The organism is Paenibacillus senegalimassiliensis (assembly GCF_001486585.1).
Lineage (GTDB): Bacteria > Bacillota > Bacilli > Paenibacillales > Paenibacillaceae > Fontibacillus > Fontibacillus senegalimassiliensis.
In genome coordinates this window covers 554,523-611,857 of sequence record NZ_LN909044.1, presented here as the reverse complement: position 1 = coordinate 611,857, position 57,335 = coordinate 554,523, and the positions used below count along the sequence as shown (strand labels likewise).

Sequence of the window (57,335 nt, the reverse complement as noted above, 5' to 3'; positions counted from 1 at the left end):
CGATGGCTTCCCGCTGGCGCTGGAGCAAGCGGGTAAGGCGGATGCTATAGTCGTTGTAGTGGGAGGATCAAGCGCCCGTGATTTTGGCGAAGGGTCGATCGATCTGCGGACAGGAGCGTCCAATGTCACGGACAATAGCTGGAACGATATGGAATGTGGCGAAGGCATTGACCGTACGACCCTTCATCTGACGGGAGTGCAACTGGAACTGGTGCAGGAGCTGCGTAAGCTCGGTAAACCGCTTGTTGTAGTATATATCAATGGCCGGCCGATTACGGAGCCTTGGATTGATGAACAGGCCGATGCCATTCTGGAAGCCTGGTATCCGGGACAGGAGGGTGGACATGCTGTTGCGGATATTTTGTTCGGGGATGTCAATCCTTCCGGTAAATTGCCCGTTAGTATTCCCAAGGAAGTGGGCCAGCTTCCGGTCTACTACCATTCCCGGCGTACACGGGGCAAGCGTTACCTGGAAACCGATCTTGCTCCTCGTTACCCTTTTGGTTACGGCTTAAGCTATACTACCTTCGAATACAGGGATTTGCGGATTGAGCCTGCTGTGATCAACGAGTCAGGTGAGGCAACGGTTACGGTCCAGGTGGAGAACACCGGAACAGTAGCAGGGGCAGAGGTCGTGCAATTGTACGTATCTGATCTGGCGGCTTCCGTGACGCGTCCGGAGAAGGCACTCAAGCGGTTTGAGAAGATCGAGCTTGAACCTGGTGCAACCCGGGAAGTCAGCTTCGTCCTTAACCGTGAGCAGCTTGAGTTGGTGGGACTTGATTTGCAGGCTGTCGTTGAACCTGGCGCTTTCGATATTATCGTCGGCCCGAGCAGTGCAGAAGGATTAGTCGGCCGGTTGACGGTTGAATAACTAGCAATACAAACGGTGCTACGGCCATAGCCGTCGGCACCGTTTGTGTATGCTTGTGAGTAGCCTTTATAGGGAAATCCTCACTATAATTTGTCCAAAACGAGCTAAATCATCGATTTATAGGGAATTCCTCCAGCTAAATGTCCATCCTTTGGCCCCAATCGCCGATTTGCATAAGATTATAGGGAGGAATTCCAGTTAATTCCCTTATTTATCACGATCGCCAATAATTAGCGGGAGTATTTCCCACTAAATTCCTCGGCCGTGCTCCTATTCGAGCTTTCTCTACTACACTCCCTCACTATACGCACTTTATCTTCACTATCGCACTGCTGTCCTCCCCTCACTATTCACTTTTCCCTCACGATTATACCGCCGCCGTCCCTCACCCCTCTGACTAGTAACAACCCTCGCTCACTGTGTCCACACCACGCACACCACGCGCATTCTCAGCACACGATACTTGCATGCTCTGACAGCTTTCATAGAAGCGCATCACTCCGCGCATACATATATCTCAATAGTAGCCCCACTTATCTAGTAGCAGCTAACTATACAGTGGATATAAATAGAACCCCCTAGCAGACAATGGCTGCTAGGGGGCTCGTAGTCTTTTCAGATCAACCTTTCACCGAACCAATCAATAGACCCTTGATGAAATAGCGTTGCAGGAAAGGATAGAAGAGTACGACAGGACCGATGGTCAGAATGGCGGTGGCCATTTTGACGGATTCCTGCGGCATGGTGCCTGTGCCGGACAGTACACCGCTGCTCTGCATCTGCTGGATCATATTAATCTCTGAGTTCAGCTTGAATAACAGATACTGCAGCGGGTACAGTTGCTGGTCGTCCACCAGCATGATGGCGTTAAACCAGTTGTTCCAGTAGCCGATGCCGTAGAACAGCGTGATGGTAGCCAGTACGGGCATACAGAGCGGAAAGTAGATACGAAACGCAATATAGAAGTCGCTGGCGCCGTCAATTTTGGCTGCTTCGGTAAGAGATACCGGAATTTGCGACATATAGTTTCGTACCAGAAATAGGTTGAATGGGTTAAAAATCAAAGATGGTACAATAAGAGCAAAGATCGTATTCTTAAGGCCTAATTGCAGATTGATCAGGTACCAGGGGACCAGGCCGGTGTTGAATACCATTGTAATGAAGAAGAAGATGGCTAGTTGATTGCGGTATTTGACATGCTTGGCTGACAGGGTATAACCGGCCATGCCTGTCATTAGTACGGCTGCTGTCGTCCCTACGACCGTAATAAAGATAGAGATCATATAGCTGCGATAGAGCGGTGTATTACCGAATAGCAGCAGCTTGTAGGCATCGAAGGAGAACTTGTCCGGAATTAATTGATATCCAAATTGCTTGATGCTGGCTTCATCGGTCACTGACACCATCAACACTAGTAGCATTGGCAGAATGCATAGTATGGAAAATAGAGCGATAAAGGTATAGTTGGCGAGGTCAAACGGTTTAATTTTCTTCATAGTCACACGGCACTCTCCTTTTCAATGCTTGTTCAAAAAGTCGGTTTTTCAGGACCAAGAAGGTTGGATGAAGCTAGGGACTGAGTAGCGCAGCGTACGTATTGGGTACGTGAGCAACGGAAGTCCCGGGTGAATTCAAGATTCGATGTTGAATCCACTCCTTGAATAGCTTCGTCCTGGGAAGACGACTTTTTGAAGAACCTCTTTCTACGATTAGGATATTAGAATAGGGCGTGATCGGGATTAATCTTCCGCACAATCCGGTTGCTGCCCCAGACGAGAATGAACCCGACCACCGACTGGTAGAGGCCCACGGCCATGGCTTGCGCGGGGTTCCCGATGGTACGTAGAGAACGGAACACATACGTATCAATAACGTCAACCGCCGGGTAGAGGACCCCGTTGTCCTTGATAATTGCGTAGATCATATCGAAGCTGCCGTACATGATCTTGCCAAGCGCCAGCAAGGACAGGATGATGATCGTGGGCATCATGAGCGGGATCGTAATCCGGCGAATCAATTGCCAGCGGCTTGCTCCGTCAATGCGGCCCGCCTCGTAATACGTATCGTCGATACCGGTAATCGCCGCCAGATAGATGACCAGATTCATACCGACGTCCTTCCAGACGGCAGCGCTTACGAGAATCGAAGTCCAGTATTGTGGGGAGGAGTACCAGTTGATAGCATCCAGGCCAAACCAGCCGATAATTTTGTTGATCACGCCATAGTCCGTGGAGAACAAGCTGTAGATGACATAGCTGACGATAACCCAGGATAGAAAATGCGGGAACAAGATCGTGGATTGCGTAATTCGGGAAAATAACTTGCTGCGCAATTCATTAAAGAGAATGGCCAGTGCCATAGCCACGATCGTCCCAACCACGATAAACAAGAAGTTGAGCTTCAGAGTGTTGAAGGTGACCTCCCAGGCTCTGGGGGACTTGAAGAAAAATTCGAAGTTATCGAGCCCAATCCATTTCGAGTTGAACAACCCGGTCTTAAAATTAAATTTCTGGAAAGCGATTAACATATACGGCAGAGTGAAGTAGCCGAAAATAAGGGTATAGATGGCAGCCGGGATAACTAGCAAGTAAGCGGAGCCATTATGTCTTATTTCATGGAAAAAACCTTTTTTGCGTTTGGTTTGCATAACGATTCAGTCACGTCCTTTCCCTCGGTTGTTGTTGCTTGGTCTGATTTTAGTGTAAGAGGGCCGGGGGCGTCGGTAAACTTTGAATAGTGGATGATACCGGGTTTGAACGGGTTAAATAGAACTTCAAAATTGGGCCTGAACTTCAAGTTTGAGCAATACTCCGAAGTGAAGAAGCCCGTGCTACTTGGCGAAAAGCCTTGTCCCGTCAAGGTTTTGCCTGCCCAAGCTTTATAGTTCACATCATTAGTGAAGGCCCTACGGGCTATTGAACTATTCCGAGAAGGACTTAAAATAGGAATAAGAAATAATTAAAGCGCTTTCTTACAGCTTGTGTCACGTTTTAGAAGGGATGTATCAAAGGGGGAAAGGCAGATGATTAGACAAAGGCTGATACGCTATTCTGTTTACCGCAACATGTTTCTAAGCTTCGTGCTGTTGACGGCCGGAATTATCGCCCTGGTGACCGTAGTATTGTTCGCCCTGTTTTCCTGGAGTACGGCACGAGAGGTTGGCCATATATCCGAGTCCATGCTGAAGCAGAATAGCGCGGTATCCAGCGTCATTAAAGATGAAGTGTATAATATCGGTAACTTGTTACTGGCAGATAGGCAAGTCGTCTCGGCTTTGTTTGATAACGATGCGGATCAGATCAAGAGATATCATGCATCGTTCGCGTTGCAGCGAATGCAATCAACCTATCCATATATTCAGTCCATCGGCCTCTATAACGGCTTGACCGACACCTATATGAATACGACGGGGATTTCGCATGAGCAGGAACAACCCCTGTTGCAGCAGATAGTCCAAAAAAACGGCTCTTATTTTAACCTGTTCCCCAGAACGGTAAATGTGCCAGGCTCCTCCCAGGAACGGCAGGTGCTCACCTTCGTCCTGTTGCCCAGCTATTATTCCTTGATGCCGGCGCGAGGGGCGCTCCTGATTAATATTGATTCGGAGTACATTCAGTCGTTGATCGGCGGCTACAAGAATGATGCTGCGGATGAATTGTTTGTCGTCAATGCGAAAGGCCAAGTCTTGACGCATTCGGAGTCGGATCGCTTCCTGACCGACATGTCCGGGGACCCCAATATTCAGCATATTCTGGAGACGGACCAGCCCAGTGGTTATTTCATGGACGGCAAACGCAAGCTGGTCACTTACGTCAAATCACCGGATATGGACTGGATGTTTGTCAGCGTTAGCGATTATAAAAATTTGCTATTTAATATGAACTTGTTGAAATGGTCGGCCTTGGGTCTGGCTGTGCTTATCTTCGCCCTTAGCCTTGGCGTGTCCCTATGGCTCACCAATCATGCTTATAATCCTCTGCGCCATCTGCTCGAAAAGATGTTGCCGGCAGGTAAAACGAAAATCGGCAATATGCGGCTTAATGAATTTGCATTGCTGGATGATAGTTACTCCCAACTGAAGGAACGCCTGTCTGCCATGGAGTCGGCGGCCAGTAGAGGGCAGCAGGCTGAATTGGTGCAAATGCTCAAAGGCGGCAATTCGCTGCAATATGAGCGGTTCAAGCAGCATTTTCCGGCCAAGCGGTATTCAGTTATGGTCATTCTGGTGGACAAGCTTAGCCACTTCCGTAATCATGGGGACGCTGAGACCAGGTCCTTCGCTTATGCTTCAATCTACAAAATGGCCGAGGAGGTACTGGGTGAACACGAAGCCCGGCTCGCCATTGCTGGCGAAGGAATAATTACCGGTGTATTGAAGGCTTCGGAGGGACCGTATCCGACGCAGCCGGGGAGTGCCTTTATTGAATTGCAAAGTCAAATTTATGAGAAGTTAGGCGTATCGGTTACGATTGGCATTGGCCCCTCAGCCTACGAGTATGATGAGCTATGTGTATCCTTCGAGAAAGCCTGCACTTGTGTCCAGCAGCGCTTCTTGCAAGGGGCGGGGCAAATTCATTTTTGCGGTCAGGAAGAAGGGCCTGCGGAGAGCAAGGAATACCCTCATAAATATGAGACAAGTATCATCGATGCGATTAAATTGCAACAACGTTTCCGTCTGAACCGGGAGATTGAACAGTGGCTGCATGGAATCCGGGATTGCGAGTATCATGAAGCTTTATTTTACATGAACCAATTGGTAGGAAGCTTGTATCGGCAATTTCATGCGAAGACGTTACGTGATTGCAGTGTATCCGCATCCTTCTCGCAGTTCATTCACCACATCGATGTCTACGAGACGCTGGAGGAAATTGGCGATGCTCTGAAGGAATTGGCTCACCGGCTGTGCGATGAGATGGAAGAAGCGAGCGATGCCAGATACAAGAAGATCGTATCCGACATCAAGAGGTTTGTGGAGAAGCATTATATGCGTCCGGACCTTTCCCTGGAGCTGGTGGCCAGCGAAGTAAGTCTCTCGCGGAGTTATGTGGGCAAGCTGTTTAAAGCGCACTGTCATATTTCCTTCAACGACTATATGAACGGGGTCAGGTTGACCAAAGCGAAGGAACTGTTAATGGCTAGCGATATGCCTGTGCAACTTGTCAGCGAGCAGGTGGGTATTTACAATACTACGTATTTCTATACCTTGTTCAAGAAGCATTACAAGATGTCGCCGGCGCAATTTCGCTTGCAAGGTAATGTGCGGGAAGGAACAGCTCAATAACGTAGCTTGTCAGTATTCAAAATTGGGCAATCCCCAATTCAAAATCAATCTGTCGTTTGCAAAAAGAAGTAATCCCTATTATTGAAGTATACGACCGCGTTCCCCTCCATTATATTAGGCACTAGCAACACTCAAACCACATAAACGGAAGGGGATGCTCCACAATGAAGCACTGGAAACGATGGCTTGGACCAGTCCTGATATTCGCATTGCTGTTAGCGGGTTGTTCGGGAGGTAATAAGAACACGCAAGGAAACGGCGGGGGAGAAGAAGGAGGGGCGGCTGCTGGGAAATTACCGGTACGCTACTTGCTTCCTGGCAATGAACCTGAAGGCTTGGATGAGGTTGTGAAGGCAATTAACGAGAAGATGGAGGCAGATGGTCTCAATCTGGTATATGAACCCACCTATATAGCTTGGGATGCCTGGGATCAGAAGACCAACCTGATGATGTCGACCGGCGAAGAGTTCGAATTGATTGCTATCATGCATGATACCAAAGGACCTAACGTGCTGGCCGGTAATGGCGGTATTATTCCAATTAACGATCTACTGGATGAATACGGTCCTGTGCTGAAGGAGAAGCTGCCGGACTGGGCGTGGGAATCAGTTAAGACGGATGGGAAAATTGTAACCGTTCCCAATTTCTGGATCGACGTAGCGATGAACGAAGGCATGATTACGTTCCGGGTGGACATGCTGGAGCAACATGGTCTGCAACCACCTAAAACTACAGAAGAACTGCTGAATGTTGCCGAGGTGTTCCAGAAGAACTGGCCACAGGACAACAAAAATGTATACATCAAAGTGTTAACGGAGCCAGCTAACCACTTGCATACTACCTATGAGACTTATCCATTCACCGTGGTCGATACGTTGATTTATGTCGATCAGGAGGGCCAGGTCAAGTCTTGGCTGGAGACCGAAGAATTTAAGAAAGACATTCAGTTTATGAATGAAGCTTATAAACGTGGCTTGATTATGAAGGACGTTCTGACGGCTCCGGCCGAAGTAATCAACCAAGAGGAACTGGCTGGGCGTTATCTGTTCCGTCCGGGCGATGTTGGCCTTAACGATGCGGTGCGCGCAGAGTTCCCAGGCGCACGCAACGATGCGTTCTATATGAACGACACAATCAAATTCAGAGCGAATGCGCTGCGTAATTCCAACGGCGTATCGGCTACGACTCCTCATCCGGAAGCGGGCATTCAGTTCTTGAACTGGGTATTCAGTGACAAAGCGAATTTCGATTTGGTGCAAAGTGGTATCGAGGGTGTGCATTGGAAGAACACCGGAGACCAGAAGAAAGACATCCTGGCTACAACGGACAATGGCGCTCCCGTCTATGAATTGGCGAACTGGTTGCTGGGGCATGTCGAATTCAACCGTTACCAAAGCAATATTGAAGATGGACGTCTGGAACGTCGTACTACAATTGCAGAGGATGCCATCAACAGTGTAACGATCGGGTTTAACTTTGATCCGACGAATGTAGCGAGCGAGTATGCCAACAGTATGGCGGAACTCAAGACCAGTATCTATCCGCTGATGTATGGCGTGGTCGATTATGACGCAGGCTTCCCTAATGCGTTGCAGAATATGAAAGCAGCAGGCCTTGATGCCGTGGTTGCCGAATATGATAAGCAGTTCCAGGAATGGCGCAGCAAGCAATAAGCTAATATGAAATGAGCGAACAACAAAAAACGGTCGTGTCCGGGAGTCCACCTGGCACGGCCGTTTCTTGTCTTACCTTGATAGCTACATGAAGTCAAAGAAATACCTTGTCACATGGAAGAACACGGGAGATGTATACGTCAAGCTGTCGACCAGGTTCAAATAGATCTTCCTTGGGTGATTAACTTGATCCTCTTGACCAATCCGCAGATCACGCTTGAGTACGGAGACCGTGAGGCTGCCGATGAAGCCGCCCAGGCCGATCAGGCTGCCTGCGAACAAGCCAAAAGAGGCATCGAGCGGGGTAAAGAATGGCGCCAGCAAATAGGCGGCTCCCGTCGTAGACAGCATGGCCACAATGAAGCCTTCCCAGGTCAGGTAGGGATTGGCTGTCGGGGCGATTTTATGTTTGCCGATATAGTAGGAGGCCAGGTAGTGCACAATATCGTTAAGTTGAGTCAGTACGACGAGCAGCAATACCAGTCCTGCGCCGTATTGTGGGGTGGCGAAGGGGAAATAGGCCAGGTGGCTAAGACCGAAGACCATCAGCATCAGGCCCCATTGCACACGGCTTACGCTGCGCAGAAATCCTGCCGTACCTTTGTTGACGATGCGGGGGAGGGGGAGGAACAGGAACACGTATACGGGAATAAAGATGATGAACATGCCGTACCACTCAATATATATCCAGTAGAACTGTGCGGGAATGGACAGGTATGCCCAGAGATACAAGCGACGCTCGGCTTTGCGTGAACGAATCATGGAGAAGTATTCCTTCAGTGCGAAGAAGGAGAGCAGCATGATGCCCAGCAGCGACACGATCGGGTTGAACAACGTCGCCAGACATAAAATCAGCCACATGCCCCACCAGGTCCATAGCCGTTGGCTCCAAACCGAGTAATCTTTTGCGCGGTTCCGCCGCTTGAGTACGAAATATATAGAATGAATGGCCGCCAAGGACCAAAAGATAACGATCAACGTCCAGTGCAAATTGTTCATTGTTTCTGTCGCCTGCTTCCTTCGAGAGGTAGATTCCACCAAAGGAATCATATGTTATTATGGAGGAATAGTCCATACTTGATAAGGGGATTTCATCGATGTTAGAGGAACGCTCGGTGTTTATTTTGCTAACGAATACAGGTACGTTATTCACGAAAATGATTAAGGGCTACACCAGAGCCCCCTATAATCATGCTTCCATCTCCTTTAACCGGGAGCTATCGGAGCTATACAGCTTTGGGCGGAAGAATCCGAATAATCCGCTTAACGGCGGGTTTGTGAAGGAGGATATCCAGACCGGGACCTTTAGCAAATACCCCAATACGACCTGCGTAATGTATGAGCTAAGAGTAACGAGCCGTGAGGTGGAGAAGATGGAGCGGGTGCTCGATCTCTTCATTCGCAAGCGGGAGAAATATTTATACAACATCCTTGGGGTGATTGGCATCGCCTTGAAGGAGCCGGTCGAGTTCAGCAATTCCTACTTCTGCTCCCAGTTTGTCGCCGAGGTGCTGGAGCGTTCAGGGATCAAGCTTTGGAACAAGCTGCCCGCTCTGGTGACGCCGGATGACTTCCGTCAGTGCGAGCGCTTGAAGCTGGTGTATGAAGGTAAGCTAAGCGAGTATCGGCCTTAAAAATTATAATATTCACTACAACTGTGATTCCGATGTATAATAGACTTGTCGACAAGTACACAATATTAACGAAAAGAGGGTTAACGATGTTCAGAGCAACGGAGGATCAGGAATTTTATGAGCTGCTGAGCCCTACAATATTGCCTAAGGCTTCGGGATTTCTGTGGAACGAAACTATGATGATTCATATGAATTGCCGCGGCTATGCCGTAGCCCAGTTCATGCAGCCGGAGCCGGCAAAGTATTCCTATGCACCCAATCTGGAAGCTAAAACATTTATGCAGCCCGAGCAGCCATATTATGCTCATCATCCGGGTCGCTTCGTCTTTGTAAAGGACGAGGAAACCGAAAGCGTATTCTCGGCGCCCTATGAGCCAGTACGCGTGGGCACAGACAGCTACAGCTTCGCAGCAGGAAAGAGCAGTATCGTCTGGACCGTGGAACATCAGGGCGTGCAGGTGGAGATGACGCTTAGCTTGCCCAAGCAAGATCCGCTGGAGCTCTGGCGCGTCAAGATCAAGAATACCTCTTCCGTGAAGAAGAAGCTCAGTGTGTATCCGTATTTTACTGTGGGCTATATGTCCTGGATGAATCAGGCGGGCGAATATCTTCAGGAGCTTCAAGCTATCGTGTGCTCCGCTGTGACCCCGTACCAGAAATATCAGGACTACGATAAAATCAAGAACTTCCGTGATAAAACCTTCCTGATTGCTGAGCAATCGCCAACCTCCTGGGAGGTAAGCCAGGAAGCATTCGAAGGGGAGGGGGGCATTACGATGCCGTCCGCCCTTGCCGGGGAGGAATTGGCGGGAGGCGATGCCCGTTACGAAACACCGGTGGCCGTCATGCAATATCGTGTAGAATTGGTCCCGGGAGAAGAGAAGGAGTACCGCTTCCTGTTCGGACCTGCGCAGGACGAGCAGCAAATCGCCCAGATCCGCGAGACTTATTTCCTGCGTGGCTCTGAGATTGGTGAGGATGGCTTTACTGCCGCTCTGCAAGAATATGACCAGTATATTCGCGAGGGTAAGGGATGTCTGACGATTAGCACACCGGATGCAGATCTGGATAACTTCGTTAACCACTGGCTGCCCCGGCAAATTTATTATCATGGTCAGACCAACCGGTTAACGACCGATCCGCAGACTCGTAACTACTTACAGGACCATATGGGCATGAGCTATATCAAACCGAAGGTGGCACGGGCGTCCTTCCTGACGGCGATGAGTCAGCAGGAGGTTAGTGGTGCCATGCCGGACGGGATTGTGCTGCACCCGGATGCGGAACTGAAATATATTAACCAGGTGCCTCATACCGACCATTGTGTCTGGTTGCCGATTTGCCTGGCCACATATCTTGACGAGACGGGGGACTATTCGATTCTGGAGGAACGGGTTCCTTATGCTGGCAGCGGAGAGATTACCCCGGTGTATGAGCATGTGGACCGGGCGATGCGCTGGCTGATTCATGACCGTGACGAGCGGGGATTGAACTATATCAATCAAGGGGATTGGTGTGACCCGATGAATATGGTCGGGTACAAAGGCAAAGGCGTCTCCGGCTGGCTAACGATTGCTACCGCCTATGCCTTCCAGGTCTGGGCCGATATTTGTGAACAAAACGGCCAAGCTGAGCAGGCGGAAGCCTACCGCACTGCTGCGCAAGAGACCAACGATGCCGTTAACCGCCATTTGTGGGATGGAGAGTGGTATGCCCGGGGGATTACGGATGATAACGTCGTATTCGGAATTCACACGGACAAGGAAGGGCGGATCTTCATCAATCCGCAGGGCTGGTCGCTGCTTAGCGGCGCTGCAGATAGCGACAAGAAGGAGAAGCTGATGCAGGCGGTCAAGGAGCAACTGGAGACGCCGTATGGCGTGGAGAAGCTGGCTCCTTCCTATACCGCGATGCGTGAGGACGTGGGGCGGGTAACTCAGAAGCATCCGGGCTCAGCCGAGAACGGGGCTGTCTATAATCATGCCGCTGCCTTCTACATCTACGCGTTGTATACGGTAGGCGAGCAGGAAGATGCGTTCCGGCTGCTGCGCAAGATGTTGCCTGGGCCAGACGTGGATGATATCGTTCAACGTGGCCAGCTTCCTATCTTCATCCCCAACTATTACCGGGGAGCCTATCGTCAATTTCCACGTACAGCGGGACGCTCCAGTCACCTGTTCAATACAGGAACGGTGCCTTGGGTGTATCGTTGTCTGATCGACGGATTGTTTGGCGTACAGGGCACCAAGGACGGGATTCGCATTCGTCCGCAATTGCCAAGTACTTGGCCAGAGGCCAAGGTGACTCGCAGCTTCCGCGGAGCTACGCTGGATATTGAAATGAAGCGGGAAGCCGGTATTATGTCGGCGGAGGTTTACGTGGCTGACCAACTGGTAGAGGATGGCGTACTGCGAGATGTGCAGCAAGGCCGGAAATACCGGGTGCTGGTGAAGCTGCCGCTGGAAGGTTAGATACATTGAATTAATGCAAAAAAACGGTCGTGTCAGGGAGTCACCCTGATGCGGCCGTTTCTCTATATTTGAAGACATATTGTTCTTACCCAACGTCGACCCGGTCGATATTGCGGAAGCTGAGGTAGGTAATGAAGATGCCCAGCGCCGCCAGCGATAACGGAATGGCAATGATGGAACTGAGGGTGAAGCCAAAGTTGTTGGAGCACACCACTACGACGATAACAATGGACGAGACGATGGTCATAGGAACGGATTTCTTAGGTAACCCGATGACCAACGGCAGCAGGCTCATCCCCGCAGCGCCGAAGGCTTGCATTAGCACGGTAAGGCCATGGCTAAGCAGCATTTCCGTAGTAAGCGGGCCGGGGATATATTGGACCACTGAGTTGATTCCGACAAACAGTGCGTCGATTAACAGATTAGCAATAACCACATTAGCGAAAGTCCAGCCGAAGACCATCGCCAGCTTGGCGAAGATCAGCTTCTTGCGGCTGATGGGATAAGAGAACATCAGGGCAATTGTTTTATCCTTAAACTCATTAATGACCAGCTTGGACAATAATACGGAAGCATAGATGATGAAGGTAGCTCGAACCACCAGATCAATGAGCGCTAACATTTCGGGCATCGTCGTGAAGGCGAGCTCTTCCAAGCCTGAACCTCCGACATAATACATGGTTCCCACCAATCCGGCAATGATAAGATAGGTAATCAGGGATCCCCAGAGGTAGCTATCAAACCGCCCTTTCTTGAGCTCCAGCTTAATGAGTTGCAACATGCTCATTACCTCCTTTGATCATATCGAAGAAATATTCCTCCAGGCTGTGATGCCTGCGGTTGATGGATTGGATTGGCACGTCACTGGCGATTAGCCCCTTGGCCAACACCTCTGGCGACAGCTTGGTATCGTAGATGCGAATGGTGTTATCGCCCATTTGCTTGATATTCTCGATCTCCAATGTATCCACCAGGACAAAAGCAGCCAGGCTAACGTTGGAGGTCACGATCTCTACATATTCTGTGGTGGAAGCGTGGACCGTTTCCATGGATACCTCCCGCAGCAAGCGACCTCCATCAATGACGCCAATGGTATCGGCTACTTGTTCTACTTCCGAGAGCAAATGGCTGGAGATCAGGATTGCGGTGCCCCATTCATCGCGAATTCGGACAAAGAGCTGGCGCATTGCTTGAATGCCTTCCGGGTCAAGTCCATTAATCGGCTCATCCAGCAATAGCAGCTCTGGCCGCGTGACAATGGCCCGGGCAATTCCGAGTCGCTGCTTCATGCCGAGCGAGAACTGCTTGACTGGCTTATCATAGGTGGCTGCCAGTTGTACCATTTCCAGAGCATCCCGGATAGCGCCTTCCTTGTAATACCCCATGTACTCCGTGTGCAGCTCTAGATTTTGCTCTGCGGTCAGCTTCTCATAGAAGACCGGCGTTTCAATTAAATGCCCGATGCGCTTTAGATGTTCCGTAGACCCAGGCAACAACTTCTCACCAAAAATTTCAATCTCGCCGCCGGTGGGCTTCACCAGACCGAGCAGCATTTTCATCACCGTCGATTTCCCGGCTCCGTTGGGTCCGAGAAATCCGTAAATTTCGCCACGACGTAAATTCATATTAACCCCGGACACCACTTCTGCAGGTCCGTAGCTTTTTGTAAGCTGTCTGGTTCTGACTAATTCCTTCATGGTTTCACTCCCTTTGCTTGATCTATACCTATCGTAACGGGGGAAACTCTCTTTTCTATTTCGGACTTCTTACTTATTTCTTACGTTGCTCGTTCCGACCGGATCAAGGTGATCGTGAAGCAGGTGCGAACGCCTGGCGTGCTCTCCAGTCCAAGCCTACCGTTTAACCGTTCGGTCAGCCGCTTGGCGATGGTTAGGCCTAGTCCGCTGCCTTGCATATTGCGATTACGGGAATCTTCCATCGTATACATCCGCTCAAATACCCGGGCTTGCTCCTTGGATGAAATACCACGTCCCCGGTCGATGACCTGAATGTGTATTTCTTTCTTATCCTCTTCAAGCAGCAGGCCGAGATAATGGCCTTCGGCTCCATAACGCATGGCGTTGGATAGCAGGTTGTCCAGAATGCGGGAGAGCGCCTCAGCATTGGCGTATACCCATACCGGATGCTCTGGCAACTGGATATCCACCTGGAAGCCTTGCTCAGACAGGAGATCGAAGTAGGCCAATATGCGCTGGCGGCTGACCTCTCCTGCATCTATGACGGATAGAGGAATGTCCAGATCACCAGATTCCAACCGGGCCAGGTCGAAGAAGGTATTGATGAGTTGATGAACCTGCACCGTCTTTCTATGTATTTCACCTAGCATACGTTGCTGTTCCTCTTCAGGCAGCTCGGGCTGCTGAGACAACATCTCGGCATAACCCATGATCACCGTCAGTGGAGTCTTCAGATCGTGCGAGACGTTGGACAACATCATTCGCATCGCTCGCTCTGTACCGGCATAATCTGCCGCCGACTGGCCTGCCCGGTCCAGCAGGGCATTAATAGTCTGCAGCAGTTCCCGCAATTCGGGCAGAGCGGTTACCGTAAGGATGCGTTCCTGAGTCAGCGGCTCTCGCGGATTGGTGAAGGGCAGGAGCTTCTTATGGACATAAGATAACTCTCTGCGCAGTGTTTGGGCCATCCTGCGCTCGTGCCAATACAGCAATGCAAATAAGATGAGAGGAATCAACAGCAGCCATGGCAGCCAAGAGTACCCTGTCATTTATCCTTCCCCCAGCCGATAGCCGATGCCCCATAAAGTCCGGATATACCGGGGATGGGAGGGATCGTCTTCGATTTTTTCGCGTAGCCTTCTCATATGTACATTAATAACGTTGTCGTCATTGTAGTATTCCTCGTTCCAGACCTGCTGATACAGCATGGCCTTGGTGTACACCCGGGTTGGATGCTGAAGGAACAGCTTCAAAATTTGAAACTCCTTGGGAGTAAGTGAAATTTCCTGATCACGCTTGATTACCGTAAAATTATCAGGGTCAACCGTCAAATCGCCCAGGGACAGTAATTGCGGTGAAGCGTCCTGCTCCACTTGCTCTTGACTTGAATACAATGTCGCCCGGCGGATGGATGCCTGCACGCGTGCGGCCAATTCCATTAATGAGAAGGGCTTGGCGATGTAGTCATCTGCGCCGATTCGCAGGCCCAGCGCTTTATCGACCTCATTATCCTTGGCGGACAGAATCAGGATGGGGACGCGGCTAAGCCGGCGAATATGCTCCAAGACCTCCAACCCACTTCGTTTAGGCAGCATAAGATCAAGCAGCACTAAATCGTAGCTACCCGGTACGAATTGCTGAAGTGCCTGTTCGCCGTCACTGACGAGGGTAATGTCATAACCCTCTTTGGTCAAGTAATCCTGCACCATCGTGCTGATGGAGGGATCATCCTCAACCATGAATATTTTGCCCTCCATGATTTCGCCTCTTCCTGCTTCGAATTTATCCCTATTCTAAGCCAGGGCGAATTTTTCCACAAGAAATGGACCCTCTAAAATACTTTAACAAACTTTTAGTAAGTTACTTGACAAATGAAACCAACCAAGGTATGATAATCTCACATTCAAATAATTCATATTAAAGTTATTGGAGAAGTTAAAGAAATATGCTGGTGGTGTGACGGTTGGGATTTTTGGGTAAGTTATTTAGTAGGTCTACCAATATCGAGGAGGAAAAAGTCATGTCGAAGTTGAATATCGGAATCATTTTGGGAAGTACACGCGAAGGCCGCGTTAGCCCACAAGTAGGGGAATGGGTGAAGCAGCATGCAGATGCCCGCGGCGACGCCAACTACGAGATTATTGATATCGCTGATTACAAGCTGCCATTACTTGGCGAAGCCGATGCTTCCGAGCAAGCTGCTGCCTGGAATGCTAAGCTGAACAGTCTGGATGGCTTTGTATTCGTCGTGCAAGAATATAATCACAGCATCTCTGCTGCGTTGAAGAATGCTCTCGACTATGCTCGTGAAGCATGGAACAATAAATCCGCTGGGATTGTCAGCTATGGTTCCGTAGGCGGAGCTCGTGCGGCTGAGCATCTGCGCGGCATCCTGGGCGAATTGCTGGTAGCGGACGTACGTGTACACGTAGCGTTGTCGCTGTTCACCGATTTCGAGAACTTCAGCACGTTCAAACCTGCTGAATTGCACCTGACGAACTTGAACGAAATGCTGGATCAAGTGAATGCTTGGGGCGGCGCTTTGAAAACTTTGCGTTAAGATCGGGCGTTGATCAGATAGAAGCTTAAACCCCCCGCCTCTTTAGATAGAGGCGGGGGGTTTTTTTTTGATAATATTTATCCTCTTATAGAGGTTGTGCTTAGATCAGCTTATGCGCATACCATTTCTCGCCGCGGAACCGCCAAAGGAAGATGAACCCGCGTACACCCCATTCGCAGCACATCGCCAGCCAGACGCCGAGGATACCGAGCCCGAAGCTAATTCCGAGAACGTAGCCGAATATGACGCGGAATAACCACATGGTCAGCATGGAGGAGATGGAGGTGAAGCGTGAATCCCCGGCTGCCCGCAAGGCCGATGGCAAGATGAAGCTGATCGGCCAGAGTGGGAGCTGGGCAATCAAGCTCACCATCAGTACGAGGAAGATATCGCCAATGATTTCCGTCGGCGGTTCAAAGAGATGCACCAGCGGATAGAAGAACGGCATCAGAATGAGACTGAGTGCAGCCAGGAAGATCGAGCCCAACCACAGGAAGGACTTGATGAACTTGCGGGCATCCCGGATGTTGCCACCTCCAATGCATTGTCCCACCACCGTGACGATGGTGAGCGATAGAGCCGAGGCCGGAATTTGGAACACCCCGGCCAGCGCCCCGGCAATCGCATTGGTGGCGATGGCGTAGGTGCCGAGACTGACGATGAAGACCTGGGTCAGCAGCTTGCCGCCATTGAAGAACATCTGCTCCGCAGCAAAGGGAATGCCGATGAATAGCATTTTGCGCAGCATCTCGATAGGGAACTGGAACAGGTCTCGCCACTGCAAATGCAACGAGGTCTCTACCCGGAACAGATAGTACAGGGCACACCCGGCCCCTACATATCTGGCAATATTCACGGCTAACGTCATGCCGAATACCCCCATATCGAGCAGGGTAATAAATAGAACATTCAACAGCACATACAGCAGATTCATAATTAGCGACAGGAACAGAGAGGCCCGGGTCTTACCGATTCCTCTCAGTGAGGCGCACACCGCCTGGACCGTAGCCAGCCCCGTATAGGAAATGCTACTGCCGATCAGATAGACGCGGGCGCTTTCCAGGACCTCTGGCGAGGCGGCCCCGAACAGTAAATTTAGCATCGGCTGATGGAAGGCGATCAGCAGCAGGGCGATAGCCACGGACAGCAGAGAGACGGAGGTCACAGTGGCCGCCGAGGCCCGTGATACATTGCGGTCATTGCGACTTCCTTTATACTGCGCGACTAATACCGTACCGCCGGTGGCTACCGCGACGAATACATTGATCAGGAAAATATTAAGCGAGTCCACAATATTGACCGCACTAACAGCAGCCACACCCGAGGAACTGATCATGGCCGTATTGACCAGATTGAGGCCGATAATAAAAGCCTGATCAATCAGGATCGGGATGAACAAGGCGATGATTTGCCGATAATCCATCGATTCGCCCGACAAATGTTTCTCCAGAAGGGCGTGGCTCTTTTGCCTTAATCGAAGTCTTGTTTTATGCTTGGCGAGGAAGTGTTTCAAGTCATCACATTCTTTTCGCATTATAGTAGAAATTTCCGAACGTCTGTATATTGACCTAGTTTACCGGAAAATATTGTCTTCGTATAGGGCCGTGGAATGGGCTTCACTGAATTGATAAACATAAAATGGAGGAATGTAACATGGAAATTGGTATCAGTACCTTTGTGGAGACGACTCCCGATGTGGTGACAGGCGAAATCATTAGTCATGCCCAGCGGCTGCGGGAGGTGGTGGAGGAGATTGTGCTGGCTGATAAGGTCGGCCTGGACGTGTTTGGTGTCGGGGAGCATCATCGTCAGGACTATGCTGCTTCTTCTCCAGCGGTGCTGTTGGCTGCTGCTGCGCACCAAACCTCGCGGATTCGCTTGACCAGCGCGGTGACCGTATTGTCCTCGGATGATCCCGTGCGCGTCTTTCAGGACTTTGCTACTCTAGATGGCATATCGAACGGGCGGGCGGAGATTATGGCTGGCCGGGGCTCCTTCATTGAGTCTTTCCCGTTGTTTGGCTACGACTTGAATGACTATGATGAACTGTTCGACGAGAAGCTGGATTTATTACTGAAATTATGTGCTTCAGAAAAAGTAACCTGGGAGGGCAAGCATCGTCCGTCCATTCGTAATCTGGGTATCTATCCGCGTCCAGTCCAGCAGCCACTTCCCGTATGGATCGGTAGCGGCGGGAATACCGAATCGGTTATCCGCGCAGGCCTGCTTGGTTTACCGTTGGTACTGGCCATCATCGGCGGGCGTCCGGTGCAATTTGCGCCGCTCGTGAAGATGTACAAGCGGGCAGCGGCACAGGCCGGGCATGATGTCTCCAAGCTTACGGTTGCTTCGCATTCCCATGGATTCGTGGCTGAACGCAATGAGGTAGCCGTTGAGAAATTCTTCCCGTCTACCCAAGCCGTCATGAATGTCATTGGACGTGAGCGGGGATGGGGCCGTTATGATCGGGCCAGCTATGACGCGGCGCGTAGTCCGGAAGGAGCACTGTATGTAGGCGATCCGGAGACCGTAGCGAACAAGATCATTGATTTGCGCAAGCGGGTAGGCATCACCCGGTTCATGCTGCATTGCCCGCTTGGCACGATGCCGCATGAGGATGTGATGCGCGCTATTGAACTGCTCGGGACCGAGGTAGCTCCGCGTGTCCGTGAGGAAATAGCCCGCTGGGAAGCGGCTGGCGAGGAAGAGGCTTGACAGGCCCCTCGCAGGTTATCCGAAAATAAGGATCGGGCCTAACTCGGGAGCTGACATTCCTTCGTATAATAGAGAAGAACACCTGCGCTTGACGCAAGTGAACTTGGAAGGAAGGGGATTATGATGCCAGCCGTGCCTTCGCGAAAGTCTGCCAGATCGAAATCGGCCAGACGGCCCATCAAGGCCAAGGTCGCAGCGGGAGGACGCTCGCGCCGGTCTTCCCGCAGGTCATCGTCAGGTTGGAGTGGCCCGTCCAGCATTGACAAGCAACTGGTGGCCTACGCCTGGCTCCAGGCCATCGGCACGAACCTTGCGGCCATTGGCCAGTCCAAGTCCTTGTCGAACCGCAGAAGCGTGCGAGAGGAAGGGGACCGGCTGGTTATCGTCGGCAATACGTTGCAGGCGATATCCAATGCGGCCCAAGCTGACTTGATTTTACAGCAGGGACAGTCGGAGAGCGATCAATTGAACTCCATCGGCAGCCTGCTGCAAGCCTTGGGGGAGACGCTGCAAGTCTTCACGGATCTCACGGACCCGGACTAAGCAGAAATGGGCTAGTTTTGCTCTCCTGCCGCGCTCTGCTCCAATTCAAGACCGCCCGATTTCAACCTTGACTTCCTTCCCCAGAGCCGTCAGGACGGGCTCAAGCTCAAATAGCTGCTCAATATGGTGAACCCCATGAGGCAACTCGGAGCGGTATAAGGCTTCACTAAGAATAGTGGCCATCCTGGCCGTAATCAGCGCTTCATGCTCTCCCTGGAGGTAACATTCGGCCAAGGCAGACTGCCCTTGATAAGTTCCTCGGGCATCTACTTTCACGGCAAACCGGGCTGTTCCCATGTATGGTTTGCCAAGTAGCCCTATGGCAGCCCTGCGCACGGGGCTCCAGTTCAACGAGCGGAGCATTCCGGTCGCCTTCATCCCGGCAAGCAGGCGGGTGACGCCTGCGGAATCAAAGCACAAGCGAGTGGCAACAGTAGGCACGCCCAAGGTGATGGGGAGTACATGTTGATCGGAGAAGTTGAAGCGATAGGCCATACGACCCTTTGCTCCTCTGCCAAAGCTGATTTTTTGGCCATCTGTGAAGCTGCTTACCTCCGTCGGTTCTCCTTGCTCCACAACGGTATAGTTGGCGTTCATATTATCGATGGTCCATTCGATCGCGGCTTGCCCATGCTGATCGCCTAGACCTAACATAATAGAAATGTCTATGGAATCCGTGTTATCCAGCAAGTAATGGGCATGATGGGCCAGAAGATGGGTCAGTCCGGGAGCCAGTCCCACGCTAAGCACCGCCGTCGCACCGCCGGATAAGGCAATCGGGTTGTGTTTTTCTATTTGGGCCAAGAAGGAATAGTCCGCAGATACGTCAATGTAATGCGTTCCTTTCTCCAAGCAGAATTGCACAAACCTGGTATCGGTCTGATCCAGGCACATGACGACGAGCCGTGCTTGCTCTAACAGACCTGGACTGGGCGGAGCCTGGACATCCAAATGCAGTGGCTGGACCTTTCCTCCAGTAGACTGGCTGAACTTTCGGGCGCGTTGCAAATTTCTTCCGGCAGCATACACCTTCCCGGGAAAAAGCTCGCCCAGCCTCCTCGAAATAGCTTGCCCTACCTGACCGTATCCCCCAATGACGATGATTTGATCCTTCATAATGATTTCTCCTCTCTGTTATGAATAGGGTGTTCAGCTTCTCTGGCAGCGCCTGAGCGGTCCGGACAACGATTTCCCTGATAAAGCTGGAACCCCCACAGGATTAAGGCGGCGGAAGCCATATAAATGCTAGCTTCAAATGACCCCTGAATAGAGCGGGCCATAAGGGGCCTGAGTTGAACCTCAATGCTTCCCAGCCCAAGGGCTGCCCCCAAAGCCATACCCAAATTGCGCGTCAAGGCGATCATTCCCGAGATCGCCCCAATATGCTCTCTGGGGGTGTGTCGCATGATGAAGCTATTGTTCGGGGAAGCTAGCAATCCCATACCAAGGCCAATTAACGCGAGCACAGAGGATATGCCCCAGATCGGCAGACTGTCCAGGTACAAGAAGAAGAGGACGGCCCCTCCGCCCATGGCGGCTAATCCCATCGGCACCAGGCTCTTAGGGCCCCAGGCATCGGACAAGTGTCCGGCGAGAGGCCCGGTCACCGCGAGTAGAAGTGGGTAGAAGGCCAGCACAACTCCGGCGAGCGAAGGAGTCAAATCCTCAATGCCCGATAGATAGAAGGGCAAGGTGACCAGCCCATGATTGGCCAAGGCGAAGGAAACGACGCTAATGATCAGCCCGATGCCCACTTGAGGAATACGAAGGACATGCACTGGTAGAAAGGGGCTAGGCTGGCGGAGCTCCCATCCAAGCAGTAGCACCAAGGCCGTCAAAGAGATGGATAAAGGCACGAGCGTTTCAGTCGCCAGCCACCCTTGCGCACCGGCCAGGGAGAGCCCGTAAACCCCGGAGGCCGCTGAAATGATCAGCAACAGTGCCCCGACAGGGTCGGAAGCAGGCTTGCCCCGTTCCGGCTCTTGCCGGGGGATATAGCGGAAGGCTAGCCAGGTGCCAAGCAGAGCAACGGGTACGTGAAGCAGGAACAGCCACCGCCAGTGCAGCCATTCTACAATAAGGCCTCCAATGGCAGGCCCGCACATGGCACCTAGGGCAACGGCGGTGCTTAGGGAGCCAAGGGCCTTCCCTCTGTGCTGCTGGGGCCAATGAATCGTGACCAGCGCGATATTGGTCGCTTGAAACATCGCAGCACCTACAGCCTGTAACAGTCTAAATCCAAGCAAGGCTGAAATGTTAGGGGCAGATGCGGTTAAGAGAGATCCCACAGTAAACAAAGCTAAGCCGTAATTATGAATGCGGCGGTATCCCCAACGTTCCCCCAGCTTACCCATGACCGGAAGCAAGGAGGTGATAGCGAGAAGGTAACCGGTGGTCACCCATGAGACGGTTGCTGAATCGGCATGAAGGGCCTCAGCCAGATAGGGCAGCGACATATGAATAACGGTGGCGATATAATGAGACAGAAAGGCCCCGATGCTGATGGCAACCAACATTCCCTTTCGGTTAGCTGCCGAGGGATTGGCAGCAGAGTTGTGTAACGTGTTCATGGTTAACCTCCTTTACTTCTTAGGAACCATTGTTATTGTCCTATAAAAGTATAGTTACTAAACTAAATCCGTAAAAAAATAACTCAATCTGAAAATCAGAACGGCATCAACGCCCGTTGATCTTGGTATTGAGTTAACACTTAATTGCAACTCTAACTCGCTTATTGATCAAGAAAATCCGCAAATTTCTCGATGCCTCTCTCGAAAATTTCAATTTCTTCTTCTGAGAATTGAGCGCGAAGCTGCTCATAAAAATCATGGTGCAACGCTTCGTGGGCGGCAACCGCCTCACATCCCTTGTCCGACAGGGAGATCAGGGTGCTGCGAGAATCGGTAGGATGCTGCGAGCGATGCACCAATCCCTTCGGCTCCAGGCGGGCAACCAGTTGGGTAACGGCGCCCTTGGTGACGCCCAGCCGTGATGCCAGCTCGCTCATCAGCACGCTGCCCTCGGGGCCAACGGCTTCCAGCGTGTGGATTTCACTAGGGGTGAGCAAGCCTGCTGCCCCAAAGGATAAGGGCTGGCGCTCAAGCCGACGAAGCTGCATGATGAGTCGTCCGATGCCCATTTTCCCTCTATTATTTTTTGGCTCAGAGTTGGTTCGTTGAATATTCATAAATTTAGTATAGTTCCTAAACTTAATAGATGTCAAATTGGCGAGGTTCCCCATACGAAATAACCCCAATCCCGTGATGACCAAATTGGGGTTACCCGTATTTATAGAGAATCAAAGAATCGGCTGCAAAAATTGCTTGATCTTCACCAGGGTATTGGCGGGATCGATATTTTGCAATAAATAATCGGAATCTTTCTTGTGAACGACTTGTTCTGAGTAATTGCGCAAATATTCCTCCGTGACTTCATGAGGTGCACCTTCCCGCTCACCGCGTAGCCGGATGTCGTCCTTGGTGACATAGAGGAATATTCGAACAGCCTGCGACCCAAAGCGCTTGCGGAAGACCTGAACCCCGTCATGATTCATTACGACAATCGCTGCCTGATGCGAGGTGAGCGCTTCCATTAAATCGCGTTCGGGAATGCCATAGCTTCCTCTCTCCAGGCGTACAGATTGGCTGAATCCCGCTCCGCCTTCAATGCTCTGGAATTCTTCAGGGGAGATGAAGCGGTAATGTTCTCCGCTAACTTCCCCTTGGCGAATCCGGCGCGTTGTATAGGGCCTTACATAAGGGATATTAAGCTCGGCACTTAATTGACTGGCGATGCTCTTTCTTCCGGAGCCGCTTGTACCTGTAATAATGATGACCTTGGGTTGATCCTTGATGACCTTGTTCTGTTCCGTATCGGGGTTCTCTACGGCCGCGGGGGCCGGGGACGATTTGGATGATTTAAGCCATTTCCACATGTTTCTCCATGCGCTTGACGAGACTGGCTTGTCTTAGGCCAGAATCGCCGCACGGATTCACCTCCTTGATGTTCATAAGTCCTTATAGTGCGTGATAGTGCGTGTTCAAAAAGTCGAGTTTTTAGGACCGAAGATTATGCTTCCGATGTGCGTTTTTTCAAAACGCTTTAGGTTGGATGAAGCCAGGGACTGAGTAGCGGAGCTACACGTTTTCGGAGAAAACGACTTCGGAAGCATATGGGTACGTGAGCAACTACAATGTTTCTGAAGGAAACATACTACGGAAGCCTATGCTAGGCCCGGCTGAATTCAAGATTCGATGTCGAACCCTCTCCTCGAATAGCTTCGTCCTGGGAAGACGACTTTTTGAACAACCTATTATATTATATATTTCGGCAGGGAGGTTCCTCCTTGTTATGCGCTGGATGAAAATGCTTACTTCATCAGGTTCTCTGTCCGCTTCTCATGATTCAATAGCCAGCCTTTACGCGATACGCCACCGCCATATCCACCGAGGTCACCATTGGAATTAATGACACGGTGGCAGGGGATAATTAGCGCGAGTTGGTTGGCTCCGTTGGCCTGAGCAACAGCCCGATAGGCGGACGGTTTGCCAATGGCGACCGCAAGGTCGGCGTAGGAACGGGTCTCGCCGGGCGGGATCTGCTGCAATTGCGCCCATACCTGCTGTTGAAAGGGGGAACCCAGCAAGCATAGCGGGGTCGTGAACTGGGTGAGGCTGCCCTCGAAGTAGAGGGTCAATTCCCGCTCAATAGAGCGGATGGGTTCTGTCACGCCGGGAATGATCGCTGCCTTGGTGCGGTTCCGCAAGCGCTCCACTTCTCGTTCTAACCCGCGGCGGTCGATGAACTCCAGGAGATATAGACCCACTTCGTCCGCGATGGCCATCATAGGGCCAAGCTGCGTGTCAATCCAGGCGGCATGAAGAATTTTGCCTCCGGTAAGCCGGGTTGGGGCAGCCCCCATAATCCGTGAGAACGCATCCCGAAAGCCGCTGCTCGATTCATAGCCGGTAGAGAGCTGAGAATCGATGACCGGACTTCCGGAGCGAATATTCTTCAGAGCCAGTCCCATGCGGCGGGCACGGGCGTATTCCACAAAGGTCATGCCGAAGCGCTTCTTGAACTGGCGCCGTGCCGTCGACGCGTCGACGGACAGCTCCCGGAAGTCGACGTCCTTCCACCGCTTCTCCGGATTGGCCTCCACCGCCTCCACCAATTGTCTGACCAGATCCGAGACATGGCCCGGATGGGACAGAGGACGGCAACGCTGACATGGACGGAAGGAGGCCAGCAAGGCTTCCTTGGCCGTCTCGTAAAATTCACAGTTCTCGAATTTGGGCTTGCGTGCGGGACAGGTTGGGCGGCAGAAGACGCCGGTGGTCTTCACCCCAACGTAGAATACTCCCTCGTATTCTGATTTTTTCTGGAGCAGGGCTTGATAATAGAGTTGTTTTCGTTCAGCAGATATCATCCTGCATAGGCCTCCTTGCCTTTATATCACTTTCCTGAATTATAGCTTTAGGATAAAGGTATCGTCGCCGAAAATCAGGCATCTATTTTTACGGAATTCCAGAGGTAGACAGCGGGCAAGACTTCCATTGTAGACAGGCATGTTTTGTTATATGATAGCAGGGTAAATTGGGTATTCCCAGCATGATAAGTTTGTCAATTACAATTTGTACGTGGAGGAACCGATGTATCCTAAAAAACTAAACTATACGATGCCGGCCGAATGGGCCGCACATGAACGTACTTTTATTTCCTGGCCAGTACAGGACTCGATGGTATACCCGGAGCTTTATGAAGAAGTATGTGCCGGTTATGCCGAATTTATTGAGGCCATCGCCGAGTTTGAACCCATTACGGTGGTGGTGAACTCCGCCGATCTGGAGCGTGTGCAAGGGCGATTTGCCCAGGCAGGCAGCGCGGAGACTGGAGCGAATGACCGTATCAGCTTGCTGGCAATCGAGCATAACGATGCCTGGCTGCGAGATAACGGACCGACCTTTGTGGTTGGGCCGCAGGGTGAACTGGGCGGGGTGAACTGGGGCTTTAATGCCTGGGGCGGCAAATACGCTCCTTGGGATCTTGACGATGCCGTGGCCCCGCAAATCCTCAATACCTTAAACGTCAAGCAATTTGATGCTCCATTGGTGCTGGAAGGTGGCTCCATCCATACGGATGGAGAGGGGACATTGCTTACTACGGAAGAATGCTTGCTGAACCTGAACCGCAATCCGCAATTGAGCCGGGAAGAGATTGAAGCAGCGGTGAAAAATTACGTCAATGTTGATCAGATCATCTGGCTGAAGCGTGGCCTCAGTGGCGACGAGACGGACGGACATATCGATAATGTGGCTTGCTTCGCTGCACCGGGCAAGATTCTCTTGCAGGTCTGCAACGATCCCGATGATGAGAACTATGCCATCACGCAGGAGAACCTGGCTATATTAAGCCAAGCTGTGGATGCGCAGGGCAGAAAACTGGAGATTATTCCAATTCCTCAGCCACCTCAGGCATTTTATGAAGATACACGCCTGACCTTAAGTTATTTGAACTTCTATTTTGTGAACGGGGGCATCATTTTGCCCGTATTCGGCGGGGAGGCGGCAGAGACCGACCGTCAGGCTGTGAAGATACTGGGTGAGCTGTACCCGCAGCGGCGAATCCGTACGGTGAACGGCATGGCCATTATCCGCGAGGGCGGCAACGTGCACTGTACTACCCAGCAGATGCCAGCAGGACGACATTAAGAAAGGGAGGTCCATCATGAGCAAGAGACAGGTGAAAGTAGCAGCCACCCAAATGAGCTGTTCATCCAATAAAGAAGAGAATATCGCCAAGGCGGACAAGTTGGTCAGACAAGCGGCCCAGCAGGGAGCGCAAATTATTTTGCTGCAAGAGCTATTTGAGACCCCTTACTTCTGCCAGAAAGAAAAAGCGGATTACTACGCATACGCCACCGAACTTGAGGAGAATGCGGCAATTCGCCATTTTCAGCAAGTAGCGAAGGAGCTTCAGGTCGTGCTTCCGATCAGCTTCTATGAGAAGAAGAACAACGCTCGCTACAACTCGCTGGCCGTCATTGATGCGGATGGCAAGATTTTAGGGCGCTATCGCAAGAGTCATATTCCCGATGGTCCGGGTTATGAAGAGAAGTTTTATTTTAATCCGGGGGACACGGGCTTTAAAGTATGGAACACTCGTTATGCCAAGATTGGTGTGGGCATATGCTGGGATCAATGGTATCCGGAAGCGGCTCGCTGCATGGCCCTGATGGGCGCAGAAATTCTGTTCTACCCGACGGCCATTGGGTCGGAGCCGCAGGACGGGTCAATTGATTCCAAGGACCACTGGCAGATGTGCATGCGGGGCCATGCGGCCTCGAACCTCGTTCCGGTGATTGCTTCCAATCGTATCGGTGAGGAGACGGATGAGGATTCTGCGATTACCTTCTACGGGTCCTCCTTTATCGCCGGGCCACAGGGCAATATGATTGCTGAAGCGGGCCGTGCCGAAGAGACGGTGCTGGTCGCTGAATTCGATCTGGATCAACTGGAGACCCAGCGGATTGAGTGGGGTATTTTCCGCGACCGTCGTCCCGAGCTATACAAGGTTATTGCCTCATATGATGGTGAATTGCTGATCGATTAGATTCGTGCTGGAGAGAAAGAAGGGATAGGAGTGGCGCGATCACTGTACCTGGCTTTAGTGTTGTTAAGTTTGATTTGGGGTGGCTCTTTTTTCTTTATTAAAATACTGCTGCCAGACTTCGGCCCATGGACCATCGCTTTCCTGCGTTCAGTCTTTGGGCTGGCGACCATTACCGTGGTCATGGTCATATTGCGCAAGCCGTTTGGTTTACGGCAGATTCCCTGGGTGCTCATGGTAGTGATGGCTCTGATCAATACGGCGATCCCTTGGGCCTTGATTGGATTCAGCGAGACACGGCTGACAAGCAGCATGACGTCGGTGGTTAATGCGACCACACCTTTATGGACCCTGGTGGTGGGCGTTGCGATCTTTGGCGTGGCAGCGACTCGTACCCAGTGGCTGGGGATGGGCTTGGCCTTTCTGGGCTTGCCTATTCTGGCGGGAGTCAGTCCGACTTCACTGGCCTCGGTGGACCTGCTAGGGTTCGCCAGTATGCTGGGGGCGACCTTATGCTATGCCATAGGCACACATCTGTCCAAACGCTTATCGGGCGGACTAACGATGTATCAGATTACGTTTGGTACATTAATCAGCGCGATGCTGGGCAGCGGTCTGATGTTCCTCTTGTTTGAGAGAAATTCTCTGGCACCGCTGGCGTCACCAACTACACTGGGGGCGATCATTGGCTTAGGGGTGTTCGGCTCCGGGATTGCCTACATTTTGTTCTATTTCATGGTACAGAAGGGCAGTGCGCAATTCGCTACAATGGTGACCTATCTGGTGCCAGTGAGCGCTATTTTCTGGGGCTTTACGCTGTTAGATGAGCCCGTGAGCTGGCGTCTGCTGGTTGCTCTGGTCTTTATCCTCGGCGGGGTATATCTTGCGGGCCGTGGTGGAAGACAAGGCAGAAAGCAGATACCTGTAGCGGACACGCCAAGCGGCGAGAAGCTGGAGACGGGACCGACCTGTGTTACGAAGGGGTAGGGGTATTATTAGAAGTCATTAAATATGAACTATAGTTCAACATGTTTTATGAGGTCCTGTCTTTTGCAGGGGGCATTCCCCTGGTACAAGACAGGGCTTTTTGCTTTTCCTGCACAGATGATGATTTAAACTTATAGGTAAAAGGCTATTGCTGTAAAAAACACAATAGTGTATGATACATAGTATAAATATAGTGTATGATACACACTATGTGTAAAACAGTATGTGACAGACGAGGTGGAAGCATGAATTCATTACTTAATTCGTTCATCACGGAGCTGCGGCGGGGGACGCTCACGCTTGCCGTGCTTAGCCAATTAAGAGAACGGCAATACGGCTATTCTCTGGTGCAACGATTGGAGAATTCAGGAGTGGCTATTGATCAGAGCACATTGTATCCACTCTTGCGCCGTCTGGAGAAGCAGGAATTGGTGACCAGTAGTTGGGATACGTCGGAGAGCCGGCCGCGTAAGTATTATGTGCTAAGTCCATTTGGTCAGGAGATTTATGAACAGTTGAAGCTGGAGTGGGAGAGAACCTCCCGAGAGCTGCACGACCTATTGAAGGGGGAAGATGGCCATGAATCCATCAAATCTGATTGAGTTGTACATTCAGGAAGTGACCCGTAGGCTGCCCGAGCAGGGCCGGGAGGATATCGCGCTGGAATTGCGGTCCACAATTGAGGATATGCTGCCTGACGAGTATGAGGAAGCGGAGGTTAAGGAGGCCTTGACGAAGCTGGGTAATCCTGCGGTGCTAGCCGCACAGTACCGGGACCAGCCCCAATACCTGATTGGACCCCGTTATTACGAGACTTATATTCAACTCATCAAAATGGTACTGCCCATCGCTGCTGTTATTGGGGTTATCGCTGTATTTGCTGATCAATTATTCATTTACACGGGTTCCGTTGCCGAAATCGATTGGGTTGACTTTATGACAGGGCTGATTGGCGGGGTGATCAGTCAAGCTGTATCGGTCATGCTGCAAGCCGCCTTCTGGATTACGTTGGTCTTTGCCATTCTGGAGCGGTCTGGTGTTAAGGAGAGCACCGGAGAGGGGTGGAAAAGGAACCCTAAAGGGTGGACGCCCGAGGAGCTTTATCGCATCCGTAACATTCCTGTGGAGAAAAAAATCGCCAAAACCAAGGTCTTTTTTGACCTACTAGTGACGGCGATAGGGGGCTGTATTTTTTTTAACGCTGATCGGCTCATCGTTGTTTATGAATCTGGGCAAAACGGTCTGGAACGGCTAATGCCGGTATTTAATCAGGATGTACTTCTGTCCTATTGGCCGTGGGTCGTGTTGTGGCTTGCCCTCGATGTGACTTTGTCTATCTATAAATGGCTGGCGGGTCAGTGGACGTATCGGATGGCCGCACTCAATGCTGCCGTTTATGCCGTTACGTTGTGCGTCTTTGCATCTATGCTGCTCCGTGCCGACACCTTAATCTCGGCAGCCTTCCACGTCAAAATGGGCGAATGGTTTTGGTTTGGTTATTCCAGTTTGGCGGATGGTGGATTTACGCAGGCCAGTCTATTGTGGATTACCTTCTTCGCCATTACATTAGCTGTTTCGATCGATACCTGGCAGGGCTTCCGTAAAGCGGGGATACAACCCCGGCCTTCATCGTATAAATGAGAATAGTCGTAACCCTGCGACCTAAATTAACAGAACAAGAGTTGAAGACAGAGTGAAGTAAAACAATTGAAGGAGGTCAAAACATTGGTAGAGCATAATGACTTGGAGAAGCGTAAAGAGTCAGAAGAGCAAGAGTTCCAAGACCCGGCACAGCTTGAAGTGTTGAAGCAACGTCTAAATCAGGTTGAACAGGCATTGGAGCAATCGCAGAAGCTGAACAGGACTGTATCCAGAGTCGTGGTTCCGGTGATTATTGGTATTGCCGTTATCTTCGGTTTGTTGATACTGATAGGTATCCTTCAGTTTATAAGTGGCGGAAACTAGCACGGGAAGTTGCGCATGAACAGATACCGCACCGTTAAGGAACCGTCGGCGTAACCATCAGCAGAGGAATGAAATCGTCAGGATAACTCCTTTTAAGAAAAATTAGTCCCTTTTCCCTAGCCGAACCCTTGCTTGGGCCCCCGCATAGCATATAAGACAATTGCGGGGGAAAGGGGCGCGGCTCCATGACAGGAACTGAGTTATCGGCAATCCACATCGTATATCTGTCTTTTATCGTGTTCATCATGGCGCTACTGATCCGGCGGCGAGATACCACCATGATTTGTGTGGTGGGAATTTTCACATTAGGCCTGCTGGCTACGGAGACGCTTAGCGGTTCAATATCGGGCATATTTCAATCCTTTGTTTACGCAACGCGGGAACTGATGGGGACGATTATGATCATCTCCATTATTGTAGCGATGAGCCGAGTGCTAATTCGAACGGGCATCAATGAGACGATGGTGGCTCCCTTGACGCGTTTCTTGCGCACGCCAGCCATGGCCTATTGGGGAATCGGCCTGATTATGATGGTGACCTCCTTGTTTTTCTGGCCTTCTCCAGCGGTGGCGCTTGTGGGTGCGGTTCTTCTGCCGGTGGCTATTCGCGTGGGTCTACCGGCTTTGGGCGCGGCGATGGCGATGAACCTGTTCGGACACGGCATCGCTTTGTCCGGGGACTACATCATTCAGGGTGCACCGAAGCTGACGGCTGATGCGGCGGGTCTACCGGTCAGCAGCGTGATGTCGGCCAGCGTACCGTTAGTTATTGTCATGGGAGTGGTGAGCACCGTTACGGCTTACTGGATGATGCGCCGTGATCAGCGTAATGGTACATGGCGAGATGGTCTGGTGAAAGTAAAGGGGACTGACGGCGGACTGATGGATAGTCGTCCGACGAGTGAGGAACGGCGGAAGGTTGGCAAGGAGGAAGGCGACGCCGCAGACCGTACAGACGACGTGCTCCGTCCACAGGTCAGAAGGGGGCTCGCCATTCTGATTCCGTTGCTGTTCGCTGCGGATGTTGCCGCGATGTTTGTGTTAGGGCTTCAAGGCGGTGACGCCACGGCACTGGTGGGAGGAACAGCCGTGCTGATTCTGGTTGGCGTCACCTTGCTGGCTCACCGTGATCACGGTCTGGAGAAGGTGACCTCCTATCTGATTGAAGGCTTAACCTTTGGCTTCAAGGTGTTTGGCCCCGTCATTCCGATTGCGGCCTTTTTCTATCTGGGGGATGCCGCATTTACCGAGCTATTCGGGCAGGTCCTTCCGGCGACCTCCCATGGCATCGTGAACGACCTTGGCCTGGCCCTGGCCAGTGTCGTCCCGCTAAACGGCAGCGTGGGCGCCATCACGCTCGCCGTGACCGGAGCGATTACCGGCCTGGACGGCTCCGGCTTCTCGGGCATTTCGTTGGCCGGTTCCATCGCCCAACTGTTCGGCACCGCCATCGGTGGTGGCACAGCCACCTTGACGGCGCTGGGGCAGGTCGCCGCCATCTGGGTTGGCGGCGGCACCCTGATCCCGTGGGCGCTCATCCCGGCCGCCGCCATATGCGGCGTGAGCCCGTTCGAGCTGGCTCGCCGCAACCTGAAGCCCGTGCTCATCGGCCTAGCCGTGACCACTGTGGTTGCCATGTTCATGGTGTAGGGGAGATTGAAGGAAGAAGATGGAATGTAGAAGGTAATTTGGTTGTATCTCGGCTGCGGCTGTAGCTATAACTTTGTAGAGTAATCCACTTTATAGGGAAATCCTCCCGTTAATTTCACCAAAATAAGCAAAATCAGCGATTTATAGGGAAATCCTTCATCTAATTGCCCCGATTTCAGCCTCAATGGGTGATTCAGGCAATATTATATGGAGGATTTCCAGTTAATCACTATTTGCAGCACAAACATTAACAATTAGCGGGAGTTTTTCCTGCTAAGTTCGGCAAGTGCGCTAAGCTTGTTAAGTGTACTAAGTGTCTACTGCACCTTGCACCTATGTTACTCCAAAAAGTTTAGTGCTCCCCGCACCAACTCATAGCCGACAATTCGCTGGCCGTTGCCGTGGTAGACGGGCTTGATCCAGCCTTTGGCCTGTACTTTACGCAGCATGAGTACGGCTGTTTTATGATCTAGCTCAAAGTGCTGCTTCACATCGATCGGACGAATGGGACTGGCTTGACGCCCGGCTAGTCGAATAATTTCTTTCTCTGCGATCAGGCCACGGGAGATCGGAGCTTGGGCGGGAAGGTAGCGGCTCAACACCATGCGCAGCAAATTTATGCACAAGTCCGGGCGTTGCTCCACATCATCATAAGCCAAGGAAATCACCTGGTAGCCCATCGCATGCAGGAAGGTTTCCCGGTTGAGCTCACGGCAGTATTTTTGCCGATCCATATCCCTCACGTGAACCGAGTAGCCTTTAATCTCCAGAAGCAGCTTTATTTCTCCCGGTAGCCAGGCAAAGTCGGCAAAAAACGGTCTTCCCCGCCAATCGCTCACTTCATACTCAGGGTGTAAATCTGCAAAATCACCACGAAGTGGCCACCATACCTGCCTTAGAAACATAGCCTCTGCATGGGCATGGCCCCGCCCCAGCCGCGCACGGCGTTCACCATGTCTTGCCGCGAGATGTCTTTCCATAAAGACTGCATAGCTTTCTTCATAACTCATTCCAATTCACCTAACCTCTCTATCTCGGCAGCAAGCCGATTTCATTACTAGCTAGTCCCCTCGCAAGGAACCGCCGCCAACAAAAAAACGCCCCGCCTCCTCCCCCGGAACTGTAATTCAGGGCGCTACAACCGTGAGGTCTGCGCTGCCCATGAATACCAGTCCTTGAAGGAGCTGTGCGGGACGTGCTTCGTCTTGTCCTTAGTATAAAGCAGATGGGAAAACCACGTCCAGACATCTGCAACTCAACTTTCTGACATCATTCCTATTCATCTTCGTGCTATCCTTTTATGATGAAACTAAGCGATCTTCATTGCGTATCATTACTTAGCGTGTTTTTTTATAGTTCTCCCAAGGGCTGAGGGTGGCTTGGAGAATTCGTTCTAATGGCACAGATTTGTATACGGAAATCGGAGCTTTTTTCGCCAAATGCAGGCGTTGAATGAAGAGTAGCTATTGTTGAATCTCCATGTATATTTGTACAATATCAATAGAGAGGGTGGTTGGAGTGGCGCAGGAGATGAGTGTGAAATTGTATGAGAAGCTGCCGGATGGGGAACTGAAGGAGCTGGAAGAGCGAGTATGGAGCGGAAATATGATTGCCGCGCTGGAGCATGTCAATTATCTGGTGGTTGGCAAGCGCGAGTTTGAGACAGTGGAAGGTCGTTTGAACGTGGATGAGGGTAAGCTGGAACTGCTGCTCGTACCTATTGCACACGACTGAGTGGAGTACACGACTAAGTATAACTAAGCCTGAGCAAGTACCACTAGCACTAATAAGGTTTTTGACTATGTCAGATTGATCTTGAGTTAGGCCAAGGTAAGAATACACATGATAAGCACGGTAGGCATAAATAAGCAGCGATAAGCAGCACAAATAAAGCAAGGTTCTTAGCAAGTTCGTAAGGAGGGAACCGGTTTTGACTAATGATGACAGAGCAACATCCCCAGAGGAAATGAGTTCAACAGAACAACAGCGGGAGCATACTACGCAGGATTCGGCAGGCTCGAAGTTTTTGACATCCGAGGGCAAGCCACTGCGTGTATTGTCCACCTCGCTGGGCATTGCGTTATTGGCGAATGCCTTCTTGATCCCCGGCTCGGGAGCTACGGCTGCCAGCACTAGTGCTGGCGGCGAAGAGCCCCAGCTTGTGGCTTGGTCAACGGAGGAAGTGAAGCAGTATTTTGATAAAAATGTAGACTGGAGCCTCCCGCTTCCACTGGAGGAAGAGGAGGAAGGGGCATCGGGAAGCGCCGAAGGAACTTCCGGCTCTGGTAGCGATACGTCGGCCAATCGAGCCATTTACCACTCCGGTTTCGGCTGGGACGACATGCTCTTGTATCACTTGCTGTTCAACAGCGGAGCGAACTATTCGTCCAGCCGCTGGCATGACAATAATCGCGGATACTATGCAGGTACTTCAACGCCGTATAAGCCCAAGTCCTACTCTAGCGATACGTTCCAGAATAAACAAACCGCAGGTTCCGTCGTTCGGCCGAAAACATCCACGTCGTCGACCGGGTCCATTGTTCGGCGCTCGACCTCTTCGCAAGCGGGAGGGATTGGCGGTAAATCAAGCGGATTAGGTTCGTCTTCCGACTCTTCGGGTTCATCGAAAAGCTCTATTTCCGGCTCATCCTCAGGCCGTTCAAGCAAGGGGTTCTTTGGCGGATGATCGAGGACAAGGGTCATTCTGTATTTGAAGTCGTCGGCCAGCCCCATGCTAATCGGGAGGATCGGGTGCGGCAGCTTGCGGAATTAGGCTTCACCTGGGCTAATATTGAGGAAGAGCAGTATTGGATTGATCAGTTGGTGCTCATGCCGAAGGAGCTCTACATAGAGTTGGAGCAGGCCGCGGCAAGGCTATGGACCATTCTTGATAAAACGGTACGTTATGTCCATTTGCGGCATGATTTGTACGAGTTGATTGGCATTCCGCCCGTTCTGTGGACGATGCTTGATGAATTGCCTATGCCAGAGCCGGGGCTCATTAGCCGCTATGCACGGTTTGACTTTGCCATCTCAAGCGAAGGAGCCATCAAACTGCTGGAGCTGAACGCCGATACGCCAACCGGGTACGTCGAGTCCTCGATTGCGACGCCTTGGCTGATGGAGCAAGCAGGCTACCCTTCACCCAATGCCCGCATGAAGGAGCTTCTAGCCGAGGCTTGGGCAACGGAACAGCCTGATACGGTGGCTTGCATGGAATATGGGCGACACTTGGAGGATTCCGGGACGATTGAAGCCTTGGGGCGTCATAGCGGACTCACGCTTCATTATGAGGATTGCCTGGAGTTATGGGTTGATGAAGGTACGCTGAAGACCAAGGACAATCGTATCGTTGAGCGAATGTTCGCGTTATACCCGAAAGAATGGATGGCCGTAGACGATGCTGGGGAAGCACTCAGCTATGCCATTGAGACCGGAAGGTTGAAGATTTTTAACGGACCTCATAGTATTTTACTGCAATCCAAAGGTTTGCTGGCAGCGGCCTGGGGCCTTTACGAATTAGGGTTGCTATTTAATGAAGAAGAACGTGATACCATTGCCAAATACGTACTGCCTACCTACAACAAGCCAGTCTTCTCCGGCAGCTTCGTGTCCAAATCGATGTTTGGGCGTGAAGGAGGTTCGGTACGGATGTTCGATGCGGATGGGCAGCTTGAGCTGGAGGATCAGGAGGGCTTCGACAGCAGCGTGCTGTTCCCTTCGGTCTATCAAAAAAGAGCGGAGTTGGCGCGCATTCAGACGGCTGAGGGAGAGTTCCACCTATTAACTGGCTTGTTCATGCTAAACGGAACCCCCTGCGGTATGTTGGGCCGGGCCGGTGGGCTCATTACCGGTAATGCGAGTCATTTTATCCCGTTGGGAGTGAAATAAATGTACGTGCACAGACAGACCAAAATCCGGCGCAGTGCGGTTGCCGCCTTGCTTCTGCTGATCATGCTGGCGCTTAGCGCTTGCGGAGGGCAATCGAATCTGTTCTCATTTGATACGGGAAGTGAAGCAACATTAACAACCTCGCGTGTGCCGTGGGACTATAAAATTGTTGAAGCTACCGTGGGTGATTTGGTCGGAAGCGACATGACCATTCTTCCCGACAATGACTTGTTGCCTAATGATAATAACTATGCCACCGGGGATCGGATTTGGGTGCTTCAATTTATGGATGCCGAACTCACGACGGATGAGAATCAGAAGAATGAAGTTCGCCTGTCGTCCTGGACGACGCTCAAGACGTATTCGGATCAAGCGACGGCTGAACAAGATTTGGCTGAATTAAAGGTATCCATCACGACCGAGGTTGACTTGGTAGGGGTATACAAGACTGAGTATGAAGGTAAGACCCGGGCATTCGCAGTGCTGGAGTTGCCAACGGGCAACCGGATTAAGCAACCGATTGATGATGCGCGTTATACGGCATTGGAGAAAGAACAGAAGGCTTCAGTCGTGCTGGAGGAAGTGCATGATTTTGCCGATTATGATTTAGCATTTGCGAAATTTCGGGGGTGGGCGGAGTAATGATAGCCATCAATATCTTGATCAGTGTAGTCGCAATGATTTTGCTGCAGCTATTGGGAATGGTCGTATTTAATTGGATGACGCCATATCGTGATATGGAAGAGTTGAAGAAGGGCAATGTCGCTGTCGCCCTGGCGCTGGGCGGGAAATTTCTCGGTACGGCGATTATTTTAGGCGTGTCGGCCTTTACGAATACTTCGATTGTGCATATGGTGATCTGGTTTGCCGTGGGGTATGTCTGCCTGATTGCGTCCTATTGGATATTCGAATTGGTCACTCCAGGCTTCAACGTCTCCGATCAATTGAAGAAGGGCAACGTAGCCGTGGGCACGCTGCTGTGTATGGTGTTTATTGGCATGGCGTTTGCCGTCAGCAGTCTGATTATCTAACAAAAAAAGCAAGCCAGGAGGACATTTCACTTTACCTCCTGGCTTGCTTTTTTTATAACTTTAAGTGAAGGCTACTCGCGAGCAGGTTTGTCTCCAAGCTTGCTCAAGAAATCTTGAATTTGCCGCTGCATGGCCGTAACGTCTTCCAGGGTGACCTGAGTATCGGCGAACAATTGCAAAGGAACCGTACATGCCTTCTCTTGCAGCTTGGCTCCTGCGTCGGTTAACCGGATGATCACATTGCGTTCATCGGATTTGTCGCGGGTACGAGTGAGCAGTTCCATGCCCTCCAGCTTCTTGAGCAAGGGCGTTAACGTTCCCGAGTCCAGCGCTAACTTGGCCCCGAGTTCCTTGACGGTGACACCATCTTGTTCCCACAAGGATAGCAACGTAATATATTGCGTGTATGTCAAGCCTAGCTCCGTAAGAAGCGGCCGGTACTGCTTCATAATTTCCTTGGAGCAGGTATAGAAGGCAAAGCATAGCTGATTATCCAGTTTCATCACTCCGCCATCTATCAACTCTTGAGTCGTTAATTCATGCTTTGTCAGTTCATTCAGTTGCATTTTCCTCACCTGCCATTTAATTGTATGCAATCTATTTGTTGTGCAGTCATTATATCATCCCCAAAGACAGCAAGTAAAGGAGTCCCCGGTAGGTGATGATACGGGATTTGACATCGCTAATTAAATTGTATACAATTGAATTACGCTAAATTAATTTGTGGAGGTAATGAATATGTCTCTCTATGATATCGAAGTGAAAACAATCCAAGGCCAAGCGCAAACGTTAGAGCCTTACCGTGGACAGGTGTTGCTGATAGTGAATACGGCGACCAAATGTGGCTTTGCCCCTCAATTTAAGGGCTTGCAGAAGCTCCATGATACTTACAAGGACCAAGGCTTCTCCGTGCTGGGCTTTCCTTCGGCTCAGTTTGCCAATCAGGAATTGGGAACGGACGAAGAGGTTGCACAAGCTTGCGAGTTGAACTTTGGCGTGTCGTTCCCGCTGTTCTCCAAGATTGATGTGAACGGCAAGAATGCACATCCGCTCTTTCAACATTTAACCAAGGAAGCCCCTGGCTTGCTCGGGTCCAAGGCGATCAAATGGAATTTCACCAAATTCCTGGTCGATAGCCAAGGACAGGTTGTCAAGCGGTTCGCCCCAGCGGATGAACCGGCCAGCATTGAAGCGCATATCCGTGAATTGCTCGGTGCCGGAGCGAACGTATAGGATAGCTGCAGCCAACAAACAGCCTCGCCCTTCTGTATCGTAGTACAGGAGGCGAGGCCGTTATATTTCACAGAGCTATACCAGCTTCTTGCGAAAGGCTCCGGAGATGAGATCGAGGATTGTAATCATGACAATGATACCCAGTAAGATGATACCAACGCGGTCCCAGTCCCGGGAGTTTAAGGCAAAGATCAACGGGGTGCCGATTCCGCCGGCTCCAATCATTCCAAGAATCGTAGCGGAGCGGAGGTTGATCTCGAAGCGGTATAGGGTGTAGGAGAGGAAGCCAGGCAATACCTGTGGCAGCACCGCGAACCACATGATTTGCAGGCGGTTGGCGCCTGCGGCCAGTAGCGCCTCTGTAGGTCCTTGATCCATATTCTCGATCTCATCCGCGAACAGCTTGCCTAGCATGCCGACGGAGTGTAGCCCAAGAGCAAGTACACCGGCGAATGATCCCGGTCCCACGGCCTTGATGAACAGCAAAGCCATGACAATCTCCGGGAAGGTGCGGACGAAGCTCAGCACCATCTTGCCTGAGCCGGAGAACCAGCGGGTCCGGCTCATATTGGTTGCGGCCCAGAAGGCAAACGGAACACAGATCGCAGTTGAAATAAAAGTGCCCAGGATGGAGATGCTCAACGTTTCGAGCAACCCCCGCAGCAGGTCCTCCCCCTCTGGCAAATAAACGTAATTCCAATCCGGAGAGAACAGCCCGGTAAAGATTGCTCGGGTAATTTGCCCTGCCGTTTCCTTGATGCCATTCAAAGGGATACCTGCGAAGGCCCAAATATAGACCAGGGCCAGCAGCAGGTAGATTAACCAGCGGTAACGATTCTTTTTCGGCTTGGTTATTTTATGGCGCCAGTTCGTGGAAGGGGTGTTATTTGGCGTATGGGTCGTATTTGTCGTCATAGCAACTTCTCCCGCAATTTGGTACTTACATAGTCGATGAGCAGGACAACGGCGAGCGTGAACAAAATAATGACGCACGTCTTGTCGTACTCCAGGAAGCCAAGTGTGACTTCATAATAGTGGCCAATCCCTCCGGCACCTACGAGTCCAAGGACAGCGGCAGCACGGACATTAATTTCGAAGGCGTACAGCACGTAAGACATGAAGTGCGCCTGAATTTGTGGCACTACACCAAAGAAGATGCGCTGGATGGAAGATGCCCCAACAGAGGTCATAGCTTCCAAGGGGCCGCGGTCAATTGCTTCCAGCGACTCATAGGTTAGCTTGGCAATCAGCCCAAAGGAGAATACGGTTAGCGCCAGCATGCCGGGCAGCGTCCCCAGACCAAAGATGGCCACAAAGATAGCGGCAAGCAGCAGATCGGGAATTGTCCGCACCAGATTGAGCACGAAGCGGATGGGCTGATAAATCCAGGCGCTACGGCTAAGGTTGCTGGCACAGAGCAGGGCTACCGGCACGGCGAGGATGGCACCGAAGGTTGTTCCGACCAGTGCCATGCGAATCGTCTCCAGCATAGCTGGCACGATGTTGTCGAAGTAGCTCCATCTCGGCGGGAACATTTCTCGCAAGAGGTCAAGCATATTAGGAGCGCCTTGAATCAGCGTGCCCAGCGTAGCTTCGGTATTGATTGAGCTACCCCACAGCAGCAGCAGAATAATGGCCCCTGTTAAATAGTGCTTCAACTTGCTGGGCGCTTCCGGGCGCTGCGGGCTGCTGCCGGCCTGAACGCCATTCTGATGCGGCGGATGCATGCTCATCGGGCCCGGGCCTCCAGTTCCTGCGAGCTTGGCAAACGGCTTGCCAGTAATTCTTCATCATCGATGGGGCGGCCATAGATTTCCGCAAAGCGTTCATCGGTGGCCTCGGACACCGGGCCATCAAACACGACCTGCCCCGCACGCAAACCAATAATACGGGTGGCGTACTGTCTGGCCAGATCGACAAAGTGCAGATTAATAATGGTAGTAATGCCAAGCTCAACATTGATTCGCTTCAAGTCGTCCATGACTTGCTTGGTGGTCAGCGGGTCCAGCGAGGCTACCGGTTCATCGGCCAGAATGATTTTCGCTTCCTGGGCGAGCACCCTTGCAATGGCTACCCGCTGTTGCTGCCCGCCGGACAGTTCATCGGCCCGAGCATAGGCCTTCTCTACGATATTGACGCGATCCAGCGCCTGAAAGGCAAGCTCCACATCAGCAGCGGGGAAGCGGCCAAGCAAGGTGCGCAGCGTAGAGTGGTAACCGACGCGTCCAGCCATCACATTGCGCAAGACCGACGAACGCTTCACCAGGTTGAAGCTTTGGAAGATCATGCCCACGTCGCGGCGAATCATACGCAGCTCTTTGCCGGACGCCTGGGTAATCGATTTGCCACCGATGATGATATCCCCTGATGAAATGTCATGCAGTCGGTTCATGGAACGCAGCAAGGTGGACTTACCAGCACCGGATAGTCCAACAACGGCAACGAATTCACCTTGTTCTATATGTAGATTGATCCGGTCAAGCCCCTTGGTGCCGTTCGGATAGGTTTTTGAGACATCACGTAATTCAATCACAGAAAAACTCCTTTATTGAAAGGTAGTTCAAAAAGTTGTCTTCCCAGGACGGAGTTGCTCATGGAGTAAATTCGACATCGAATCTTGAATTCAGCCGAGCCTTCCGTTGCTCACGTAGATCTGTCTACGCTCCGCTACTCAGTCCCAGCTTCATCCAACCTTCTTGGTCCTGTAAACCCAACTTTTTGAACTTTCATTATTAGAAAATAATCTGACAAGAACGCACAGCCAGCCGCGAGCGCGGGGGCACTCCGACTGGCCGGCATCATGTATTCGCCGCTCTCTGATGGTCTTTGCGGCATAAGCTAAGGAATTAACGAGGATGAAATGATTGCGGGAGACAGGCCCCCTAGAACTACTCGGTTCTTACTTTTTCGTTAAACTCACGAACCGTATCGAATACGCTGTCGCTGGACTCTACATATCCTTCGTGAGTGTAGATATCGGAGATAATTTGATGACCTTCCTCATCCTTGCCGATATCAATGAAGGCATCCTTCAACTTTTGCACCCATTCGGCACTCATGTCGGAGCGTACGGAAATGGTGTCGTTCGGAATAGGTTCGGTATACGTCAGGACGCGAGTGTCTTCAAATACCGACGGATAGTCCGCCTTCACCGTGTTGCGTGCATCCTGGAAGATCGCGGCGGCATCAACATCACCGTTCAACACGGCAATGACCCCTTGGTCATGCCCCTTAACCGTAATGGCTTGGACATCGGACAGCGGGTCCAGTCCGGCAGCGAGTAGCGCGCCGGCGGGCCATACATAACCGGCAGAAGAAGTTACGTTTTGGTAGGCGATTTTTTTGCCCTTCATATCTTCAATAGATTGAATCTCGGAATCTTTCTTGACAATGATCATCGACTTGTAGAAATCCACCAGTTCATCCGTAGGAGCGCCGGTATCATCCTGAACGCCATATCGCTGAGCCTGCAAAATAACCTCGGCAGCGCCCTTCTCCTTGGCCAGCACGTAAGCGGTAGGAGGCAAGAAGCCAACGTCTACTTGCTTGGAGGCCATAGCTTCGATAATCGTGTTATAATCGGTCGATACGCTGACCTTTACAGGAACGCCCAGACGGTCGGTCAGCAACTTTTCCAGTGGCTTAGCCTTGGCTTCCAGCGTGTCGGCATTTTGCGAAGGAACGAACTGAACGGTCAGGGTTTCTGGAACATAGCCAGGATCGGCTGGCTGTTCTGCTGCTCCCGTGTTTGTATTGGCTGCTGCGGAGTTTGTTTGTCCGCTTCCGGTGGATGCATTCCCACCACTGTTGGCCGGAGCATTATTACCACAAGCCCCCAGCACAAAGGAAAAAGTCAGAAACAAGGGTAAAATTAACTTCGTAATTTTCTTCAATTCGGATGACCTCCACTTTTTTGGTTATAGAGGTAGTTCAAAAATCGGCTTTTCCAACCTTCTCGGTCCTGCAAACCCGATTGTTTGAACGCGCTCTTATATGTAGATTATGTGAATACTATAAAAGACTTTTGTTATCACTCCGTCAGAAATAACACAGGCTTTTGTTAAATTTGAAATTATAGTCATTTTTACATAAATATGAACTAGTCTTGATAGAATGGGATAGTACATATATCCCAGATATAAAGGTGGGCTAGGCTATGACAGGAAATAAAACGATGAATCATTCTAGCGATGCAATAACCAATGAAGCGGGTTCGGAAGAGTTAAACTATCAAATTCTAGTAACCAGTGATATTCACGGCTCCATCTACCCGACCGACTATCGGACTTCAGACGAGCAGCAACGGGGGCTGGCCAAGCTAGCAACCCTTATTCGCCGCGAGCGCTTGCGCCATCCCGGAGGATTACTGTTGGACAACGGGGATTCGCTTCAGGGAACGCCGTTATGCTCCTACTTCGTCAAGTACCGGAAGGAAGAGATGCATCCGGCCATTGAAGTGATGAATAGGCTTGGCTACGATGCGGCCGTGCCAGGCAATCACGAGTTTAACTATGGTCCGGAGGTGCTCCGTCAGGCGGTGGAGCAGTCCACGTTCCCGTGGTTATCGGCGGGCATTGTTGAAGCGGGCAGCGGGGAGCCGGCTTTTGGCAAGCCTTATATCATGAAGACGACAGGTGAAGGCATTCGAGTTGCCATCTTGGGCGTGACTACCCATTACATTCCGAACTGGGAGAATCCTCGGCATATCGCCGACTGGGCCTTTCGGGATGCGCTGGAGACCGTGAAGGTCTGGGTCCCCCGCATTCGCGAAGAGGAACAGCCGGATCTGCTAATTGTCAGCTATCATGGCGGGTTCGAATGTGATCTGGATACCGGGGAGCCTAGCGAACGCTTGACCGGGGAGAACCAGGGGTCAGCTATTTGCCGAGAGGTGCCAGGAATCGATGTCCTGATCACCGGTCACCAGCATCGATTAATTGCAGGTGAGGTGGATGGGGTGACGGTCGTGCAGCCAGGCTGTAATGGACAAGCTCTGGGTAAGCTTGTGGTCCAATTCCAGCGACGTCAAGACAAATGGATTATCACGGGCAAGACAGCGGAGCTTCTCATTCCAGGTGTCGATGTTCCCGCTGATGAGCAAGTGCTTGAATGGATTGCTCCGATGGAGACAGGGACGCAGATCTGGTTGGACCAGTCTATCGGCCGTATAGATGGGGACATGAGCATTTCCAGTCCTGTTCTATGCCGTTTGGCAGATCATCCGTTCATGGAATTTGTGAACCGGGTACAGATGGAGGCGGCCGGAGTAGATATATCCAATGCTGCGCTGCTGAGCGAGCAATCGGGCGGCTTCCAGGGCAGTGTCACCATGCGAGATGTGTTGACGAATTTTATGTACCCGAACACACTAACGGTCCTTCGTTTAACGGGAAGGGATATCCGGGCAGCGTTAGAACAAACGGCTAACTATTTCGTAGTTGGCGAATCGGGGCAGGTAGCGGTCAATCCGCAGTATATGGAGCCGAAGCCTCAGCATTACAACTATGATATGTGGGAGGGCATCGAATACGAGCTTGCGGTGGATCGCCCTGCCGGTGAGCGGGTGGTCAAGCTGAACTACCATGGTATCCCGCTGGCGGATGAGGCAGAAGTGGATGTCGTCATGAACAACTACCGGGCAGGCGGCGGAGGGGACTATGAAATGTACCGGGGTAAGCCAATCATTCGGGAGATTCAGCAGGATATGGCGGAATTAGTAGCCGATTATGTCGTCCGAACTGGAACGATTGCGGCCAGATGCGATCAAAATTGGCAGGTCACGGTGCAAGGCGTGGGCGTGATCTGGTAAGATAGGCACAGCAGGATCAGAAAGAGGGAGCGCGCTGTAAATGAATCTGAGTGGATCGATCAGCCCGGTAGTGTCGGCCGTTATTTTGGGAGTTGCCTTGCTGGCGGCTCTATCCATTGTGTACCGGAGCTGGCGTAACGGCATTTCACCCATGCCTAGCCCAGTGGTGGTACGGCGTGCAGCCGTGAGGGAACTCCGCAAGTTGCTGCGGACGCCTGTTTCAAATGAAGCAGACGGATGCTCGAAGGAGCTTGATGCTCCTCCGGGGTATGGAACGATTGTCGAAGCAGGAGCGGGCTGGGGTTCATTGGCGGTAGACCTTGCTCGTTCCTTCCCGCAGCGGCAGATTATCGGCATTGAGAACTCCATCCTGCCTTGGCTCTTTTCCCGGCTGGCGGTCCGTTTGAGCGCTGTTCGAAATATACGGCTGCTTCGTGGAGATATTTATGAATACAGCTATGAGGAAGCAGCAGCGGTGTTTTGTTATTTGTACCCCGGCGCGATGAAGCGGCTGGACCCGATTCTAAGATCAAGACTGGCGGCTGGAGCATGGGTGGTAAGCATTTGCTTTGCACTACCGGGCTGGCGGGCCGCACATGAGATCACCTGCAGTGACCTATACCGTACGAAAATATATTTCTATCGGATAGAACCTGACGAGAGAGGAGGAATTTAGATGAGCGATACCATTAATGAGCAAGAATTGGTTCAATATATTGCCGACCGCGTCAAGACCAGTGTGGACAACATCCGGCTTGTGTTGAAATATGAGACGGACTTTATCGACCAGGCGCACAAGAAGGCCAAGGGCGACGTGGACATCGATGGGGATGAGCTGGTGGACTATGTGCTTAGTCGCCGTGACGTCAAGCTGGATGAGCTGACGGTTGAGACCATTCTTGATTTGGAGATGGATTATCTGACGGAGAAGGGCCTTGCAGGCTACGCAGATTGATATTGAAGAAAAAAAGACCTATGGTTAAATAAAGTCGGCCCGGGGCCCTAAATATTGGGGGCGCTGGGCTTTCTTTTGCTACAAATCTGCAAGGCTTGGCTTTATGATGGGAACATACTAGTTAGGGGGCAACCAATGTGCAAATACGAAGCATCGGAACTAAAATAAGTCTTATCGTAATTATTATTGTACTGCTGGTCGCCGGTAGCGTGGGATTGGTGGCGATGTGGCAGATGGAGAGCGGGATTAAAACGTTCGCCACCGCCAAGGCCAAAAGTGATGTCCGGCTGGCTAGCCGTTATGTCGATAGTAAATACCCGGGAAGCTGGCATGTAGAGGGGGAAACCCTCTATAAAGGCGATGTCGAAATTAGCGGCAACTTTGAGCTGGTGGACGAGATTGGGGAATTGACCGAGGATACGGTCACTATATTCCGGGGAGATACCCGGGTATCCACCAATATATTGGCAGAAGGCGAGCGGGTGGTCGGAACGAAGGTGTCCGATCAGGTCGGTGAGGTTGTGTTGAAGCAAGGCAACAGCTACTACGGCGAAGCTGAGGTACTGGGCCGTCCGTATCAAGCGGCTTATGAACCGCTTAAGGCCGATAATGGCGAGGTGATTGGCATTCTCTATGTAGGAGCCTCGCAGGAGCAGATCGAGATCATTCAAGCGGCGTTTACTCGCTACAACACCGTGGTAGGTCTGATTGCGGTGGCGTTGTCTGTAGCCATCGTGCTCGCTTATATGCGGCGAATTGGCAAGCGGCTGGGCCGCGTTACGGAAGCTATGGGTAAAGCCGGGGCTGGCGATTTCACCACGGTAGTGGATGATCCGGCCCAGGACGAGATCGGACGGCTAAGCGCTGGGTATAATCAAATGGGAGCCAATTTGCAGCAGCTTGTGCGGCAAGGCCAGCTTACCTCCGTCAAAATGGCGGAGGAAGCCCGGCAATTGCAGCAGGTGGCAGAACAGGCTACAGAGGATTCGGCACGAATTGCTGCCTCCATCGAGCAGGTGGCCGCCGGGGCCGAGGACCAGACGCAAAGCATGGCCGAGAATGCTCGGGCCATGGAGGAGATTGCAGTTGGCATTCAGCAAATTGCCGAGCATGCGGCCGATGCTGCCGAACTGGCTGGGCAATCCAGACAGCATGCCGAAGGTGGCGGGGATCAGGTCCGCCGTACTGTGGAGCAGATGGATTCCATTGACCGCTCGGTGCAGGCCAGCGGCTCGCTGGTTCGTCTCTTGAACGATAAATCCCAGGAGATCGCTCAGATGGTCGGCATCATTCAGGGAATCTCTCGCCAGACGAATCTGCTGGCGCTGAATGCTTCCATTGAAGCGGCTCGTGCTGGTGAAGAAGGCCGGGGGTTTGCGGTGGTAGCCTCGGAGGTGCGCAAGCTGGCCGAGCAGTCGGAAGCTTCGTCCGGCCGCATTGCCGAGGTGATGAGTGAGATTGATTCGGACATTAAGGAATCGCTGGCTGCTATGGACGAAGTGATGCGGGAGGTCGAAGCCGGATTGTCCCTGACAAGGGAGACGGACCGAAGCTTCGTGGGGATTGCTGCTTCAAGCGGACAGATTGCGGATCGAATTGAACAACTTGCAGCGACGGTTGAGCAAATGTCTGCGGGCATTCAGGAAGTGACGGCGTCCGTGCAGGTGATCGCGGATATTGCCCGTACTGCGGGGGATGCCTCACAAGAGGTGACCGGTGCCTCATCCAATCAGCTAGCCTCAATCGCTGAGATCAATGCCTCGTGTGTTTCGTTATCGCAAGTATCTACCGAATTGCAGCAGGCACTTAGCAAATTCAAGATTCAGGCGTAAGAAGCAGCAATAGATTAGTGCTATATAAGTTGAACTTATGTTTAACGCAAAGAAGCAGACGAGAAAATGTTCTTACGATCGCTGTTGCTCATGGATTTCTTTTATTCAATAAATTCTTATAAGGTAGAAATCCATTCCCAAAGGCGAACGCTCCGCTTCTTCAGAATCATTTTTCTCGCTTGCTTGTTATGCCTTTTCTTTAGTTCAACTGATATAGTAAATTCAAGGAAATGACCCGTCTTACTGCCCCGTAGCAGCCACAGACGGGTCATTTTGTGTTAGCGTTCGTTACTTACCGTTGTTTGAGTTTGGAGTTATTCCACTCGCTACTGTGGCGAATTGCTGTGTTTAGGCTATTCCTGCACCAAGCACAAGTGCGAGTGCAGTCACGGTCCCGACTAGGGCCCCGGCCAACACGTCGGAGGGATAATGAACACCCAGATAAATCCGTGACAGACCGACCATGCAAGCGAGCGGCAGCAGAACTTGAGCAAGCGAAGGCGCCGCGAAGAGAAAGGGAATGAATGTGGAGAAGGCGGCGGTGGTATGCCCGGAAGGGAAGGAGTAATCTTTTAGCGGGAGGATGGACATCTTCGCCTGTGCCAGTACATCATAAGGGCGTACACGCTGGAATCTTCTCTTGATGAGTACAGCCAGCAAATGACTGATGATCAGAGCTGATAAGCTGAGCCAACCCGCCCGCTGCCAGATTCCGTTGGTGAACAGAATCACCGAGATGGCAAAGGGGACCGTGAACGCCGCGCTGCCCAAATGGGTCAGTGCTTTCAACAGGCGATCCAGCAAAGGGTGGCTGATGGACTGGTTACACCAGCAGAACAGCCGATCATCATACTCACGCAGCCTGACATAATAACGATGTCTCATGTGTACCACGTCACTCCCATGCTTGAGATTAGGGGGAGGCGAAATAGCCTCTATTTGTTCACCAAGCCTTAGCCATGTTATATGGCTGCTTAGCGGCTTCCAGCAAGAATGGTCCATTGACCTGCCAGCCGCAGGACGTCATTTACAATGATGTCGGTGGCATGACCAGCCGCAAGAGCATGATATTGCCGCAGCATTTGCTCTCTCTTCACAGTCGAGCTGAGAATCTCCTGTACCTGCTCACCTAGACGGCGTGTGGAGGAAGCAATGACGGCCGCGCCCTTGCGCTCCAGGTAGCGCGCGTTCTCCCGCTCCTGCCCGGAGAAGGGCTTATAGACGATGATTGGCGTGCCGATTTGAATCGCCTCGGAGAGTGTGATGCCCCCGGCCTTGGTGATGACGCAGGAAGCTTGCCGCATGCGGTCATGAACAGCCTCCACATAACCGAACAGATGCAGTTGATTATGGTCCCTGAAGCGGCGCTCCAGTCGTCGTCTCAGCTTGTCATTGCCGCCGCAGATCACATCGACCCGGACCTCTGGCATTGCCAGAAGATTGCGGATTATGAGCTGGATATCCGGCAACGGAATGTGGGCTCCCATCATGACCAGCACGGAGCGGGCCTGTGCCTGCTCGATTGGCTTTGTCCCATGAAGCGGCTGCGCCGTCATTCGCTCATAGAACGGCTCCCGGACTGGAATGCCGCTGACGGTTATAGCTTCCGGACGTACGCCGCGCCGCACCATATCACGCTTCAAGTCCTCGGTGGCCACATAGAAGCGGTCCGCTTCCGTGAAGAGCCAACGGTTGTGCAGGCTGAAATCGGTCACGACCGTGAATAGCGGCACATGAATACCGTGCTTCTTCAACTGAGCCGAGATTCCTCCGAAGGGAAAGGTGCTGATAATGGCATCCGGCTGCTGCTCCTTAAGAATGGTGATCAGCTTCTTCATGCCAAGCAGGTTGCCCCATTTTGCCAGTGCGCTGGTCTGCTCCAGATTACGGGTCGCATAGTAGCTCCATCCATAATAATCCAATCCGTAAGCCGAGAAGTATGGACTATATAAGTACAAGTGCCTGGACAACGTATTCATGCCCGGGTGAGCTTCATGATACAGATCGATGATGCTGACTGAGGCAGCACCGAAGCGGTATAAAGATTGCTCCAGCGTACGCGCCACCTGGATATGACCGTTGCCGTATCCGGCAGTCAGAATGACAATATGCGCCTGATGCTTCATATTGGGTTGCCCGCCCTTCCATCCCTAGATAAAAACACGTTGACCACAATGAGTGCGAGTTAACAAAGCTTGATATAAGAGTTGACTTTTTGAACAACCTCTATCAGTATATGCAGGGCTCATACCTATCACTTTAGAGTCTTATTGTTATCCCCGTTTCAACGGAGGTGGCTTCAATTGTCAACCTGGTGTAAATCCGCCGGTAAGAAGCAGAAATTTTAAGTCAGAAGCAAAACTCTATTCAAATCCGACATAAATCCGACATAAACCGTTATAATGGAAAATAACATCATGCGGAAGTAAGCATTTAAGCCGTAGTGGAGGGATGATATGAAGGAGTTCAAGGAGAGGCTTATCCAGCTTCAGGATGAACAAAATCGCATACTGAAAGAATACCGAACGCTGGTCTCGGAAGTGGAAGCAGACGAGAATATTCGTGAGAACGAGAAGCTACGGCGGCAATATGAAGAGTATCGCCATAGGGCAGATGCTTTGCAGGAGCAATTATCCCATTTGGACCGGGAGAATCAGGAGCTTCGCCGGGCTCTCTCCGAGCAAATGCTGGATGAGAAGCTAGGCATGCTCTCTTTGTCCCGCCATAAAGTTGATACATACTTCGCAGGTAAAGGGAACACGTATGGCAACCGACTGTCAGGCCTTGAGACCATGGCCAAGGATCGGCTGGATCATCTATATGACCAAGCGGAGAGACAGCTTGCGGCTGACAAGGCCGTAATTCAAACCCGACTGAAGGAATTCGGCACAGAGCTGGACCAGCGAATTGCTGCGCATCGCCAGCATTGGCGGGAGGAAGAACAGCGCATTCGTCAGTCCGCCCGGAACGGATACGATCAACTGGCCGAGGAAGGTATTGACGAGGAGACGATGGAGCGTCGCAAGCGGCAGAATCGTATGGAGATGAAGATCGGTCTGAACTGGATCAACCGAATCGGTATCTTGTTGATCATTCTGTGCGTGGGCGCGGCATTTCGCTATACCTACTTGACCTGGTTCAATGGATATATGAAGGGGCTGGTCTTCTTCCTGCTTGGTGCGCTTATGCTGGCTGGTGGCGAATGGCTGCATCGCAAGGGCAAGGGTGCTTTTGCTCTAGGCTTGCTGGGCGGCGGGGTGTCCGTCCTTTACGGCTCCGTCTTTTACAGTTATTTTCTGCTGGAGATTATCAGTTTATCCGTGGGCTTGGTTGCGTCCGTCCTCATCACGGCGCTTGCCGTGTTATTATCCTTGAGATACCAATCGCGGACGATTTGCTCGCTCGGGTTAATCGGTGGATATTTGCCACTGTTCTCGTATATGGGCGCCTTTGGGCTGACGGGAAATGCCGTTTATGTAGCCATGGGGTACTTACTGCTGCTGAATGCGCTAATTCTGCTGGTCTCGTTCCGGCAAAAATGGTCCATCGTCAGCTACATCAGCTTCTTGTTCCATGCTCCGTCCATGATTGCGCTAGCCTGGCTGGCTGATCAGGCCGGCATCGCTATACTGCATGTTGTTCTGGCTTTTGTGATGTACATCGGCATCACGCTTTGGGTTCCTTTCCGTTACGGCTCCAAGCTGACCTGGTGGGATTTCGTCTTGCTGACCTTGAATACGCTGGTGAGCTGCGGGACGCTGTATGGCTTGATTGCCAAAGCGGATTGGACCGAATTCCGCGGGCTGCTGGCCTTGCTCTTCTGTATTGTCTTTACTTTGCTTGGGCGGTTCACTCAGACAAGACTTCCGCGGGAAATGGCGGCTAGGGTCTTGTTCTATAGCACCGGGCTAACCTTTGCCATGCTTATGATTCCATTCCAGCTTGATATCCGCTGGGTATCGCTTGGCTGGCTGCTGGAGGCGCTTGCCCTCTCCATCTTTGGGAATCGCAGTCGACAGAAGGCAGTGGAACGCGCCGGTTGGGGGATCTTGCTGTTATGTATAGTCGCGTTCTTCTGGGTAGATTATATTCGTCATCTGTTTGGTGCAATTAGCACAGCAGATTTCAACATGCAATACAGCTATATTTCACTGGGCGTGTTATTGTTCACTGTGTTCTACGCCTTCCGCTTACGAGGCGAGGAGGAAGCCAGCCGTTATCTGCATTCGGAGCATAGCGGCCTTAGCGCGATCAAATATGTAGCGCTGGTCAATTTATGGCTGTATCTGCTCTATGAAGTGGGTTACATCTATGAACGTGTTGTGCCTGGCTATACGAGTCATTACGATTTATATAGAATGCTACTCATTGCCGGGGTCACGATGGGAATGGCGTATGGACTGACCAAAATCCCGCTGCTCTATGACCGTTTTGTCAAATATTACGCATTGTCTTTGCATGGTCTAAGCCTGCTATTGAGCTTTGCTATCACGGTGGGCCTGCCTACTTTGGCTGAGCAATCGGTTCACAATGGCGCAGCAGAATATATCGCTCTGATCGTGCTGATTGCCTTCAATATCATCGCCTTCTTTAGCGGCCGCGACTTATTATTTACTGCACTTAACCGTAATTACCAGAGCACTGAATTATATCCACTCATTCTGGGCGTGTATCTGCTTGCGGTGATAACGGCCTTTCTCGGCGTTCAGTTCCAGCTCGGAGATGTGGGGCTGGCGTTCAGTCTCGTCTACTTACTGCTGGCCGTAGGTTACATTGTGTATGGCTTTAGCCGCAGATATGTGAAGATTCGTTGGATGGGCCTGGGCCTGACATTATTCTCAACGGGGAAAATGTTGCTGTACGACCTGTCCTTGCTTACGCTCGGCAGCAAAATTATCGCTTATTTCTGCTTTGGCGTGCTGCTATTGGGCATTTCCTACATGTACCAGCGGGTATCCAATCGTCTGGACGAACGGGACCGCGCGTCCGATCAGGAGCAACCTCCGGCTCAGTTGCAAGAAGGGCAAGATGTGACGGAATAAGAGTGCGCTTTTTTACCTGTGGCAATCGGGTAATCAGGTTCTGTATAATGGGAGGATAAATTCAAGATAGGCTAGAAAGAGGACTTGCATGAACACACAACAATCGATTTATGGTTTAACAAGGGATCAGCTTGCCACATGGCTGCTGAATCATGGACATAGAAAAGGGCGGGCTGAGCTTCTATGGGATGCTCTGTACCGCAAACGGCTGACGACGTTCGGGGAGATGGAAGAGGTTAACCCGGACTGTCTCCGGCTGGTGGAGGAGCATTTTGCCATCGAAACGCTGGAGGAGCACGTCCGGCAGGAGTCGGTGGACGGGACAATTAAATTTCTGTTCCGGCTACAGGATGGCAACCTGATTGAAACGGTGCTGATGCGCCATAAGTTTGGTCTGTCCGTTTGCGTAACTACGCAGGTCGGTTGCAATATTGGCTGTAGCTTCTGCGCCAGCGGGCTGTTGAAGAAGAGCCGGGACCTGACTAGCGGTGAGATCGCGGAGCAGGTGATGAAGGTGCAACTGCATTTGGATCGCCAGGGCAAGGAGGAACGGGTCACTCATATCGTCGTTATGGGCATCGGTGAACCCTTTGACAACTATGAGAATGTCACCGACTTCCTGCGCGTAATTCAAGATCCGAAAGGGCTGGCGATCGGACCACGTCATATCACGGTATCGACCAGTGGCCTGGCTGACAAGATTATAGAGTTTGCCGATTCCGATCTGCAAGTGAATTTGGCCATATCGCTTCATGCTCCCAACAATGAGTTGCGCACGCGGATCATGAAGATCAATCGGGCTATCCCGCTGGAGAAGCTGATGGCTGCAATTGATTATTACCTGGATAAGACCCGGCGCCGGTTAACGATTGAGTACATTTTGCTCAAGGACGTCAATGATGGCAAGGAACAAGCCCTCGAACTGGCAGAGCTGCTTGGCGAGCGCTTCGTCAACGTTAACCTGATTCCTTATAATCCGGTGGATGAACATGGACAATATCAGCGGAGCGAGCATAGTTCTGTCTTGGCCTTCTACGATGTGCTGAAGAAGCAGGGGCTTAGCGTCAGCGTGAGGCTGGAGCATGGTGCCGACATCGATGCGGCTTGCGGTCAATTACGGAGCAAGCAGCTTAGCAGCTAGGAGTGTGAAAGTATGATTTTGGAGGTCATTGCAACCTGTGCGGAGGATGCGGTCTTAGCCGAAGCTCACGGAGCGGATCGATTGGAACTGATTACAGCGATAACGGAGGGCGGTCTGACGCCTGGCATCGGCTTGGTGCGCCAAGTTGTCAAGTCCGTAAAAATTCCGGTTCATGTGATGGTGCGGCCGCATAGCCGCTCCTTTGTGTACAGTGAAGCAGATATCCAGACCATGGAGGAAGAGGCTCGCGCGGTAGAAGATGCAGGTGCAGCGGGTATTGTGTTTGGAGCTTTAACAGAAGAACGACAGATCGATGAGGTTGCCTTGGCAAGAATATTGGCAGCAGCGGGGGGCATGAATGTGACTTTTCATCGTGCCTTTGACGAGTTGCAGGATCTGTCGGAAGGTTTACGTACCCTGTTAAAATACCCCCAAGTGACCCGGGTGCTCACCTCAGGTGGACCCTTGCCTGCACCGCAAGCGACTTCCGAGATCAGACAATTGGTGGAGCTGGCCCACGGTAGCTCGCTTGTTATTCTGGCAGGCTATGGCCTGACACTGGAAACGGTGGACCGTTTCATTACCGATACACAGGTCACGGAAGTTCACTTCGGTTCAGATATCCGCTTCGGGGGAAAAGGTTTGTCTCCCATCGACCCGGATAGACTAAGTGCGTTGTCCAGTCGGTTGAAACTTTACTAGATATTTTAAATGGCGACTTGACAGTCGCCTGGTTCTATATTATCTTAATATCAAGATAAAACAAATCGAGATAAGTGAATGGCCCCGGAGGTGAGTAAATGATGAGCCGCGACCGAGACAAGAATGATGCACTTCATCTGTTCGTTGTATTGTCCCGAGCCAGCGAGTGGGTTCATGCCCATAGCGATCAAGCGATTCGCAAGTATGGATTAACCCGAACCGAATTCGGTGTGCTGGAGTTGCTTTACCATCGAGGACGCCAGCCGATTCAGCAAATTGGCAACAAAGTGTTGATGAGCAGTGGCAACATTACGTATGTCGTTGACAAGTTGGAGAAGAAGCAGTTTGTAACGCGCCAATCTTGCGCGGAGGACCGCCGTTTGGTCTATGCCGAGATTACGGAGAAGGGCAGGCAATTCATTGAAGAGGTATTTCCTCAGCATACCGAAGTGATTGAGCAGGCCGTTAGCGGACTGTCCCCCGAGGAGCGGGAGATTACCGCAACACTGTTGAAGAAGCTGGGTAGGTCAGCCCAGGAGGGATATAAATAGCCCGGTCAAGTTCACATAGCTGAAATGGGTTCGGGCGGCCGTTTTTTCATGACTAATATCTTAATTTTAAGAATCTTTATATTATAATATAACAGAGGAGTTTATTGATATGAGCTTAGATACCGGATTACTTATTATTCGTTTGGTGTTAGGATTGACGATGATGGCGCATGGTGCGCAGAAGCTGTTTGGATGGTTTGGGGGTTACGGTCCCAAAGGTACGGGGGGCTGGATGGAATCGCTGGGCATGAAGCCAGGGGTGCTTATGGCCGTCATGGCCGGACTGTCCGAATTCGGCGGTGGATTGCTGATTGCCGCGGGTTTGTTCACCCCATTTGGTGCCGTATTGCTTGTGCTGACCATGTTAGTAGCAATCTTCACCGTGCATGCCAAGAACGGCTTCTGGTCGACGGGCAACGGGTATGAATATAATTTACTCATTATCGCCGTATCTCTTGGTTTGGCCTTCACCGGAGCAGGCAGCTATTCCCTTGATGCACTATTGTAAGAAATATACTATATCAGTTGAACTAAATAGTAGGCATAACAAGCAAGAGGGGAAATGATTCTGAAGAAGCGAAGCGTTCGCCTTTGGGAATTGATTTATACCTCATAAGAATTTATTAAATAAGAGAAATCCATGAGCAACAGCGATCGTAAGAACATTTTCTCGTTTGCTTCTTTGCCTGAATCATTTGTTAACTTATATAGCAACCATATCCCAGGAGGAATTAGAACATGAATGAGCATGACTTTACCGCTATAGTGAAATCCCGTCGCTCTGCGAACAAATTTATAACCGGCGTAGAGATCGAAGATCAGGAACTGAACGAAATTTTCAATCTTACCAAATTTGCTCCCTCCGCCTTCAATTTGCAGCACACCCATTATGTCGTGGTCAAAGACCCTGCGGTCAAGGAGCAAATTTATGAGGCGGCAGCCAAGCAATATAAGGTTCGCACCGCATCAGCCGTTATTCTGGTGTTAGGCAAGCTGGATGGGCATAAAGATGTGGCTACGATGAATGAGGGACTGCTCAATTTGGGCATTCTCAGCAAACAGGAATACGACGCATTGGTTACAGATACTATCGGCTTCTACGAGAGCCGGGGAGCGGAATTTATGCGGGATGAAGCCATACGCAGCGCAAGTCTCTCTGCCATGCAAATGATGCTGATTGCCAAGGACAAGGGCTGGGATACTTGTCCGATGATTGGCTTTGATCCAGAGGCGATGAGCGAACTGCTGCATGTACCGGATAATTACGTTCCGGCCATGATGATTGCCATTGGCAAGGAGGACAATTCCAGTCCACGGCAGCGCGGTTACCGGAAGCCAGTCGGCGAGTTTGTCAGCTATAACCGTTTCTGATTTATATGAAAAGGAGGAATACAGATGATACAGCCAACTTCGGGTATCCACCATATTACGGCGTTTGCTTCCGACCCTCAAGCTAACGTAGATTTTTATGCGGGAGTGCTCGGGTTACGATTAGTGAAAAAAACGATAAATTTTGATGCTCCCGAGGTATATCATCTCTACTTTGGCGACGAGTCCGGCAATCCGGGGACGATCATCACGTTCTTCCCATCACGGGGAGCACGCCGTGGCCGAGTCGGAGCAGGTCAGGTGGGAATTACCACCTACGCTATTCCTGTAGGAAGCATGAACTTTTGGCGTGGCCGTTTACAACAATTCGGCATCTCGACAACGGAAGTGGAGCGGCTAGGTGAAGCCTATCTGCATTTCCGGGACCGTGATGGCTTGCAACTTGAACTAGTTGAACGTGATGCCGGACCTCTCAGCACCTGGAGCTTTGGTGGCGTGCCTGTGAGTAAGGCAATTAAGGGATTCGGAGGAGCTGTTCTATATAGCGCTGCGCCGGAGAAGACTGCACATTTGCTGGAGAAGGTGCTGGGCCTGAACAAGCTTGCTGAGGACGAGTATTATGCCCGCTTCAAGGCTGGAGGCGAGGTTGGGGATGTCATCGATGTGAATGTGAAACCGATGGAATACGGTGCGGGGGGAGCAGGAACAGTGCATCATATTGCCTGGCGAGCGCAGGATTTTGCCGAGCATGAGGCTTGGCGTGAGCATGTGGCTGGGTATGGCTATCACCCGACGCCAGTGGTGGACCGGCAATATTTCCACGCCCTGTATTTCCGGGAAGAAGGCGGGATTTTGTTTGAGATTGCCACGAATCCCCCTGGCTTCGCCAATGACGAAGCACCCGAGCACTTGGGCGAGAAGTTGATGTTGCCCGCATGGTACGAGCCGCATCGGCAAGCCATTGAACAAAATTTGGACCCGTTTGAAGTGCGGGTGCTGAAGGAGGATTTGTCATGATGCAGCATTTGTTTAAGCCGTCAGCAGAAGGGGGTACTTCCAATCGACCGGTGTTGCTGTTGCTTCACGGAACAGGCGGAGATGAGCGAGACTTACTGCCGTTGGCTGAGTTAATCGCTCCTTCATCCGCTATTCTCAGCGTAAGAGGAAATGTACTGGAGAACGGGATGCCCCGTTTCTTCCGCCGCTTTCCCAACGGAGCATTCGATGAAGAGGACTTGCTGTTTCGTACCCGGGAGTTGCATGATTTTCTGGATGAAGCAGCAGCCCAATATGATTTTGACCGAAATCACATCGTAGCTATTGGTTACTCCAACGGGGCAAATATTGCGGCGAGTCTCTTATTTCATCATCCCGGCACTTTGCAAGGAGCCAGCCTGCATCATCCCAAGGTACCGCGCCGTGGGATAGAGTTGCCCGAAATGAAGGAACTTCCTGTATTTATCGGCGCTGGACGGCAGGACCGAATTTGTCCTCCTGAAGAGACTGAGGAATTGGATCAATTGCTAAGTGCCGCAGGCGCCCAGGTAGAGATACACTGGGAACCTTACGGTCACCAACTGACTGAGACAGAAGTCCAGGCGGCAGTGAATTGGTTTGAACGGAATTTTTCTAAATAAGGTGGCAATATTAAATCGAGGGCAGCATGTGTATTGATCTGCAGGCACTAGGTATAAAGCTAATTCATACCTGCCAACTTTAACAACTCGCTGACCGTAACAAGCTTATAGCCTTCAGCAGTCAATTCTTCCGTCAGGATGCGAACCGCCTCAATCGTTTGCGAACGGTCGCCGAAGCCGTCGTGAAACAACAAAATACTTCCGGGCTGGATTTCATCCCGAGTCTTATCAACGATATGCTGTATGCCAGGCATCTCCCAGTCGGTAGCCGCGCCGTTCACGGCTCCGATAGCTGGATAACCAAACTCCCCTCTGCTAATGGCTGCAACTTGTTCACTGAAAGCCACATAAGGCGGACGAAATACATGAGGCTTGCTTCCGGTCACTTGAGCAATCAGGGCTTCTGTCCGCGAAAGCTCCTCGCGGCATTGCTCGGGGGAAATCTCCGGCAAGCTGGGGTGAGAGTAGGTATGATTGCCGATTTCATGGCCCTGGTTATGGACGGCTGCTGCTGTGTCTGGGTTC

General features: G+C 51.5%; 55 protein-coding genes (2 of these 55 cut by a window edge). 33 read left to right on the top strand and 22 right to left on the bottom strand.

The window, feature by feature from the left end; all coding sequences use genetic code 11:
• On the top strand, positions 1–874 hold the 3' portion of the coding sequence (locus BN3279_RS08620; RefSeq protein ID WP_059050211.1) for a glycoside hydrolase family 3 N-terminal domain-containing protein. 1,421 nt of this gene lie to the left of the window's left edge; only the last 874 of its 2,295 coding nucleotides appear in the window; its start codon lies off the left edge, out of view; the stop codon is at positions 872–874.
• A 620-nt stretch (positions 875–1,494) separates the two neighbouring features.
• Here the strand turns inward: BN3279_RS08620 and BN3279_RS08615 are convergent.
• Positions 1,495–2,370 carry a carbohydrate ABC transporter permease gene (locus tag BN3279_RS08615; RefSeq protein ID WP_059050210.1) on the bottom strand — a complete coding sequence of 292 codons (876 nt, stop codon included), beginning with the start codon at positions 2,368–2,370 and terminating at the stop codon, positions 1,495–1,497.
• A 221-nt stretch (positions 2,371–2,591) separates the two neighbouring features.
• Positions 2,592–3,521 (bottom strand): ABC transporter permease, encoded by a 930-nt coding sequence (locus tag BN3279_RS08610; protein WP_059050209.1) that lies wholly within the window; start codon positions 3,519–3,521, stop codon positions 2,592–2,594.
• A 375-nt stretch (positions 3,522–3,896) separates the two neighbouring features.
• On the opposite strand from BN3279_RS08610, the gene BN3279_RS08605 reads away from it, so the two are divergent.
• A complete protein-coding gene (locus BN3279_RS08605) occupies positions 3,897–6,155 on the top strand; it encodes an AraC family transcriptional regulator (protein WP_059050208.1) in 2,259 nt (752 codons plus the stop codon).
• Positions 6,156–6,319: 164 nt separating this feature from the next.
• Entirely contained in the window at positions 6,320–7,828 is a 1,509-nt protein-coding gene (locus BN3279_RS08600) for an extracellular solute-binding protein (RefSeq protein ID WP_059050207.1), read from the top strand.
• Positions 7,829–7,912: 84 nt separating this feature from the next.
• On the opposite strand, the gene BN3279_RS08595 is transcribed toward BN3279_RS08600, so the two are convergent.
• A complete protein-coding gene (locus BN3279_RS08595; protein ID WP_059050206.1) occupies positions 7,913–8,827 on the bottom strand; it encodes a phosphatidate cytidylyltransferase in 915 nt (304 codons plus the stop codon).
• A 98-nt stretch (positions 8,828–8,925) separates the two neighbouring features.
• On the opposite strand from BN3279_RS08595, the gene BN3279_RS08590 reads away from it, so the two are divergent.
• On the top strand, positions 8,926–9,462 hold the full coding sequence (locus BN3279_RS08590; protein ID WP_059050205.1) for a hypothetical protein: 537 nt from the start codon (positions 8,926–8,928) through the stop codon (positions 9,460–9,462).
• A gap of 86 nt (positions 9,463–9,548) precedes the next feature.
• Complete coding sequence (locus tag BN3279_RS08585) at positions 9,549–11,933, top strand: GH36-type glycosyl hydrolase domain-containing protein (RefSeq protein WP_059050204.1); 2,385 nt, start codon at positions 9,549–9,551, stop codon at positions 11,931–11,933.
• Positions 11,934–12,018: 85 nt separating this feature from the next.
• Here BN3279_RS08585 and BN3279_RS08580 read toward each other — a convergent pair whose 3' ends face one another.
• The 4 genes from BN3279_RS08580 to BN3279_RS08565 form a co-directional block, all read right to left on the bottom strand.
• Complete coding sequence (locus BN3279_RS08580) at positions 12,019–12,714, bottom strand: ABC transporter permease (protein ID WP_059050203.1); 696 nt, start codon at positions 12,712–12,714, stop codon at positions 12,019–12,021.
• On the bottom strand, positions 12,698–13,630 hold the full coding sequence (locus BN3279_RS08575; RefSeq protein WP_059050202.1) for an ABC transporter ATP-binding protein: 933 nt from the start codon (positions 13,628–13,630) through the stop codon (positions 12,698–12,700). Before BN3279_RS08575 ends, BN3279_RS08580 begins: the two co-directional genes overlap by 17 nt.
• An 80-nt stretch (positions 13,631–13,710) precedes the next feature.
• Entirely contained in the window at positions 13,711–14,679 is a 969-nt protein-coding gene (locus BN3279_RS08570; RefSeq protein WP_059050201.1) for a sensor histidine kinase, read from the bottom strand.
• On the bottom strand, positions 14,680–15,387 hold the full coding sequence (locus BN3279_RS08565; RefSeq protein WP_059050200.1) for a response regulator transcription factor: 708 nt from the start codon (positions 15,385–15,387) through the stop codon (positions 14,680–14,682).
• A 263-nt stretch (positions 15,388–15,650) separates the two neighbouring features.
• Here BN3279_RS08565 and BN3279_RS08560 point away from each other — a divergent pair, with 263 nt between their 5' ends.
• Positions 15,651–16,190: an NADPH-dependent FMN reductase gene (locus tag BN3279_RS08560; RefSeq protein ID WP_059050199.1), complete on the top strand. Its 540-nt coding sequence runs from the start codon at positions 15,651–15,653 to the stop codon at positions 16,188–16,190.
• Between the two features lie 100 nt (positions 16,191–16,290).
• On the opposite strand, the gene BN3279_RS08555 is transcribed toward BN3279_RS08560, so the two are convergent.
• Positions 16,291–17,724 carry an MATE family efflux transporter gene (locus BN3279_RS08555; protein ID WP_059050198.1) on the bottom strand — a complete coding sequence of 478 codons (1,434 nt, stop codon included), beginning with the start codon at positions 17,722–17,724 and terminating at the stop codon, positions 16,291–16,293.
• A gap of 119 nt (positions 17,725–17,843) precedes the next feature.
• Between BN3279_RS08555 and BN3279_RS08550 the strand changes: the two genes are divergently transcribed.
• Both BN3279_RS08550 and BN3279_RS08545 read left to right on the top strand, forming a co-directional pair.
• Positions 17,844–18,905, top strand: a complete 1,062-nt coding sequence (locus BN3279_RS08550) for an LLM class flavin-dependent oxidoreductase (protein WP_059050197.1) — start codon at positions 17,844–17,846, stop codon at positions 18,903–18,905.
• Positions 18,906–19,025: 120 nt separating this feature from the next.
• Entirely contained in the window at positions 19,026–19,448 is a 423-nt protein-coding gene (locus tag BN3279_RS08545; protein ID WP_059050196.1) for a DUF6944 family repetitive protein, read from the top strand.
• A gap of 45 nt (positions 19,449–19,493) precedes the next feature.
• Here the strand turns inward: BN3279_RS08545 and BN3279_RS08540 are convergent, their stop codons facing one another.
• From BN3279_RS08540 to BN3279_RS08520, 5 genes are all read right to left on the bottom strand, one after another.
• Positions 19,494–20,564 carry a saccharopine dehydrogenase family protein gene (locus BN3279_RS08540; RefSeq protein ID WP_082672987.1) on the bottom strand — a complete coding sequence of 357 codons (1,071 nt, stop codon included), beginning with the start codon at positions 20,562–20,564 and terminating at the stop codon, positions 19,494–19,496.
• On the bottom strand, positions 20,561–22,018 hold the full coding sequence (locus BN3279_RS08535; protein WP_059050194.1) for an MFS transporter: 1,458 nt from the start codon (positions 22,016–22,018) through the stop codon (positions 20,561–20,563). The genes BN3279_RS08540 and BN3279_RS08535 overlap by 4 nt, the downstream gene beginning before the upstream one ends.
• A gap of 161 nt (positions 22,019–22,179) precedes the next feature.
• Positions 22,180–22,635, bottom strand: coding sequence for a MarR family winged helix-turn-helix transcriptional regulator (locus tag BN3279_RS08530; protein WP_232436787.1), 456 nt, complete (start codon positions 22,633–22,635; stop codon positions 22,180–22,182).
• A 111-nt stretch (positions 22,636–22,746) separates the two neighbouring features.
• Entirely contained in the window at positions 22,747–23,382 is a 636-nt protein-coding gene (locus BN3279_RS08525; RefSeq protein WP_059050192.1) for a guanylate kinase, read from the bottom strand.
• 435 nt (positions 23,383–23,817) lie between these two features.
• On the bottom strand, positions 23,818–24,876 hold the full coding sequence (locus BN3279_RS08520; RefSeq protein ID WP_059050191.1) for a bifunctional transcriptional activator/DNA repair enzyme AdaA: 1,059 nt from the start codon (positions 24,874–24,876) through the stop codon (positions 23,818–23,820).
• A 223-nt stretch (positions 24,877–25,099) separates the two neighbouring features.
• On the opposite strand from BN3279_RS08520, the gene BN3279_RS08515 reads away from it, so the two are divergent.
• The 7 genes from BN3279_RS08515 to BN3279_RS08485 all read left to right on the top strand — a co-directional run bounded on the left by BN3279_RS08515 (position 25,100) and on the right by BN3279_RS08485 (position 31,657).
• Positions 25,100–26,158: an agmatine deiminase family protein gene (locus tag BN3279_RS08515; RefSeq protein ID WP_059050190.1), complete on the top strand. Its 1,059-nt coding sequence runs from the start codon at positions 25,100–25,102 to the stop codon at positions 26,156–26,158.
• Between the two features lie 16 nt (positions 26,159–26,174).
• A complete protein-coding gene (gene aguB, locus BN3279_RS08510; RefSeq protein ID WP_059050189.1) occupies positions 26,175–27,059 on the top strand; it encodes an N-carbamoylputrescine amidase in 885 nt (294 codons plus the stop codon).
• A 30-nt stretch (positions 27,060–27,089) separates the two neighbouring features.
• Positions 27,090–28,043 (top strand): DMT family transporter, encoded by a 954-nt coding sequence (locus BN3279_RS08505; RefSeq protein WP_059050188.1) that lies wholly within the window; start codon positions 27,090–27,092, stop codon positions 28,041–28,043.
• Positions 28,044–28,288: 245 nt separating this feature from the next.
• Complete coding sequence (locus tag BN3279_RS08500) at positions 28,289–28,645, top strand: PadR family transcriptional regulator (RefSeq protein ID WP_059050187.1); 357 nt, start codon at positions 28,289–28,291, stop codon at positions 28,643–28,645.
• Positions 28,623–29,684 (top strand): HAAS signaling domain-containing protein, encoded by a 1,062-nt coding sequence (locus tag BN3279_RS08495; RefSeq protein ID WP_059050186.1) that lies wholly within the window; start codon positions 28,623–28,625, stop codon positions 29,682–29,684. The genes BN3279_RS08500 and BN3279_RS08495 overlap by 23 nt, the downstream gene beginning before the upstream one ends.
• An 84-nt stretch (positions 29,685–29,768) precedes the next feature.
• Positions 29,769–30,008 (top strand): hypothetical protein, encoded by a 240-nt coding sequence (locus BN3279_RS08490; protein ID WP_059050185.1) that lies wholly within the window; start codon positions 29,769–29,771, stop codon positions 30,006–30,008.
• 185 nt (positions 30,009–30,193) lie between these two features.
• Positions 30,194–31,657 carry a hypothetical protein gene (locus BN3279_RS08485; protein ID WP_059050184.1) on the top strand — a complete coding sequence of 488 codons (1,464 nt, stop codon included), beginning with the start codon at positions 30,194–30,196 and terminating at the stop codon, positions 31,655–31,657.
• Between the two features lie 338 nt (positions 31,658–31,995).
• Here BN3279_RS08485 and BN3279_RS08480 read toward each other — a convergent pair whose 3' ends face one another.
• Positions 31,996–32,667, bottom strand: a complete 672-nt coding sequence (locus BN3279_RS08480; protein WP_059050183.1) for a hypothetical protein — start codon at positions 32,665–32,667, stop codon at positions 31,996–31,998.
• A 520-nt stretch (positions 32,668–33,187) separates the two neighbouring features.
• Between BN3279_RS08480 and BN3279_RS08475 the strand changes: the two genes are divergently transcribed.
• From BN3279_RS08475 to BN3279_RS08455, 5 genes are all read left to right on the top strand, one after another.
• Positions 33,188–33,391, top strand: coding sequence for a hypothetical protein (locus tag BN3279_RS08475; protein WP_059050501.1), 204 nt, complete (start codon positions 33,188–33,190; stop codon positions 33,389–33,391).
• Between the two features lie 232 nt (positions 33,392–33,623).
• Positions 33,624–34,343: a hypothetical protein gene (locus BN3279_RS08470; protein ID WP_059050500.1), complete on the top strand. Its 720-nt coding sequence runs from the start codon at positions 33,624–33,626 to the stop codon at positions 34,341–34,343.
• Entirely contained in the window at positions 34,340–35,548 is a 1,209-nt protein-coding gene (locus BN3279_RS08465) for a glutathionylspermidine synthase family protein (protein WP_059050182.1), read from the top strand. The genes BN3279_RS08470 and BN3279_RS08465 overlap by 4 nt, the downstream gene beginning before the upstream one ends.
• Positions 35,549–36,190, top strand: a complete 642-nt coding sequence (locus BN3279_RS08460) for a hypothetical protein (protein ID WP_059050181.1) — start codon at positions 35,549–35,551, stop codon at positions 36,188–36,190.
• Complete coding sequence (locus BN3279_RS08455) at positions 36,190–36,579, top strand: DUF350 domain-containing protein (RefSeq protein WP_059050180.1); 390 nt, start codon at positions 36,190–36,192, stop codon at positions 36,577–36,579. Before BN3279_RS08460 ends, BN3279_RS08455 begins: the two co-directional genes overlap by 1 nt.
• A gap of 71 nt (positions 36,580–36,650) precedes the next feature.
• Here BN3279_RS08455 and BN3279_RS08450 read toward each other — a convergent pair whose 3' ends face one another.
• Positions 36,651–37,082: a MarR family winged helix-turn-helix transcriptional regulator gene (locus BN3279_RS08450; protein ID WP_059050499.1), complete on the bottom strand. Its 432-nt coding sequence runs from the start codon at positions 37,080–37,082 to the stop codon at positions 36,651–36,653.
• Between the two features lie 235 nt (positions 37,083–37,317).
• Here BN3279_RS08450 and BN3279_RS08445 point away from each other — a divergent pair, with 235 nt between their 5' ends.
• Positions 37,318–37,812: a glutathione peroxidase gene (locus BN3279_RS08445; protein WP_059050179.1), complete on the top strand. Its 495-nt coding sequence runs from the start codon at positions 37,318–37,320 to the stop codon at positions 37,810–37,812.
• A gap of 75 nt (positions 37,813–37,887) precedes the next feature.
• Here the strand turns inward: BN3279_RS08445 and phnE (BN3279_RS08440) are convergent, their stop codons facing one another.
• The 4 genes from phnE (BN3279_RS08440) to BN3279_RS08425 form a co-directional block, all read right to left on the bottom strand.
• Positions 37,888–38,727 (bottom strand): phosphonate ABC transporter, permease protein PhnE, encoded by an 840-nt coding sequence (phnE, locus tag BN3279_RS08440; RefSeq protein ID WP_059050178.1) that lies wholly within the window; start codon positions 38,725–38,727, stop codon positions 37,888–37,890.
• Entirely contained in the window at positions 38,724–39,545 is an 822-nt protein-coding gene (phnE, locus tag BN3279_RS08435; protein WP_059050177.1) for a phosphonate ABC transporter, permease protein PhnE, read from the bottom strand. Before phnE (BN3279_RS08435) ends, phnE (BN3279_RS08440) begins: the two co-directional genes overlap by 4 nt.
• Complete coding sequence (phnC, locus tag BN3279_RS08430; RefSeq protein WP_059050176.1) at positions 39,542–40,345, bottom strand: phosphonate ABC transporter ATP-binding protein; 804 nt, start codon at positions 40,343–40,345, stop codon at positions 39,542–39,544. Before phnC ends, phnE (BN3279_RS08435) begins: the two co-directional genes overlap by 4 nt.
• Before the next feature lie 355 nt (positions 40,346–40,700).
• Complete coding sequence (locus BN3279_RS08425) at positions 40,701–41,705, bottom strand: phosphate/phosphite/phosphonate ABC transporter substrate-binding protein (protein ID WP_059050175.1); 1,005 nt, start codon at positions 41,703–41,705, stop codon at positions 40,701–40,703.
• Between the two features lie 263 nt (positions 41,706–41,968).
• Here BN3279_RS08425 and BN3279_RS08420 point away from each other — a divergent pair, with 263 nt between their 5' ends.
• From BN3279_RS08420 to BN3279_RS08405, 4 genes are all read left to right on the top strand, one after another.
• Entirely contained in the window at positions 41,969–43,621 is a 1,653-nt protein-coding gene (locus BN3279_RS08420; protein WP_082672985.1) for a bifunctional metallophosphatase/5'-nucleotidase, read from the top strand.
• A gap of 40 nt (positions 43,622–43,661) precedes the next feature.
• A complete protein-coding gene (locus BN3279_RS08415; RefSeq protein WP_059050174.1) occupies positions 43,662–44,297 on the top strand; it encodes a class I SAM-dependent methyltransferase in 636 nt (211 codons plus the stop codon).
• The gene (locus BN3279_RS08410; protein WP_059050173.1) at positions 44,298–44,576 is read left to right on the top strand and encodes a hypothetical protein; all 279 of its coding nucleotides are present in this window, start codon (positions 44,298–44,300) and stop codon (positions 44,574–44,576) included.
• Between the two features lie 137 nt (positions 44,577–44,713).
• The gene (locus BN3279_RS08405; RefSeq protein WP_059050172.1) at positions 44,714–46,408 is read left to right on the top strand and encodes a methyl-accepting chemotaxis protein; all 1,695 of its coding nucleotides are present in this window, start codon (positions 44,714–44,716) and stop codon (positions 46,406–46,408) included.
• A gap of 348 nt (positions 46,409–46,756) precedes the next feature.
• On the opposite strand, the gene BN3279_RS08400 is transcribed toward BN3279_RS08405, so the two are convergent.
• Together BN3279_RS08400 and BN3279_RS08395 are read right to left on the bottom strand one after the other, a co-directional pair.
• Positions 46,757–47,293: a phosphatase PAP2 family protein gene (locus BN3279_RS08400; protein WP_059050171.1), complete on the bottom strand. Its 537-nt coding sequence runs from the start codon at positions 47,291–47,293 to the stop codon at positions 46,757–46,759.
• A gap of 89 nt (positions 47,294–47,382) precedes the next feature.
• Positions 47,383–48,534, bottom strand: coding sequence for an MGDG synthase family glycosyltransferase (locus tag BN3279_RS08395; RefSeq protein ID WP_059050170.1), 1,152 nt, complete (start codon positions 48,532–48,534; stop codon positions 47,383–47,385).
• 330 nt (positions 48,535–48,864) lie between these two features.
• Between BN3279_RS08395 and BN3279_RS08390 the strand changes: the two genes are divergently transcribed.
• The 8 genes from BN3279_RS08390 (at position 48,865) to BN3279_RS08355 (ending at position 56,810) form a co-directional block, all read left to right on the top strand.
• On the top strand, positions 48,865–51,450 hold the full coding sequence (locus BN3279_RS08390; RefSeq protein WP_059050169.1) for a DUF2339 domain-containing protein: 2,586 nt from the start codon (positions 48,865–48,867) through the stop codon (positions 51,448–51,450).
• 88 nt (positions 51,451–51,538) lie between these two features.
• A complete protein-coding gene (gene rlmN / locus BN3279_RS08385; protein WP_059050168.1) occupies positions 51,539–52,591 on the top strand; it encodes a dual-specificity RNA methyltransferase RlmN in 1,053 nt (350 codons plus the stop codon).
• A 12-nt stretch (positions 52,592–52,603) separates the two neighbouring features.
• A complete protein-coding gene (locus BN3279_RS08380) occupies positions 52,604–53,293 on the top strand; it encodes a copper homeostasis protein CutC (protein ID WP_059050167.1) in 690 nt (229 codons plus the stop codon).
• Between the two features lie 101 nt (positions 53,294–53,394).
• Positions 53,395–53,844 (top strand): MarR family winged helix-turn-helix transcriptional regulator, encoded by a 450-nt coding sequence (locus BN3279_RS08375; protein ID WP_059050497.1) that lies wholly within the window; start codon positions 53,395–53,397, stop codon positions 53,842–53,844.
• Positions 53,845–53,953: 109 nt separating this feature from the next.
• A complete protein-coding gene (locus tag BN3279_RS08370; protein WP_059050166.1) occupies positions 53,954–54,352 on the top strand; it encodes a DoxX family protein in 399 nt (132 codons plus the stop codon).
• 230 nt (positions 54,353–54,582) lie between these two features.
• Positions 54,583–55,215, top strand: a complete 633-nt coding sequence (locus BN3279_RS08365; protein WP_059050165.1) for a nitroreductase family protein — start codon at positions 54,583–54,585, stop codon at positions 55,213–55,215.
• A 24-nt stretch (positions 55,216–55,239) separates the two neighbouring features.
• The gene (locus BN3279_RS08360) at positions 55,240–56,190 is read left to right on the top strand and encodes a ring-cleaving dioxygenase (RefSeq protein WP_059050164.1); all 951 of its coding nucleotides are present in this window, start codon (positions 55,240–55,242) and stop codon (positions 56,188–56,190) included.
• The gene (locus BN3279_RS08355) at positions 56,190–56,810 is read left to right on the top strand and encodes an alpha/beta hydrolase (protein WP_059050496.1); all 621 of its coding nucleotides are present in this window, start codon (positions 56,190–56,192) and stop codon (positions 56,808–56,810) included. The genes BN3279_RS08360 and BN3279_RS08355 overlap by 1 nt, the downstream gene beginning before the upstream one ends.
• Positions 56,811–56,869: 59 nt before the next feature.
• Here the strand turns inward: BN3279_RS08355 and BN3279_RS08350 are convergent, their stop codons facing one another.
• Positions 56,870–57,335: the 3' portion of a polysaccharide deacetylase family protein gene (locus BN3279_RS08350; RefSeq protein WP_059050163.1), read on the bottom strand. The gene runs 167 nt beyond the window's last position; 466 of the gene's 633 nt are visible here — the last part of the coding sequence; its start codon lies off the right edge, out of view; its stop codon occupies positions 56,870–56,872.

Bases quoted from the DNA above. Each gene is read 5' to 3' on its own strand.
- BN3279_RS08530 (WP_232436787.1), bottom strand. From the start codon at position 22,635: ATGAATATTCAACGAACCAACTCTGAGCCAAAAAATAATAGAGGGAAA.
- BN3279_RS08355 (WP_059050496.1), top strand. From the start codon at position 56,190: ATGCAGCATTTGTTTAAGCCGTCAGCAGAAGGGGGTACTTCCAATCGA.
- BN3279_RS08485 (WP_059050184.1), top strand. From the start codon at position 30,194: ATGACAGGAACTGAGTTATCGGCAATCCACATCGTATATCTGTCTTTT.
- BN3279_RS08615 (WP_059050210.1), bottom strand. From the start codon at position 2,370: ATGAAGAAAATTAAACCGTTTGACCTCGCCAACTATACCTTTATCGCT.
- BN3279_RS08560 (WP_059050199.1), top strand. From the start codon at position 15,651: ATGTCGAAGTTGAATATCGGAATCATTTTGGGAAGTACACGCGAAGGC.
- BN3279_RS08380 (WP_059050167.1), top strand. From the start codon at position 52,604: ATGATTTTGGAGGTCATTGCAACCTGTGCGGAGGATGCGGTCTTAGCC.
- phnE (WP_059050177.1), bottom strand. From the start codon at position 39,545: ATGAGCATGCATCCGCCGCATCAGAATGGCGTTCAGGCCGGCAGCAGC.
- BN3279_RS08595 (WP_059050206.1), bottom strand. From the start codon at position 8,827: ATGAACAATTTGCACTGGACGTTGATCGTTATCTTTTGGTCCTTGGCG.
- BN3279_RS08515 (WP_059050190.1), top strand. From the start codon at position 25,100: ATGTATCCTAAAAAACTAAACTATACGATGCCGGCCGAATGGGCCGCA.
- BN3279_RS08450 (WP_059050499.1), bottom strand. From the start codon at position 37,082: ATGAAACTGGATAATCAGCTATGCTTTGCCTTCTATACCTGCTCCAAG.
- BN3279_RS08545 (WP_059050196.1), top strand. From the start codon at position 19,026: ATGATGCCAGCCGTGCCTTCGCGAAAGTCTGCCAGATCGAAATCGGCC.
- BN3279_RS08420 (WP_082672985.1), top strand. From the start codon at position 41,969: ATGACAGGAAATAAAACGATGAATCATTCTAGCGATGCAATAACCAAT.
- BN3279_RS08470 (WP_059050500.1), top strand. From the start codon at position 33,624: ATGAGTTCAACAGAACAACAGCGGGAGCATACTACGCAGGATTCGGCA.
- BN3279_RS08525 (WP_059050192.1), bottom strand. From the start codon at position 23,382: ATGTGGAAATGGCTTAAATCATCCAAATCGTCCCCGGCCCCCGCGGCC.
- BN3279_RS08410 (WP_059050173.1), top strand. From the start codon at position 44,298: ATGAGCGATACCATTAATGAGCAAGAATTGGTTCAATATATTGCCGAC.
- BN3279_RS08555 (WP_059050198.1), bottom strand. From the start codon at position 17,724: ATGCGAAAAGAATGTGATGACTTGAAACACTTCCTCGCCAAGCATAAA.
- BN3279_RS08480 (WP_059050183.1), bottom strand. From the start codon at position 32,667: ATGAGTTATGAAGAAAGCTATGCAGTCTTTATGGAAAGACATCTCGCG.
- BN3279_RS08550 (WP_059050197.1), top strand. From the start codon at position 17,844: ATGGAAATTGGTATCAGTACCTTTGTGGAGACGACTCCCGATGTGGTG.
- BN3279_RS08575 (WP_059050202.1), bottom strand. From the start codon at position 13,630: ATGAAGGAATTAGTCAGAACCAGACAGCTTACAAAAAGCTACGGACCT.
- BN3279_RS08445 (WP_059050179.1), top strand. From the start codon at position 37,318: ATGTCTCTCTATGATATCGAAGTGAAAACAATCCAAGGCCAAGCGCAA.
- BN3279_RS08365 (WP_059050165.1), top strand. From the start codon at position 54,583: ATGAATGAGCATGACTTTACCGCTATAGTGAAATCCCGTCGCTCTGCG.
- BN3279_RS08520 (WP_059050191.1), bottom strand. From the start codon at position 24,876: ATGATATCTGCTGAACGAAAACAACTCTATTATCAAGCCCTGCTCCAG.
- BN3279_RS08360 (WP_059050164.1), top strand. From the start codon at position 55,240: ATGATACAGCCAACTTCGGGTATCCACCATATTACGGCGTTTGCTTCC.
- BN3279_RS08395 (WP_059050170.1), bottom strand. From the start codon at position 48,534: ATGAAGCATCAGGCGCATATTGTCATTCTGACTGCCGGATACGGCAAC.
- BN3279_RS08590 (WP_059050205.1), top strand. From the start codon at position 8,926: ATGTTAGAGGAACGCTCGGTGTTTATTTTGCTAACGAATACAGGTACG.
- BN3279_RS08540 (WP_082672987.1), bottom strand. From the start codon at position 20,564: ATGAAGGATCAAATCATCGTCATTGGGGGATACGGTCAGGTAGGGCAA.
- BN3279_RS08465 (WP_059050182.1), top strand. From the start codon at position 34,340: ATGATCGAGGACAAGGGTCATTCTGTATTTGAAGTCGTCGGCCAGCCC.
- BN3279_RS08375 (WP_059050497.1), top strand. From the start codon at position 53,395: ATGAGCCGCGACCGAGACAAGAATGATGCACTTCATCTGTTCGTTGTA.
- aguB (WP_059050189.1), top strand. From the start codon at position 26,175: ATGAGCAAGAGACAGGTGAAAGTAGCAGCCACCCAAATGAGCTGTTCA.
- BN3279_RS08415 (WP_059050174.1), top strand. From the start codon at position 43,662: ATGAATCTGAGTGGATCGATCAGCCCGGTAGTGTCGGCCGTTATTTTG.
- BN3279_RS08500 (WP_059050187.1), top strand. From the start codon at position 28,289: ATGAATTCATTACTTAATTCGTTCATCACGGAGCTGCGGCGGGGGACG.
- BN3279_RS08460 (WP_059050181.1), top strand. From the start codon at position 35,549: ATGTACGTGCACAGACAGACCAAAATCCGGCGCAGTGCGGTTGCCGCC.
- BN3279_RS08475 (WP_059050501.1), top strand. From the start codon at position 33,188: ATGAGTGTGAAATTGTATGAGAAGCTGCCGGATGGGGAACTGAAGGAG.
- BN3279_RS08495 (WP_059050186.1), top strand. From the start codon at position 28,623: ATGAATCCATCAAATCTGATTGAGTTGTACATTCAGGAAGTGACCCGT.
- BN3279_RS08610 (WP_059050209.1), bottom strand. From the start codon at position 3,521: ATGCAAACCAAACGCAAAAAAGGTTTTTTCCATGAAATAAGACATAAT.
- rlmN (WP_059050168.1), top strand. From the start codon at position 51,539: ATGAACACACAACAATCGATTTATGGTTTAACAAGGGATCAGCTTGCC.
- BN3279_RS08565 (WP_059050200.1), bottom strand. From the start codon at position 15,387: ATGGAGGGCAAAATATTCATGGTTGAGGATGATCCCTCCATCAGCACG.
- BN3279_RS08580 (WP_059050203.1), bottom strand. From the start codon at position 12,714: ATGTTGCAACTCATTAAGCTGGAGCTCAAGAAAGGGCGGTTTGATAGC.
- BN3279_RS08605 (WP_059050208.1), top strand. From the start codon at position 3,897: ATGATTAGACAAAGGCTGATACGCTATTCTGTTTACCGCAACATGTTT.
- BN3279_RS08455 (WP_059050180.1), top strand. From the start codon at position 36,190: ATGATAGCCATCAATATCTTGATCAGTGTAGTCGCAATGATTTTGCTG.
- BN3279_RS08390 (WP_059050169.1), top strand. From the start codon at position 48,865: ATGAAGGAGTTCAAGGAGAGGCTTATCCAGCTTCAGGATGAACAAAAT.
- BN3279_RS08600 (WP_059050207.1), top strand. From the start codon at position 6,320: ATGAAGCACTGGAAACGATGGCTTGGACCAGTCCTGATATTCGCATTG.
- BN3279_RS08570 (WP_059050201.1), bottom strand. From the start codon at position 14,679: ATGACAGGGTACTCTTGGCTGCCATGGCTGCTGTTGATTCCTCTCATC.
- BN3279_RS08585 (WP_059050204.1), top strand. From the start codon at position 9,549: ATGTTCAGAGCAACGGAGGATCAGGAATTTTATGAGCTGCTGAGCCCT.
- BN3279_RS08535 (WP_059050194.1), bottom strand. From the start codon at position 22,018: ATGAACACGTTACACAACTCTGCTGCCAATCCCTCGGCAGCTAACCGA.
- phnE (WP_059050178.1), bottom strand. From the start codon at position 38,727: ATGACGACAAATACGACCCATACGCCAAATAACACCCCTTCCACGAAC.
- BN3279_RS08400 (WP_059050171.1), bottom strand. From the start codon at position 47,293: ATGAGACATCGTTATTATGTCAGGCTGCGTGAGTATGATGATCGGCTG.
- BN3279_RS08370 (WP_059050166.1), top strand. From the start codon at position 53,954: ATGAGCTTAGATACCGGATTACTTATTATTCGTTTGGTGTTAGGATTG.